The sequence below is a fragment of the Bacillus sp. AFS012607 genome (genome assembly GCF_002558005.1).
Lineage (GTDB): Bacteria > Bacillota > Bacilli > Bacillales > Bacillaceae_G > Bacillus_A > Bacillus_A thuringiensis_S.
Genome location: NZ_NTVM01000011.1, coordinates 57,672 through 115,342, shown reverse-complemented (window position 1 = coordinate 115,342; position 57,671 = coordinate 57,672). Strand labels below are relative to the sequence as shown.

Below are 57,671 nucleotides of genomic sequence, written 5' to 3'. Positions count from 1 at the left end.
TATTGAGTAAGATTTGCTGTGATGAATTTATAACAAATAAAAACGATAAAAACCGAAGAAATTTGTTTAGATAAGATTTCATATGAATCTCACTAAAAATCTCCGTTCCGTCTCATTAAGTATAGTTTACTTGGTTTTTGATACCTGTAATCGCTTTGTCTCTATAACTACCTATAATATATATTATGTTAACTAAATTCAAATTATAAACTTATTATAAATAAGTCAGCTTTTGTGATTAGCCTCCCCTCGTTCTTTTTAATCATTCTGTGTGATGGATTGTTTAGTTGTTTGTTTTATAAGTTGTTGATGAAAATGTCTCCAGATATAAATTATATTTAAGACAATAAAAAATGCAATTCGTTTTAACTGAACGCATTAAACGAATTGCATTGATATGATTACGGATAAGTTCTTAAAATTAGTTTGCTATAGCAATTGCTTCAATTTCAATTAATAAGTTATCGTTAATTAACTTTCTAACTTCGACAGCTGAACTTGCTGGTGGATTCTTAGTATCAACGTATTGATCTCGTATATCTCTAACCATGGCCATTTGAGAAATATCTGTTAGGAAAAATGTTAATTTTACTACATCATTAAATCTTAATTCCGAAGTTTCTAATGCACTTTTAATATTTTCGAAAACTTGTCGCGTTTGTGTAGCTAAATCACCAATGCCAACTATTTGACCATCAGTGTTAATCGCTACTTGTCCAGATATGTAAATTGTTCGTTTAGCGTTACTAACTTCCACTACATGTGAATATCCAAAAGTTGGTGGCATCGTTTCTGGATTGATAAATTTCTTTTGCAAGGTGTCTCTCTCCTTTTTTATCAAGAAAATTGTAAAATCTATGTATTTACTATATTCAATCAATAAAATTAAGAATCCTTTATGATTTAAAAATAAAAAACCTTAGAATAGCTATCTTCATACCTATTCTAAGGTTTTTTAGGATTTTATATTTAGTTATCGCTAGTGGACATTGTTAAATTAATCTTTTCATAATCTCTTTTAAATTGATTATCATTTTTTAGCCAACGTTTGAAAGCCGATTCGCTTATTTCTAAATTTGAACAAGTTGTAGCATTACATTTATTTTTCATATATTCTTCAAGGAAATTTTGTTTTCTTTGTTTAACGGCAGTTTGAGTTTGTTTTAATTTTCGATCTTGTAATTGATCTAAACTCAGACTTTCTCTCTGAAACACTTCATATTTTCTATGCAAATAAATATCTTTGTCTTTATAAATCCAATTTGAAAATAGTTGTATTGATTTTCTTCCAGATAAAATAACGCGATAATGTTTGTTTTGATTTAGTAAATCGGCTCGTAAATTGCGATTTTGAAGAATTTGATGTAAAGAATTCATAAAGTTATATGATCCACCTACGAAATTAACTGTATAAGTTTCATACTTGACGTAACCATCCCCATCAAAATACCCACGAACAAAATGATGCAAATATTCTTCTGGTACAAAAGGAAATTCGATGTTAAATGATTTACATGGCATAATTCCGTGTATGTTCATAAGGTCGTCTTTTATTGTTTTGCTATTAATATTTAGCATGTATACGCTTGTTTTTTTTGTTTTGATAAAGTGGCTGGTTTGTTTTTAGTTCTTTTTTTATATTTTCTAAAATATAACTTTCTTTTTGAGATATACTGACACATTGATTTTCTTTCTGTATAACACCATCTGCTGCTATAAACCCTAAAATATAAGCCATATTGTTTGACCACGTTTTAAAGTAATCTTCTGTTATGTCATACTTTCTCTTCCAACTCCCTATAGCACGCCTTGGTACGTTATTGTCTGATAAAACCATACGAATATACCTTGCAGACACATTAGCAAGCACAGCGATTTCTGAGGTGCTCTTCCCTTCAGTATACAAATGCATGATTTCAGATTTTGATAGTTTACATTTTGATTTCTTTTTTCGCTCTATGTGCACTTACATCCTCTCCTTCCTTTCTTTTATTAGAGACATATTTTCTTCTATAACATACAACGAAACGTATGTTCTCTGTTGCGTATAAGAAGGAATTTACTAAATAAAAACAATTTACATGTACTTAATATTTGTCTTAGCTGCTGCTGTGCGATTTGTACTTTATAGATACAAATAATGAATTTGACGGATTTATGAAATACAAGGCATTTTAGATGAAAGGTAAAATAATATAGTTTAAACTACAAATAGCTACAATAACAACATACGTAAATTGTTAATCGTAAAAAGGAGAACGAATGAATAAGAAATATACAAATCAAATTCATACTGATATGAGTTTTAAACCGAAAGATATTATAAGTTTAATGACGGATTACTTTAAAATAAAATCAAAGCTGCGTCCTATAAAAGGTTTGCCTATCGTTTTATCAAATAAAGATAATGAACCGTTAGAGAGTGTTACATGGTTTGGCCATTCTGCTTCTCTTTTGAAAATAGAAGGTAAAAAACTGTTATTAGACCCTATGTTTGGAGATGCCTCTTCCCCATTTCCTTTGTTTAATAGTAAACGCTATAGTGGTGTTTTTTCTTTAGAACGTGATGACCTTCAAGAAATTGATGCGATTATCATTTCTCATAATCACTATGATCATTTGAATTACAAAAGTATTATGCAGTTAAAAGATCGCGCAAAGCACTTTTATGTTCCAACTGGAGTTGCACAATATCTTATTAAATGGGGTGTTTCGCCTAGTAAAATTAGTGAGCATAATTGGTGGGACGAAATTACGTTTGATAATATTAAGTTAGTATGTGCGCCTGCAAGGCATTTCTCTGGACGAAGTATGACAGATAGAGATTGTTCATTATGGTGTTCATGGCTTATCCTTGGTCAAGAGACTAAAATTTTCTTTAGTGGCGATAGCGGTTATGCCCCTCACTTTAAGGAAATTGGTGATAAATATGGTCCATTCGATCTTACATTGATGGAATGCGGACAATATGATCCGAGGTGGTCTGCGATTCATATGTTGCCTGAAGAAACTGTACAAGCTCATATTGATGTACAAGGAGAATTACTTCTTCCGATTCATTGGGGTGCTTTTACATTAGCATTACACGAATGGAGTGATCCGATAGAGCGTGTTACGAAAGAAGCTAACCGTTTAGAAGTTAAAATTACAACGCCTCAAATTGGCGAATCTATTACGTTAAAATCTACAAACTATCCTTCAACAGCTTGGTGGAGAGAAATTTAATTATAAATAGAAAAAGAGCGAACTCTCTTATAAGGAATTCGCTCTTTTTCTGTATTTAAACTTATTTCACTATATTTGATTTCCCGCTATCTAAAATTCTATTTGCTGGTACACTGGACATTTCAATCACTGTATTCATACTTTTATCATTTAGTTCAATGAGTTCGTTTTCGTGATTGATTTTCTGTAAATCCCACACCATTCCATGGAACTCGTTATGCTGTCCACTTACCTTTACAATACTTTTCGTTTTATTTGTAGGTTGTATTTGAAGGTTTGTAAATAGGTTACCACTAATTTCATTTGGCGTTGTTACATTACTATCCATAAAAATCATATTTACACAATCTTCGAGAGAGAAGTTCATAAAACGGTTGGCATTTATCCATGCATGTCCAGATTGTGGTTTCTTTGCTACTAATTTCACCCCAGTTTCCATGCCTACAACTTTTATATTTTCAAAATTAATAAATGAAATTTCATTTTCCTTCCCACCAGAATACAAAGAAATGCCGGTACCTTTATTCGTTTCTGTCCAATTGATAATATTTATATCTTTTATTTGTGTTTTGTGCCAAGTGTTATAATACTTATTTTTTCCGTCTAAATATATAACTTCAGAATTAAATTTAGGATCATCTATAGCTATATAAGCTCCTTCAATAGAAGCGTTTTTTTCTAATTCTAGAACTCTAAAATTACCTTCAACAACAAATTGTGTTCCATAACCAAATAATAACTTTACACCCTGTTTCACTACGATTGGTGACGTAATTTTATACTTCTTATCATCAAGCAATACTGTTTTAATTTTACTAGATTCTGCTTTATTAATAGCAGATTGTATTTTGTTTGAATCATTTTTACCTTTAAAGTCTTCTACATACACCTTATCATTTTTAGCTAAACCTTCTTTTTTGTTGTATTGATAAAAAGCAATAGTAATTAAAACGATACCTATGAGTAAAAAAATTATTTTCTTCATCACACTCATCCTCATATAAATTTTCTCCTTAGCTACTCTTCGAATAATCTATGGCTTTTATATTTAGGTGATAATTATTTTGCTGTGTATGATAGATTACGATTCTTACTTTTTATAATGGAATTATATTATCTATAGAGTTGTCCTGCTTAGCTAATTCTTTATTCCTATAATCTATTAATTTATGATTAGATAAAATAAAATTATGCTCTAATATTAATTCATTGTGGAGCACTTCAACTAAAAATTTAGGTATCATCTCTCCTACACCGTAATTATAGTCACTAAGAATCCAAGAAACCTCTTTCCAATCTAAAATTCCTTCTGAGACTTTTTTTGGAGTGTGATATGTAAATTCATGAAGTAACTCTACTAGATAAACATAAATACCGCCAGAATATGAAGAATCCTCCCATTTAATAATACCTTTAAATTGAATTTGGTCATACGTAACTTTTATATTAGTCTCTTCCTTTATTTCACGAATCGCATTTTCTAAAGGAGTTTCTCCCTTTTCTATCTTTCCTCCTACCCCATTCCATAATCCTTTTACCGGATCATATTCTCTATTTAACATAAGTATCTCTTCATTTCTTTTTATAAAACATAAAGTGTGCTTGTACATAATGTGATTCCTTCCTCCGTTTTTAATAAGCTCTTACTGGAGATATAAGATGGATTGCTGCAGATTGCTCTCCTGCTTCAATCAATATCGGTCTCATAGAACCGCCAAAGCTTAAAGTAATCGTTTCTTCTTTTATTGCTCTTAAAGCATCAACCATAAAACGCCCATCGAAAGATATATTTAATTGTTTTTCACCTTGAATCGCATCTATTTGTTGCGTTTCGGATATTTGCCCAATTTGAGAAGCGTTTGAAGAAATTTTAATTGTAGATTCGTTTATGATTTCTAAGTTAACATTGTTATTGGCCCATTCACTTGCTAATAAACTTGATCGGTCTACACCTTGTAATATCTTTTTTCTATCTATGTTAATAATCGTTTTAAAGTCATTTGGAATAAGGTTAGAAATATTAGGATATTTCCCTTCAATTAGTCTTGAATATAATGTAGTTGTTCCCAGCGTAAATATAATATGACTCTCTGAAAGGTAAATATATACGAATTCCGAATTGCTGTTCATTAATTTTAGAAGTTCACTAATGGTTGCGCTTGGTACAATACAATTTGCTTTTACATCTGAGGAAAGTCGCGTTTCACGTATCGCTAGTCTATGTGAGTCAGTTGCAGCACAAATAAACTTATTATTAGATAACTCTATATGCACCCCAGTAAGAACAGGTCTAGATTCATTTTTCGCTACCGCAAAGACTGTTTGTTTAAATACTTCAATCAATTGCTCTGTCTCTACCTTGATTTCTGCATGATTGTCTATAAGCGGTACATTCGGAAACTCATCTGCAGGAAATCCATTTAAACTTAATGTGATTTCTTCTAATTGTATCTTAATAATTTGCTCATTCTTACTTTTTATTGCTATATCACTTGGCATTTTCTTTATTATTTCAATGAAATACTTTGCAGGTACAACAATAGTTCCTGCCTTTAAAATAGTTGCAATTTTTTCGTCTTCAATTGAAACAGGAATGAATTTTTCAATAAAAATATTCGAGTTACTTGCAATTAAAGTAATTCCAGATTGATCTGCAGTTATTTTTATACCAGATAATATAGGAATTAAAGATTTTGTTGATATCGCTTTGTTAACTTCTGAAAGTGCTTGAGTAAATTGTTTGTGATTAACGATGAACTCCATGTTTTCCCCGCCTTACATGAGATAATATTTTTATGAAGATTGATGAACGATTGTTCCGTTAAAAAAATAAGGTACTGTTTCTTTCTTTTGTAATAAATCTAGTAAATGTTCTGGTATGCGTAAATACGGTGCTGCTATATGTAATTCCATCCAAGTAATCTCTTCGATTTCTTTTGGTCTTGATATATATGTCTCCCCGCCGATTATTTCGCCTAGAAAATTAAAGAAAATTGCATGATGATCTCTTTCCTCGAAAAAGGCTTCGCTGATAGAACAAATCCCTTTTACGTTTATATGTAACCCTGTTTCTTCTTTTACTTCCCGAATTACTCCTTCTTCTAAGGTTTCTCCTAATTTAACTGCGCCACCCGGTAATGTATAATAAGAACCATTTTCCCCTGTGTTTTTTACCATTAAGATCTTTTCATTAGTTTTATCGTACAAAATCGCGTATGTAACATTAACTTTTTTCATATGTACCTCCTCTATTTTTAATAAAAGGAATTTTCTGTCTTCTATCCATTCTACCATTAACTCCTTTTAATATATATAAGTTAGTTAAGTCTTGCCTTTACCGCTATTGGTGGAGTTAATAAGAATGGGCCACTGATATATAAAGAAAGAACGTATCTTAGGAAGATTATCCAAAGAACGTTCTTGAAGTTTTAGCATGAAAATTGATTAAATTAAAACTAAAATTAATAATAACCTCGCCTTGATTACATTTGTATTCCAAATACTAATGTTAACAAATTCTATATACTTTTTAGCCGTTTTTCTAAATAATAATGATTATGTCCTTTCGGATGATCTTCACTTACTCCAATTACTTTATATCCATGTTTCTTATAAAAATCAGGAGCTTGGAAACTAAAGGTATCTAAATTAATTAACCTACAACCTTTTTCAATTGCAAATTCTTCAATAAGCTTTATTAACTTGTTTCCGTAACCTTCATGCCTATATTCTTCAGAAACCCATAGAAAGTCAACGTGTACATGGTGCCAAAAAATTATTGCTGTTACCCCACCTACGATTTCTTCTTTTTCATTTCTTACTATGAAACTAACCTTTTCTGAAGGTGTTTTTTCTTCATCTGCGAGATATTTTTGATTATATTCAATTACTTTCTCTCTTATGTAATCACTATCTTCTTGTACCCACTGCTGTACTATTTTCATTTTAAGTGTCACGCTCCTTTTTACTTATCTATTCAATTTTATAATGATATTGTCCTGTCTTTAATGAGTTAGTAAAGAAGCAAAGTTAATGGAATAAAAAAGAGCCCTAACATGAGGACTCTTTTTAAAATTAAGCAACTTTCCGATGTAAATGTTTTAGTTCCTTTTTCTTTTCTGCAGTTGGTGGACGGATTAATATTGAAATAATGAAGGAAATAACACTTAAAACACCGATTATAATGAAAGTTGGTTGAAATCCCCCGAGTATCGCTCCAATAAATGATCCTGCAAGCGCACCAAATCCGAAACCTTGGTAGACAATGCCGTAATTTGTACTATGGTTTTTTAATCCAAAGAAATCTCCGACAATAGCTGGGAATATAGTTATATTACCACCGAAGCAAAAGGCGACACTTGCTACACAAGCAAAATAGATTCCGTAATTTAGCGGAATAAAACTTAAAGTAAAGACTGACAATCCTATAATAATAAACGTTGCAGAGACAATTTTCATTCGGCCGATTTTATCTGATAACGTCCCAAGAATGATTCTACCTACTGTATTAAAGATTGCAATCATAGCAACGGCGTTTGCAGCGGTTGCTGCGCTAAGTCCAACGAGTTGTACGCCGATATCTTTTACCATACTGATTAAATACAAACCACCCATACACGAGGTGAATAACATAAAAAATAGGAGATATACTTGTTTCGTTCGCATCATTTCACGCGGAGTATAGTCATTGTGTAATGTTTCAGTTACAGCATTACTTACAATTGCCTCACGTAAGAAGAACGATCCGATTAACACTAAAAGTAACACGATAATACCCCAATATAAGAATGCTTGTGATACACCAAGGTTATCGATAAGATTTCCGTTTATATATCTAAAGATTAAGCTGCCCATTCCATACGCTGATACAGATATACCTGAAATAAGCCCTTTCCGATTTGGAAACCATTTAATTAAATTAGATAGTGATGTAATATAAGCTGTTCCATCCGCATAACCAACAACGACACCAGCTAATAAATATAATAGTGGTAAAGAAGAAACTTGTGAACTAAGTATTAAGCCGAGTCCTAAAACAATTCCTGCAGTAGCAATAAGTTTTCGAAGTCCTAATTTTTTCTGCAACTTTGCTGCAAATAAAGTTGAGAATGATAAAGAAAAACTTGTTATGGAGAAAGTTATCGCTACTGAATTAAGATTCCATCCAAACTTACTTACAAGGGGTTGATTAAATAAACTCCATGTATAAATTGTTCCAAGGCCAATTTGAACAATGATTGTACCTAGAACAATTAGTAACGGATTTATAGAACTTTGTTTCATACTAACTTGTCCCCTTCTTTTATCTTGACATGAATTTTCACAGTTAGTATATCCATCATAAATTACAAGATACTGTACGGAAAATGGTAATTAAGTTCATATACACAAAAAGACACTTCATAAAGAAGTGCCTTTTGCAGGTTATATCAGATATTTCTAAAGAAAGCTTTGTTAAGATAAGACATTTTCAAATGCTTATGTATATATGTTATCAAATAATTTCTTAAATGTTATGAGACTTAAGACGTATTTTTCATTCATCATATAGTCGGATGAAAAATTAATATTCGATTTCATCAAAATCTTTCGGCTGCGGTACAGTTTGCATATTAGCTGCATCTTTAGGATCGCTATAAATTGCATTTTGCTCTGTATTTACATCTTTTATATTTTGCTTTTTATTTTTGTTCACTTTATCTTTCACTTTCAATCACCCCTTTTTGTTATAGGAGTAATTATGCCCTAATACGGTTACTAAATGTATCAGCGACTAAATTACTAAATTCACGTAAATAATATAAGTAATTATCACCGCCGTAGTTATATCTTTTATTATACATTTTTGCAACAACTACATTATATTCAGGTATTACTAAAATAGTCGGTCCAGTAATCCCTAATATTTGATACGACCCTTTTGGAATACGTTCACCAAGTTCGCTTAATTGTGCAGGCTCATTTTGGATGAACCAAAACACCCCATTTTGTGGTAGCTCTTTGTTTATAAATGTTGGACTCTGCAAACTCGTAGCAATTTTTATAACTTCTTTTGGAACGATTTGTTTATCATGTATCATGCCTTGATTTAGATGAAGATTGCCCCACTGCGCAAATTCTCTAGCTGAGACAAATAGATTTTTTTCAGTACCATCATTTACTGTACCAATTCCACTTATCGGGTCTTCATTTGGATTATTAATAATTTCAACCAAATTTTCATCTTGCTGTATTCTCCATCCTGTTTCTTGAAATTTAGCAGGTTTAAAAACACGCTCTTTTAACAATTCAGGAAAACTTTTGTTATATAGCTGATAAATAAGACGTGTCATCATTCTTACATTAATATCTCTATACGCCCATGATTGTCCCGGTTCAAATTCACGAAAAATTGTCCCGTCATTCGTTTCTTCTAATCCGTACGAATGTGTTACTAAATGTCTTATCGTCGTTTTACCAAGCAATATAGGATCAAAGTCTTTAAAATATTTTATCGCTTCATCATCAATAGAGTTTATTTTCCCCTCATAAAGCGCATACGCTATTATTAATCCTAAATAACTTTTTCTAGCAGAAGCAACGTTAAATTGTGAAGGTGCTGTTACTTTCTTGCTTGTAGATGTATTTGAGTGATAACCACTATAATGCTCTAGCACGATTTTATTATCTTTTATAATACAAAGTGCTGCAGCAGAACTTTGATTTTTTTCTTTTATATTTTCTACCCAAGAAATCAACTTTTCGTATGTATACAAATAAATCCCCCTTAACACTAATACAAAATTACAGCATGAAAGAAAAGTATAAACAGTATTTACACCTTTCTTTCATATAAAATATTAATGATGTACTATATTTAAATAATCCACCAGTTCCAGCAATTAAAGCAACCAAAACAACCAGCGCAACCTACGCAACGTCCACCACAGCCACCACATCTACCGCCGCCACAACCGCCACAGCGTCCACCACAACCTCCGCATCCTCCGCAACGACGTGCATCGTCTTGAATGTAGTAGTATGGATATTGACTTTGTTGTTGATCCCAATACACAACATTACCAGTTTGATAATCATTAAGATTTAATGTTTGTAGTTCATGTTGAAACTGATTCATTAAGAACCCCTCCATTTATAAATATAAATTCCGCCCAAATATTAAAGTTAATAAATTCTTGTGAACAAAGTAGAAACAAGACTATAGACTAAATGCGTACATCAACAAAATATGAACTTACACTAGGTGATGTACCTTGTTTTTCAGCCTATTTTCTTTATATTCATTCGATGGACGTATTTACTATAAATAAAGTGATTTAAAAATTACTAATCCAACAATTTAGTAGTTCATCACTTAACTTTCTTTCTAGTAATTCCTTCACTAAAGGCATTGGCATGATTTCATAATGATTTAAGGCTTCTTTATTACAATCTATCCATTGAAATGCTAAATGAGACTCGCTAGATTTCGGTGGTAAGTCCGTATGTAAATCTTGTGACTCTACTTCAAAAATGTGGTTAATTTCATGATGAAGCACTTCTTTATCTTGCCATTGATTTTCTATGACTCCTAAAAATTGTTGTATACTACAGTTTACTCCAAGTTCTTCTCTTAACTCTCTTATTAATGCATTCTCGGCTGATTCTCCAATTTCAACATGGCCACCAGGTAAAAAATAATGATGGCCAATATATTCAGCAACTAATAATTTTTCATCTTTTATCATGACTGCTCGTACAATATGATGAAATTTACTTTTCAATTGATATTCCTCCTAGTTATTCAATGTATAGTTGCTCAAAATAGTCATTTAGTATTGGTATAATATAAATCATAGGTGTTTCATACGGATGAATATCATTAATAACTTCAAGAGCATCTTTTACAAGTTCTCGTTTACACTTTATTTCAACTTTACATTCTTGCCCTTCGCATATTCGACCAATTTCTCCATTAAAAGGAGATGCCTCGTCTAAAGGTCTCCAATATCCTTTCACTGAACTATAGGAAAGACAATGGTCATATTCGCCCGTTTTACATGCTCCAATTTTATTTAATTCATCCCTTAATGTTTCAATATATTCTTCAGGAATGAACACTTCAATTTTCACTTCAGTAAATTGCATATTTCATTTCACGCCTTTACTTCCTAATAGTTAAACAAATAAACGATATACTTGCTCGCCATCATACTCCTGTTCTAATGATTTGAAACTGTATCGTTCATATAGTTTCTTTGCAGAGATATTATCTTTATGTACGGTTAATCTAATTTCTTTACACGATTTAAAAGTATTTTTTATTATATTAATACTTTCTTGTAATGCTGCTTTTCCATATCCATTACCTTGCTGCTTTTGATCAATAATAAATCCGTTAATCCAATACATATCTGATGTCTCTCTTACAACTGCATGCATTACAAAACCAACCATAAGGTCACCAACGTATATAGAGAATGGTATGTACTCTACATTGTCACCATCTGGTTTTATATATACTTTAGCAAGCGAAACTGCTACGGATGGAACAAATTTCAACTGATTTTCTTTAACTTGTAGCTTTAATGCTTCTTCCCAATTTTCTCTCGTAACAACCTTTAACTGGACATTCAATATTGTAAGCTCCTTTATCTAGAGGGATGTATTTTTATATTCAACGCATTGAAATAATTCCCTTTTTCGACAACAACTTATAACATGATTTTTATAAAATCTTGAATGAATTTTTGTTCATCTATTTCTAATGCTATATGGGCCCCTTCAGGTATAGAGCTAGGGCGGAAATCAGCAAATGTTTGTCCTTTCGTACCTCCGTATGTATCTACATTTACTGTACGATGCACAAATTCAAAAAAACTTGGATTTACTAATCCACTTATTGCAACCACATCATGTAGCAAAGGTCCTTCGATAGATGGATTAAGTTTTTGGTATGCAGATAAATAGTAGTCATACATTGGTTTCATTATCATATGAAATGGATTCTTTGTATTAGCTTGAATATAGCTAAATACATTTGGTGTTAACACAGCTTTGTTTGTTACATTTAAAGGGAATATTAATAAATTCTTTGCTTGATGGAAAACAATTTTACTTGCTATCGGATCTCCATACACATTTGCCTCTGCTAACGGCGTAACGTTTCCTACTTCTAAAAAAACACCACCCATGAAATATATTGCTTTTACATTTAGCATTAAATCATTCCATAAATTAAAAGCAATTGCTAACGAGGTAGATCTTCCTACATCAACAATCGTTAAATCTTTTCCGTACTTTACAAGAATCGCAGCGATACTACCAAAATTGTATATTGGAATAGATAATACGCTTTCTGGAACATGGATGGGCCCTAATCCTTCTGCTCCGTGAATTTCAGGGTAGTACGTAGTAATTTCTTCTGTAAGTGGTTTTGTTGCACCACTAATGACAGGAATGTCTTGTCTATTTGCTAACTGTAAAATATACGCTGCATTATGTGCAGCATGTATATGCTCAACATTTCCGTATCCAGTTACAATACCTACAATTTCAATTTCGGGATGCAGTAAACCATACATAATGGCAAATGAGTCATCAATACCTGGGTCTCCGAAAAATAATACTTTTTCCAAGAAATACTCTCCCCTCATAAAAACATAGAGTCATCAATAACTATGTATATGAAAAAAGCAAGTATATCTATGCGGATTTTAGAATGGATAATGTTCTACAAAATATTAAAAAGGAACTAGCGTATGCTAATTCCTTTCTTAAGTAACCATTCTCAAATTTAATTAATTATCGTATCCTTCATAAATTGCATCATTTATTTGATTTTGTATTTTTTTATCATCAGGTACAGGTTTCCACCAATTTCCTGTAATAAATAACATAGTTAATAAATTATAACTATCACTAAAATAGCTTTCTCTCTTATTCTTCATCCAATCCCAACCGCTATTTACCCACTTTTGATTATTGCTACTCGTTATACTTGCAGCAATAAACGGTGAAACAAATACAGCAGTTGAATAACTACCAATATTAGATCCATTTAATTGATAACCATCCACAATTTTAGAAGGATTTCCATTCGTTTTATTTTGAATCCATGAAGAGACTTTATCAGAAATGACTTTACTTCTTTTCTCGCCGTACATCGCATAGTCCATTACAATTCTCAATGGTACCCGACTAGCATTGTAATAATATGCATTTGTATATTCTGACTCCTCTAAGAAGTCTTTAGGTGCGGGTTGTGGTGGATTTTTTACAACGAAATCTGAAATAAGTCCTGTATTTGGAGAGTACTTATTACTAAATTGCGTATAAACATCGTACAAATTATTAATAACAGTAAGCCAAGTTTTATCACCTGTAAATTCATAAAATGCTCTGAGGTGTGAAATCATCCAATCAGATGGTCTCGTATCAAGTGAACTTTTAGAATCCCAATCTCCTAAATTTAGTCGGTTATTATTTGTAACATTACTAGCTTTAATACCTTTTGTAATCATGTCTTGTGCTTCTTTCAAATAATTAACTGTTCCATTAGATCCCCACTGCTTATGAGCAAGAAGAAGAGAATACGCAATATCTAAATCCCCATCAGTAGCAGAATCAAAATGACCTTGTGCTTTTTTACTATCTGCAACAACCCATCCCATTAAATTAGGATTTTGAGAACTTTTAAAAGTTCTTGCTGTTTTAAATAAACCGTCATAGATTTTTTGAGCATTCGAATCATAACCAGCCATTAATACTGTAATTATCATCCCATACCCTTGACCTTCTGAAGTTCCAAGTGGCTTAAACCCATCCGCATCACCTGTAATCTCTCCTTTTACATAATAACCACCAGGTAAAGAAGATAAATCATTTTTCAAATATTTCTTTTTCCAATTATCGTAGTAACTTCTTACAGAAGCATTTAAACTTTCCTGTGTAACATGAGTAGGTTTTATAACACCTGCATAATTAACTTGCTGGGGAAATGGTTTCATTTCCTTTGCAGCAGCTACTTGTTGATTAACTACGGGAATAGAATTTTGTACTGAATTGTCCGTTACATTTGCTGCGAAACTAAAACTAGAAAAACTAGCTAGACCGATTCCTATAATAGAAATACATGTGAAAATATTTCTTTTTCCATTCATTATGTTGTCATCTCCTTTTAAAATGCTTACTACATAAAATGTAACATACAATATTTAACTGAAATACAAAATATTATATTTATCAACATAAGAAAAAAACTATATGAAAAAGTATCATAAAATTATTATTGAATTACGTTATACGGATTGATTATTTGCTAAATTCCTATGTTTTTCTTTTCTTAATACTGGTATATGAGCAATCAAGATACCAAGTATAGTAATCCCTCCGCCAATTATCGAAACTAAAGTTGGCACTTCTCCTAACCATAACCAAGCAATAAAACATGCAGTTACTGGGGTTAAATATAGAGAGCTTGTTGCCTCAGCAGCACCAGCATGAGATATGATATAGGCCAATGCGATATATGGGAGTACTGTTGGAAATAAGCCTAAATATAAAACACTCACATTCACTTCAAGAGGAGCTGCTAGTATTTCTTGATACATTCCCGGTAAGAAAATAAGCATACATACAGTACTAGATAAAATTGTATATATGGTAAATGGTAAGAAGCCGTACTTTTTTAAGTAAGAAGTTTGGAAAACAAAATATAGGCTTTCTGAAATTGCTGCAAATAATATAAATAATCCCCCACTATTTAATTGAATACTATCTCCTTGACTAAATGATATGAGAGCAATTCCTATAAAACTAATTACACCACCGATCCAACCATTTAATTTCATTTTTTCGTTTAAAAATATAGAAGCAAGAATTGCCGTTACTATAGGTGTGACCGAAACAATTAAACTTGCAGAACCAGCATTTACTGTTTTTTCGCCGTAGTTTAATGCAATGTGATAAAAAGTGAATCCTAAAGCACCGAACATAAAAATTGCTGGGATATCCTTTAAATCCGGTAGCCGTAACTTGTAGATAAAAGAAAACAACAGAAGTATAAATGAAGCGATTAATAAGCGTAGTAAAGTAAGATGCTCAGGTGTATAAGATTCAAGCCCCATACGAATTGCCGGAAAAGCAGTTCCCCATATAAGAATCGTAAACGCGTGTGCATATATAATGCGTAAATCCCATTTTTTATTATGCATGTTTTCTCTCCCTTTCTAATAAACCAACCATTTTTAAATTACCAATTATTTCTTTTCATCATATTTAATAGTTGATACAATGTCTTCAACCAGTTATTTATCGTAAAAACCAACCACTTGGCATTTTTAAATTGAACGAGGGAGTTTTTTTATGACAACGAATAAAAAACTGCCTAAATATCGGCAGATAGTAGATTATATGAAAGAAAAAATCGAAAACGGAGAATGGCCGATCGGAAGTAAGATCCCTAGTCAAAGGCAGTTAGCAAAATTATTTCATGTAAATCGAAGTACTGTAATAACTGCGCTCGATGAACTTATGGCAGATGGCTTAATTCAAGGGAAAATCGGAGCAGGAACAGTTGTAACAAATAATACATGGTCATTATTAGCGACGAATCCCCCGCCTGATTGGAGTGAATATGTAAAAGCTGGTATTCATAAACCTAGCAAGTTAATGGTACGAGAAATAAATGAAGCAGAAGCAAATAAAACACTTATCCATCTTAGTAAAGGTGAACTTGCACCTCAAATTTTCCCGCTAAAAACGATGCAGTCCATTATGAAAAATGTAAGTGACGAATTAGATTATTTCGGATACGAAGAACAAAAAGGTTTTTTACCGTTACGTGAGGCAATAAGTAACTACGTAAAATCATTCGGAATACATGTATCACCGGGTTCTATATTAATCGTCTCTGGTGCATTACAAGCATTGCAATTAATATCAATTGGTCTTTTGCATAGAGAATCAACTGTTTTACTTGAACAACCTTCTTACTTATATTCACTTCATGTATTTCAATCAGCAAATATAAATTTATCTGGTATAGCTATGGATCATCACGGTATTTTACCTAACGAATTATTAAAACGCATTAAATACAGTCAAAAGAAAAACATTTTATATTCTATTCCTAGTTTTCAAAACCCAACTGGGATATTAATGTCTCAAGAACGAAGAAAAGAAATAATAAAGATATGTGAAAAGGAACAGTTACCTATTATTGAAGATGATATTTATCGTGAGTTATGGATTGATGAACCCCCTCCAGCTCCTTTAAAATCAATAGATAAACATGGACATGTATTATATGTTGGTAGTCTATCTAAAACACTTAGCCCAGGACTTAGAATTGGATGGATTATTGGACCTGAACCAGTTATTGAAAGATTGTCAGATATAAAAATGCAAACAGACTATGGATCGAGTTCGTTATCCCAAAGAGTTGCTGCTGAATGGATAAAAAAAGGTTTTTATGAAGAACATGTTGCAAACGTAAGAATTCAACTAAAAGAACGAAGACAAATCATGATACGGGCTTTAAATAAGTATTGTGCAGATATTGCAACGTGGGATATTCCTAGCGGCGGATTCTTTATATGGCTAAAGGTTGTACCTAGCATTCCGATGAAAAAATTATTTTCAGAGGCACTATCAAAAGGAATTCTTTTAAATCCAGGACGTATTTATGAAGAAGAATCAGAACCGTACATTCGTTTATCATATGGATATGCTTCTCCAGAACAAATGACTAACGGGGTTAAATTGCTGAGTGAATTAATCCGTAAGCTAATGGCATAATAAAAACTCCTCTTTTTCTATAGAGGAGTTTTTATGTATCTTATTTACCACAACCGCATTTCCTGCCCTAACACAATAAGTCCTTCATAAGGATCTCCTTCAATGTTTAATACTTGAGCAAAAGCAGGTTCTGTTTTTATACCGTTCTCTTTTAAGCGAAGAATTTCTTCCCTTATATGTGGATGCTGCATTAATAGCATGTGCTCTACTATCATATGTCTATATGCATTTTGGTTACGCACTGGCTTAGGCTGAGCAAATAATTCAAATTCAAAACCTTCGAATTCAAAATTCACCTTTATCGATTCAGTACCTTTCATTTTTTTCTTTTTTATATTGAACCCTCTATAAGAACCATATAAAGACCTCATTTCCTGCTCAAAAACATCAAAGTTATGTACTTCCATTACTATATCTAAGTCAGATTGGAGAGTATCAATTCTTATAGGGATTGTCCCGCAAAGAACGGGACTATACAAAGCTAAATCCTCCATTATGTTTAGTTTATTTAAAACATCATATACCTTTTGTTGTTTGTCATTCCCTGATTGTAAATATGTAATAGATGTAAACATGGAAGTCTCTCCTTCATTTCACGTAATACGTGGCTCACTAAAATCAAGAAAAATTTGTCCGTTTAAATTTGTTCTAGGATTACCTTTATTTCAATATATTAAGGCCAACAAACAATATGTTTCAACTTTTCTCCTATACTGCAATACTATAAAAATAAAAAAGGAGGAATTATTATGAGCATTTTTAACATTCTTTTAACCATACACATACTATTTGGAACAATATGCTTAATCACTGGTATTGTAGCGATGGTTGCTCAAAAGAAGAAAGGAAAACATACTGAATGGGGCGAGATATATCATGCATCCTATGTTGTCATTACCCTTACGGCAATAATATTATCCATTATCAACTGGGATAAAATCGCATATTTATTTTATGTAGCAATCTTCTCTTATTCATTTGCAATTTATGGATACCTCGCACGAAAAAAACGTTGGAAAAATTGGCTCCATCACCACATTAGAGGTATGTTAGGTTCTTATATAGGTGCAGTCACCGCACTTTTAGTAAATGTCGGCATCCATATTCCCATTATAAATTTACTTCCGCCAATATGGTTTTGGTTTTTACCCACATTAATTGGTATCCCCCTCGTAGCCAGTGTATCAAAAAAATATAAAAAGCGTAGTTAAAATTAATTACATTTTGATTACTTTCTGATTATTAGAATGAAAAATTATACTCTATATATTACGAATGATATTATGAGCACTCGTCCTATGAACATCTATAATAAAATGCCGCCCAACAGGACGGCTCTTATTTTTACTTTACAAATGTAACATATTCACCAGAAACCCATTGATTTCCACCAACATTATACCAACCATCTTTATATCCAAACGATTGATATTTTGCACCTTGGTACACATTTTTCACAATACCGTAATTTGTTCCTGGTCCGGTACGAACACGCAATACATCCGCTATTATAGTAACTACGCCTACACCATCGTTTGATGATTGTGAAGTTGCGGGTACATTTCCTCCCGTATAACGAATATATGATGGATCGTTATAAATCCACTGATCGCCACCTAAATTTAACCAGCCATTTGATTGCCCAAATACTTTGTAGGACTCTCCTTTCCCTAATTGGCGAATAACACCATATCCAGTACCAGGTCCTTTTCGTAAATTTACATTGCTACCGTTAATATAAGCTACCCCTACACCATCATTCGTTGGAGGAGGAGTCGCTACGTTTTGAGAACCTTTTCCAAAAGTATCCGTTCCATACCCTTTGTAGTTATATTGCAAATGCGGACTATCCACAAATCCTTTCCAGTCACCGCCCCATTCAAAGCCAATTTGTTTAGCATAACGAATTGCTGATGCCCACGGTTCTTTATTATAGCTATTCCAATCTTCTGTACCATTCGACTGAATTGGAACAAAATCTAATGCTTGTCCTACTAAGTGATATGAGCGCATCGTTTGCGATGCTCCTTTACGAACATATTCACGTTGTTGCTCGACCGTACGGATTGTTTCGTAAATTAACACTTCAATACCATTGTCAATGCAGTACTGATACCACTTAAAAGCGGTAGCTTTCGTATTATCCGCTAATTTATTCAGATTACTTACATTTCTATTGTGGTATTTCAATATGCAACATCTCCTTTTCTATTATCATATGCAAAATTCGTCTCATGGGTTGTACATATACCTAGAACGATACGAAGTACAAATACATAAGAAGCCAATTCATCTAAAAAGGTTTTCACTTCTAGCTTCAAACTTTGTAAACTGAAATCAAAGCAATAAAAAACCACAACCTAGGTCTTCCAGTTGCGGTTTTTGGTATTTTCTTTTGATATGATACATGCCTTCTTGCATTGATAATCCTAGTATACAGGTTGTGTAAATTTTCCCTTTATGAATAACACTACTTATTCATGATTTTTCAAATCCAATATTGAATGTAAATGATCTGGATAATTGGTAAACATCCCGTCGACTCCCCATGCAAGTAACTTTTTCATATCATTTTCATTATCTACTGTAAATGGATGAACTTCTAATCCACTTTTCTTTATTTTCTTTACATAATCTGAATCGATATATTTGTAATTCATACCAAGACCTATGCAGTACATTTTATACTTTTCTATCTCTAATTTTGTTAATTGAACTGCTTTTTTATAAGGTAATAATTGTACTATGGATATATTACTATTTAAGCTATGAATCTTTTGTAGACTTTCTTCACTAAACGATTGAATAATAACTTTATCCTGTATTTCGTAGTAATTAATAATTTCTAATAATTTTTCTTCCATTCCTAAATATTCATCAGGTGATTTTGTTTCGATATAATAGTTCGCGTTATGCCCAAACGTTTCAATAATTTCTTTTAATGTTGGGACTTTAGCATTTTCAAATTCTTTCTTTGCTAAGTTCGGATATTTTTCATTAAAAAAAGAACCTGCATTTAGTTGCTTTATTTCTTCTAATGTATGCTCTTTCACTAGCCCAGTACCATTTGTTGTACGATTTAAGGTTTCGTCATGCATAGCCACTAAATGTCCATCTTTTGTCATTTGGAGGTCAATTTCTATATAATCTCCATTCATTTGTTGTCCTAATTTATATGCTGCTATTGTATGTTCAGGTGCGTACGCAGAAGCACCTCTATGTGCGATATTTTTTATATGATTTGATTGATTAATAGCTTTAGTATACTTATGTTCATTTATTTTCTGAAAAACAAAGATACTTATTACTATAAAGGCACAAATTATTGTAACAAGATATATCTTTTTCATAACGATTTATAAGCTCCTATATAAAGACGATTTAACTAGAATGATTTACTCAATTAAATGTCGATTTTCCAATACAGTCATTTTACCGATAGCTTGAAATCCCGATTTTTTATAAATATTGATTCCATCGTGTGAAGCTTGTAATACACAATAAGTATTTTTAAATTTTTGTGCTTCTTGCAGAAGGAAATTGAACATAGTAGATCCGAACCCTCGTCCTCTCATTCCTTCTTTAGTTGCTATGTCATAAATACCAATACTATCTTTTGAACATATCAATGAACCAACAGTTACGACTTCACCTTCATATAACCCTAAAAATAATTTCAGATTCTCACTGTTACATATATCAAGATTAGAAATTTGATTATAGAATGCTTGTACATGTATACCTTCTTCTGATGTGCCGAATAGATGAGCTAACGTTTCTCCAAATTTATTTATTTGTCCAGGGGAAGCTGCTTGTTGAATAGTAAAACTTACTGGCATGTTTATTGTTGGGGAAATTGTTTTTAAGTCTGCTACCATCGCAATATTCTGTTCCACTTCTTTTAAACCGATTTTAATTAACTCACTTTTTATATCCCGCTCTTGCTCCTCATCCCATAACCAAACACTCATTGGAAAATTTCTTTGATAATAGTATTCTACCTCTTTATATAATTTCTCGATCCCTTCCGTTAAATTATTGTTTAGTAGAGTGATGATATTAAATGTATCGGCAGGTAATCCACAATCAACAGCAATATAATCTTTCGTTTTTTTTATACTCATTCCGGGCACAAATTGTGCAATATATGAAGTTTTAAATGCAAAGTTATCTAGTAATAGTTGTTTATAATTCATCAATAGTTCTCCTTTTCATAAAAAGTAACACTCGAATTTTTCTATATTAAATATAACATATTAGAAATTTACCATTTTCTATAAAAAGTACCTCTTTAAATTGTGCTCTATAGTTTAAAATAATTAAAAATGATATAACGTTGTCGGAATGAAAAAAGTGGTATATAATAAATATTAACATTACTAGTAATTATTTTAGGTATTCCTAGAATAAAGGAGCGATACATATGAAAATTACTATTTATTTCGGAAGTCATGAAGATCAAGATGTTCGTACTATGGACTGTCATTTAGATGTAGAAGATACAGAAGAGATTGTTTCTGTATCATAATATAAATAGTTAGGGTAAACCCTATTCCTTACAGCGTTTAAGGCACCTTTTATAAGGTGTCTTTTTTGTTATATTTTCATCAAAAACCCTTTACTTTATAGCGTTTTAATAGTAAAATATAAATATACGAACAAACGTTCTTTTATTTTAAACGTACATGAAGGGATGATTTTAACAATGGCTCCATTAAAGCGCAGAGGAAGAAAAAAGCAAGCACCTATTATTTCAAATACAGGCTTTATCGGCTCTGTCTTTATTGATACATTGGAGTTACAAAAGAAATCCTATTATTTCGCTCGTAAAAAACTTCAAATTGTTCATCACGTATTAGATGGTCTCTCTGGAGCAACAAGTGCTTTATTTAAAGAACATAACATTTCAGCATACATGTCATGTGTGTATTTACATAAACAAAAGAAAATTGGTTTTGTTCTTTCAACGAAACCATTTGAACAAAGTGATGGCGTTGCTTATTTTGTAAATTATTTAATCGAAAAGAATTTTTACGGCGACCATGACGAAGATGTAGAATATCAAGAAGTATTTAATACAGGTTTTATCGGTGTAGTATTCGCTGATTTGTCTAGTATAGATCGCTTTAATTTCGAGTTTGAAATGGGTATGCTAACGAAATTAATGAAAGATATGATTATTCCGGTTAAAGAACTCTTTTTACGCCATAATGTACCGGCTTACATCTCCACTTCTCATTTAGAAGAACAAAACAAATTAGGTTTCGTTCTCTCTGTAAAGCCATATGATGAACGCGCTGAAGCTGATTTATATTTTGAAGCGTATTTAAAAGAACGAGGATTATTTATTGGTGATGAAGAAGATGATATTGATAAAATTGTTATTAGAAAAACAGCTGAATTACGATAGAAAAGCGCAGGATGCTGATCCTGCGCTTTTTATAATTTATGAAACTGATTTACCAAATAAACGGTATTAGTTTTTTTGTATTCTGTTTATACACTGTAAATTGTTCTCCATACTTTATCTGTAAGTAAGCATCAGATTTTGGAATATAATAAATACAAAGAACAGGCCTAGAGATATAAACAAACTATAAATATTGCTAGAGATAAATGCTAAACCTAACACCCAAAGGCAATCCCCCAGATAATTAATATGAATCGCATATTTAAATAAACCGCCTGTATATAGCTTACCTTGATTTACAGGATTATCTTTAAAGGATTTTCTAAGTAGCTCTGAAACTGTGTTTAACATACTTCCTCCTAAAAATAATATCCAACCTATTGTAAGTAATATTAAATTAGGATCCTGATTACTAGTAATCATTAAGATTGGAAAACCTAAATAATAAATTCCAAAAGCAATACTGTTCATAATGGCTTCTTGCCATGAAATCCCTCTAGGCAACCATATAAACATCATAGCTGTTAATCGTAAAGTGGTGATAATTAAAGCTATAAACAACCCTATTGAAATGCCTTGTTTGAAATAAGTAATGAAAAGCAAGTAAAACGCAATGATTAGATAGATAATCTCAGTAACTAAAATTAATATTTTTTCTTTTATTGTTGGCCGGTTTATACCATACATTGTGATACACCCCTTCCTTTATTCATTTTATAGGAAAATATACTTCTATGATGTTATTCTCCTCCTGTGTGCTATAAGGATTCGTTTTATAAACTTCAAACGGAGCGCCATTCAGTTTATAGTTATTTTCTTCAATCCAAACATGTAGCTTTGTATGAATAAAAGGTAATTCTTCGTAAGAACCAATAAGCGTAGCCATTGCGCAAAGACCGGGATTAAACACTTTTGTTTTATTAGTGGCTTCTGCAAGGGGAATCGCAATTTCTACATCATAATTTTCAGGTACATATTCTGAACTATGGAATATAGCAAGTGTTTTTGCACTAGGTAATAAATTTTCAAATGAAATTTTACTAAACAACTCATTAAAGTGTGTTAGGAAATCAGCGGTATTAATTTATTTTCGCTGAGATAATATATTATAGGTTAAGTGATTTACAAGATTAATCTCAATATGATTTAAGTAACCTATGTACTTTAACTGGAGAGGACTTGTACTACGCGTTCATATAAATTTTATAGACGTTAAGGATTTTGTTTTATGGGAAGTGTTCTTGCTATGGAATCGGAATTGTAAATATAGATGAACGTGATTCAAATCAAAAAAAGGTACTCCTAGAAGTACCTTTTTAACTATTCTATATGTGCGAACGTTTTCAAAAATTATTGGATATAAATTGACGTACGCATTGTATTAAATGGCGCGTTTATAGATGTTTTTTGGTATTCAAATGTTCCTTGTTGATGTCCAGACGCATCCCATTTGTAATACCAGCCAACGATTGGTTTTCCGCCGATTATTGTGGATCCAATACTTTTTACATTAGAACCATTCATTTTAGTAAACGGATTTTGACCGTATCCCATCTCTTTCGTTGTAATATATAAGTATTTTCCCCCGTGGTTACGTGTTGTGCTAAAGCTGTTTTGGTTAATTGTTTCTACTCCGCCCAGCTCAGACTCTACTTGTACGACGTTTAGTGAAGTAAGTGGTGCTGCTGGTCCAGCTGAAGCTTCTGTTGCCATCCCTAATCCGACGAACGCTGTGATTGCTAACGATGAAATCCCTAGTGCTGCTTTTTTAAACATAAAAAACATCCCCTTCCATCTATTGTTTTCTCTTTCATTGTCAATATAATCCTAATAATCTTATATGTAAATAGATTGTAACTGCAGAAATAAAAGGTAGAATATTCTGATTTATTAGCATTTAAAAATATGACTTCAACTTTTTTCGTTAAAGATAGTCATCAATCTCTAACTACTCTAACTACCTAATGACCTCAAATAAACGCTATTCAAGTCATTTTAAGAGGTACAAAAGACCTTATAGTATATAAGGTCTTTCCCAACACTCTGAAAAAACCCGTGAATGATTCACGGGTTTTACTTTAATAACTAATTGCTATTGTTCCCTCACCTGCATGAACCGCAAATGAAATTGGTAATGGATATAATTTGAAATCTATTTCGGGGAATGCTTGTTTAATATCTGCAATCCATTCTTCCGCTCCAGCTTTATCGTTAGCATGGAACATATGAAGTACTTTTGGTAATTCTTTTTCAAGTTCATTTTTAATATATTCTCGACATTTTTGGATTTTACGAACTTTCTTTTCAAGTAAAAGCTCTCCACCTTTTACTTCTAGTATTAAGTTCACACTTAATAAACTTCCAAGTAAAAATTGAATACCCTTTACACGACCACTCGCATATAAACCTTTTAAACTCTTTGGGAATACATGAAAAGGTCTTCTTTTTTCATCTACTAATGTTTTGTGTATATCTTGTAAAGTCATACCATCATTGTATAACGATTTCGCTTTTCTAATTAATTCATCCATTGGATAACTTGTTGTTTCACTGTCTAATACAGTTAATGGAAAACCTGCCATTTCTGCAGCTAACTTCATATTTTGATAGGTTCCACTTACTTTTCCGCTAATAGCAACTGCAAATCCTTCTTCATATTCTTCTTTGCATTTTGTAAACAACTCTACCATTTCCCCAATATTAGGTTGTGAAGTAGTGACTGTTTTACCTTCGTTTAACGCATTATAAACCCGTTCACGTACACCTTCTTCACAATCTTTGTACGAAATTCCATCAATAATAACTTCGATTGGGATAACAAAGTTATCTCCTTCTGTTTTAAAATTCGCAGTTGTACTATCAGTAATCCAAGCAACACGCTTCATGTTGTTCCTCCCTTAATTCAATTCCTCTTTTCTAATTTTTCTATATATTTATGTTATAAAAAGAGAATATCCCTGTAATAGTAACAGGACTTTATTATTTTGGCTATAGTAGATGTATATTAAATGTGACTATTTCTTGTCTATTCCACAAATAAAAAGAAAATCAAGGAATTTGCTCGATTTTCTTCTTATTCATATACTATTTAAAAGTTTCATTATCTAAAATTACAACATAATCATTCGTTAATCTTCCTGCCTCTTTTGTATAACTAACAAGCCTTTGTATATTATCACAGCAAATTTTTGCTCCCCATACGAGTAACGGTACGCCAATAAAATCGATATGGAACCTTCTAGAAAACAGACCACCAAAAGTCATTGGTAAAGGTACGGTTGGTGATGTATTAGAAAAAATAATTTTTTCATGACTTTGATAATGTTTTTGCAAGATTTCTCCTAAATGCTTCATCGCTGGTACAACAACTTTTGATGCGCCACATCCAATCGTATATACAGGATGACCGTTTTCGTCTATTCCATGAAAAATAATTTTTCCCATATCTTCTGTTTTCAATTTATTAAAGTAATCTACATTCAAAATTTCTTCTTTTGTTAACTTACGATCCGTTGGTAATTTATTTAAATGATATGCTGCAGCTAGTGATGTTGTATGTGTACCGCCGAAGTCTGTGTAAATGTATATCATATTATCATCCCTTGTTGTAAAAGTTCAATGTTATTTAGTATTACCGTTCGCAACAATGTTAAACAAGGGATGCATGTATTTACGCTTTTTGTGTTAATTCATTATATTTTTTCCAAATATAATAACGTCTACTAATTACGGTGCCTAATGTAATACATAAAAAGGCATTTGTTACAACCATTAGTGTCTGGTGCGTGCTACCAGAAAACATACTTTGTTTAATAATAATTTTTGCTCCTAAAATAACAAGAAGAATTATTGTACTTACCCAATTTCCTTTCCGTAGTACATGACCCGTTTCACTATCTAATCGAAATGTTAAAGCTTTCCCCCGTATAATTCCAATACCTAAGCCAATTCCAAGCATTACAAAAAACAGTAGTCCTTGCAGCAAAGTTATTTGTCCCATACGAATAATGGACTGAACTGTTACAAAGCACAACAAAGCCGGAATGAGCCAAATACGGTTTATTTTCACTTTTCGTTCTTTACTTTGCATCAAAACAATAATAAGAACAACAAGTAAAATATCCATTTAGAATCCTCCTATAAACTTGTTTATCTTTAAAGATTATATTCTCCTCTTTTCATTCCATAATTGAAATACAATAGCTACTTTCAAGTGTAAGATGGAAAATGTGAGTTCTCATCAGCCTTAAGCATTATTTATAAAAATAAAAAGACGTACTTTTTACTCGTACGCTTTTAATAACTCGTTTAAACTCCTATTTATCAACTAATTCCACACCTTTAGAATTAGTTTTACCCAACAATCGAATGTTAAATTTATTAATAGCTTTTAAAAAGATATTATAAATACAATATCCAACAATAGAACCTATAACATTACAGATCACATCATCAATATCAGTAATACGTCCCACTCCACTAAATAAAGACTCAATTAATTGTAGCAATTCAATACTAACTGATATAGCAAATCCTAATAAAATATTATTTTTGAATTTCGTATATTTATCCCATAAGATTGGTGCTGAAAATCCTAAAGGCATTAATAATAAAATATTCCCGCCTACATTTCTTACAATTAGACCAATCATAAACAGGGCATCCCCATCATAAGCACTACCAATTTGATTGATGTCTTTAATAATTGATGCAAATGGTATTATATTGACCGAGCGATTCAGATTTTCAACATTAGAAGGAAAACCAATTGGTAAAGGGAATAAAGTTACTGCAACAACCATACAAATGTAGACCACGAATAAAAAACTTATTATTTCTTTCCACCAAATCACATGTTTTTTATTTTTGGTACCAATTAATATTCCACGTACAATTAAATAACAAATAACCCCTAAAATAATAAACAAACTACCGTTGATCATATACAAATTGCTAACACGCCCTTTCATATGAATGAATAATTAAAATTTACAACTATATAGTAATGTTTTCGAATTCCAAAATCTATATAATTGTATATATTTTTATGAAATTATAAAACCCTTTATTTACTAAATAAAGGGTTTCTCGTTAACTAAAATATTTTTCAAAATAGAAACTATCATGAACCCGTTTAAATTATTTTTGTATCTCTTCTTTAATATCCATATAATTAAAAAGCTCTTTCTATTTCTGTCATTAATTTTTCGGGTCCTGCCCCTTTATTCGATGGAATAACTAAAGTGATTCCTAATTCTGGATATATAGACGAGCGAAAACTGACGCCTGGATCATATCCCATTATATGATATTTGAATACCTTGTTTTCTCGTGTTTCAATCCATATTCCATAGCCGTAAGACTGTTTATCATTTACTTGAATGTGGGGAGTTAAAAGTAACTTTGTATATTCCTTTCCTAAAATTTCATTATTAAATAGTGCCGCCCAAAATTTCAGCATGTCTGGTGCAGTAACATATGCACCTCCATCAGCTCCTCCTTTTATTGGTATAGAGTAGGCGTTTGTTCTCCAATTTTGGTTAGTTTCATCCTTTATATATCCTAGTGCTGTATGTCTTGGTAATCTATCTAAAGAAAAATAGCCAGAATCATTCATACCAATTGGATTAAATATGTTCTTTTCTATATACTCCGTAAATTTAAATCCCGTCTGTTCTTCTATTATTAATCCGAGTATGATAAAACCTGCATTGTTGTAGTGAAACTTACTTCCAGGTGTAAACATCATATTACTGTTTTGGAATAATGGTAAAAAATCTTTTAAGCTCTTTAATAGATACATAGGTGTTTGTTTCCAAAGATCTTCGAAGTTATCCATAATACTTTCATCAAAATAATCTGGTATACCAGCGCTATGCGTTAGTAGTTGATGTATTGTAATATCTTCATCAAAGTTTGGAAATTTTATCTCTAGACAATCTTTTAATTTTGTATGAAAAGAAATAACACCTTTTTCAACAAGTTGACAGATGCCAATTGCAGTGAAAATTTTACATCCTGAGGCAATGCCGAATCTTGTTTGTATCGTATTGCTTATACATTCACTTTGGTTTGCGTAACCCAATGCTTTTTCATAGACTAGGTTTTTTTCTTTTTTTACTAAAACTACTCCAGAGAAATCTATTTCCTTTTGTATTTCTTTTACAATTTTATTAATCTCATCTTTTGTTTTTATCACGACAACCACCCTTATCTTTCCAAATTGTTCTTTCCCCTTATTAATTTTTCCATATAAAGGGGAAAGAACCCTCTTATTGAATACGATAAATTGTTAATGAGAACACAAAGTTTATTTCGAATTTATCCCGCATTAACGGACAGTAAGACCCCCACCTCAAAATTCAGTGGAAGTTAAGCGGGGGATGAACAAAACCCCCACTGATTAAAGTTTCACTTTATTGATTCAGTAGAATACAACTTAGATTGCAATGGGAATAAAGTAAACACACACAATACGATAGTGATAAATAACATTATTAATGACCCTACAATAACTACAAGTTGTATAGAAATGAACTGAGTCGCAACACCAGATAATATTGTAATAAAAATTGTTACTAACGCAATAATAAGCCCATATATACTCCCGATCCGTCCCATCATATGAACAGGGATGTTATTTTGGTAAAATGTATAAAATCCTGTATTTGCATATGCCATCGAAAAAGATAAAATAAAGAATCCAATAGCAGCTATTAAAAATACATTTGAAAAGGCATAAATTAAATAACCAATTGCGATGAATAATGATCCTATTCCAATTAGAAATGAAGGTGCTAATTTCTTTGACAAAATTGTATTTGTTATGGCACCTAATATATAGCCTGCACCAGCTATACTAACTAGAAAACCGTATTCACTATCTGTTAGTAGTAATACCTCTTTCGCAAACGATAGTTCAAGTGAATCAGTAGCAGTTGCTAATACGAACATACTTTGAAATAAGAAATACACATATACGACATACACATGTTTTCTACTAAAATTTATAACAGTGCTCCAATCTTTTTTTAATACTGTAAGGGATAATGTATTGCTAGTTGTATCCGAATCTTTTTTCTTATCAAGGTTGGGTAAAAGTAATGTAATTAATCCTGATAAGAGAAATGCTATAGCATTCATATATATAGCGAATTCTGGTGTACCCGCAATTAATAATTCCCCCGCTACTGCTGGTCCAATTAGTGATGCACCAGATCCTATTAAACTACGTAGTGAGTTGAAACGTTGTCTTCGCTCTACTGGAATTAATTTCGTCATATACGTCATAGCAGTTGACTCATAAATTGCACTGGCCATACTTATAAAGAATACGAATACATAAACAATCCAAAGTGACGGAAGTAAAGGTAAAATAGCGATAAATAACGCACGATATATATCGAGGTGAATCATTAACTTCCGTTTATTTAAACGATCAATCATACTCCCAGACCAAGCGTTTGTAAATAAAGTGGCTAATGGTTTTATTACATATAAAGTAGCAACAGCTAAGGCTGAGCCACCCATATTATAGACAAGTACATTCAGTGCTATTAAGTAAATCCATGCCCCTAAATTCGCAATACCAACTCCGGACAATAGTAATAAAGGATATTTCCAATCTTTAAGTAAGTTTTTCATTTTTTGCCCCCGCTTTCCAAATTGTTTTACAACAATAAAAAAATCCCACCCCCAAGACTTTTAATCTTAGGGACGAGATTATCATCGCGGTGCCACCCTAGTTTGTTAATATGTCACCATACTAACCTTATCAGGTACTGCATTCTCATTCATGCTTATACCATAGCTCTATAACGGGAGCTCCCGTCACACCACCCCCTTCATAACAGGTTCCGGTGTACTGCTCAGAGGCTTGATTCAATAAAGAATTTTTACTCCTTTTCAGATAAATGGAGCTCTCTGTGAAAAATTCATTTTATTTACTATTCTCTTCACTGCATTTGATTTTTTCCATATTATCACAAATGATTTTAACTGTAAATAAAAAATAATCAGATATTTAATAACGTATTATTATTAATTCGCTTATTTATTATTTTTTCTAAAAATTACGGTGCGTGAAATTACTTATAACTCTAAAGAAAGAGCCATTTTCATATAGCTCCTTCCAAATACCTGAATTAATTCGTATTCGCCTCTGTTAACGGTTGTAACGGCGGTTCTAATTCTATTTCTAGTGTATCTCCTTCTTGTAAACCTTGTCCTTTTTCAATACTTTGGCTCGTTACATAACCCGTACCAGAAGTTTTCAAATCTAATTTCAAAAGCTTAGAGAAATACATAACATCACGCATGGACCAACCTTTTACATTTGGCATATGTGCGTTATTTCCTAATAAAAATATACGATCTCCTTCACTTATTACCTCGCCAGACTGTGGGTATTGTTTTATTATTTTTCCTTCTCCTAAAATTACCGGCTGTAGCTTCTCTTTTTCTACACTTTTCTCTATTGTATCCATCGATTTATTTACATAATTTTGCACTTTTAATTGAGATTGTTTCGCTGCATCAGCTATTTGTTTTTCTGTATACGGTTTCACTTTTAAATATTCAAGGCTGTTTTTTATAACAGGTTTAAATATTTCAGCAAGAGGCTGAGCTCCATACTCATCTCCTTTTAACTTTGGCTGCTTAATAGCTAAGTATACGATTAACTCCGGATCATCAATTGGAGCCATTCCTAAAAAGGAAAAAATGTAATTCTCTTTCCCTTCCATATATCGGCCGTTTTCAGGATTCGGGATTTGTGCTGTTCCTGTCTTACCTCCAATTGGATAACCATCCACTTTATACATTGTACCAGTTCCTTTTGAAGATGTTATAACACGCTCCATTAAGCTTCTAACCTTGTCCGCTGTTTCTTTTTTTATCGGATTCCCAATTTCTTTCGGTTGATTTTCCATAATAACTTCTTTGTTTGTTGGATTTACAATTTTATCAACGATATATGGTTGCATCATTTTCCCGTCATTTGCTATTGCAGTAGCCGCTTGGATTAATTGAATAGGAGTTACTGTAGAACCTTGGCCGAAAGAAGTTGTAACTTGTTGAATTTGCGTATTTAATAATAAAGTATTTTTACTTTCACCAGGTAAATCTATTCCTGTTTTTTGATTGAATCCAAATTTATTCATATATTGCTTAAATTTATTTGGTTTCAGTAACTGATCTTCTAAAATAGAGAAAGCTACGTTTGATGACCTTTCAAAACCTTCATCAAACGTAATTGATCCCCATCCAAATCCACCATTATGATCTTTTATATCAGATGAACCCACGGAATATTTTCCAGATTGAAAATATTCTTTTCCGTTATATACACCTTCATTAATGGCAGCTGCTAACGTAAAAACTTTCATTGTTGAACCTGGTTCATATGCATTTGCAATCGGATCATTTAAAAAGTATTCGATATCACCTACATTAGGATTGTAACTAGGTTTACTAGACATTGCTAAAACCTTTCCTGTTTTTGGATCAGCAATAATTCCAATTAACATAGAAGGATCATAATGCTCTTGTGCTTTGTTCATCGCTTCTTCTAAAAAGCTATTAATTTGTTTATCAAGGGTTAAATATACGTTATTCCCATTTTTAGCAGGTTCTACTTTACCTATATCATTCGTAAGCGGAATCCCCCTTCGTGTACCCACATATTCTATATTCCCGTTTGTAGAGCGCAAATATTTATCCAAACTCTTTTCAAGCCCAAACTTTCCTTCTGTATTCCCTTTATCATCTGGTCTAGCAAAACCAAGTATATAGGATGCAAAGTCTTCATTCGGATACACTCTTGCTTTTTCCGTCATAAAAGATACACCTGGTATTTTTAAATTATTAATTTTTTCCTTCGTTTCCCTAGATAAGTTCCGACCAATTTTTCCAATTTCAACTTGTGTACGCCCTTCATGCAAGTTTTTCAATACTTCTTCTTTATCAATTTCAAGCGCATCGGCTAATTGTTGTGCGGTTTCATCTTTATTTTTCACTTTATCTTTTCCTTTTAAATTCACAACAACTCGATACGTTGTAGAATCTTGTACTAACACCTTCCCGGTTTGGTCATAGATAGTACCACGATTCGCTTCTAAAACACCTTTTTTATTATGTTGTTCATTCGCTAGATCCTTTACATTCACATTATGCACGACTCCTACTGCCTGAATATAGAATATACGCAAAATCATAATAAGAAACAAAACAATAAAAGCAATCATCATATATCGAGCGCCTTTATTCGTTTGGAGTTTTTGCATACTTATCTCCTCTCTTTTGGAATGGATTCGTACGAAGATACGTTTTTAAATTTGTAATTTTTGTTTGCGATACTATATGTTTCGAAGTTTTCTTTTTAATTCCTTTAAAACAATGCAAAACTAACTGTTGTTATTTTGTGTCATTATTTTATATAATTTAAATTCGGTGCGTGAAATTTCAAAATATTAATTAGTACAACTTGATTACAGAGCACTCTAAACTCTTTTCGTATTTCCTATAAAAAAGTTCCCCTCTGGATGTCCAAAGGGGAACTTTTTTATAATACAATTATGCGATATGGTTATATTTCGCTAAGAAAGGAATTCGTCTCGCTACTAATGCATACATTTTGAATACAAGTTTCGCTATTGGTTCAAACATACGTGCACTTTGCATTACTAATGCGCTCATAATAAGTGTTAAGAATGCTGCACCAAGTATATCTAAAGGATAATGAACACCTACGTACATACGTGATATACCGACTAATACTGCCCATAATAGCGCGATATATTTCAGTTTTTCTCCTCTAAGAATAAATACGAAGACGATTGAAAATACAAGTACAGAATGATCGCTAACGAATGATGAATCTGCTGCATGTGGTACTAATTGATGTACATCATGTGATACGAACGGACGCGGATGGTAATATACTGCGTGTATAAGAACATTTACTAATAATGCAAAAATAACCGAAAGCGTCGTATATAAAACTGTATATTGTTTTCTAATTGCCTTATCTTTCTTTCCATTATTAAACCATAAGATAAGCATAAATAAAATGGCTACGTATGCAGCGCTATTTGTAATAGCAACCATTAACGTATCTAATAGTTTGGATGAATCAGCAAAATTATTAAACCACTGAAATACTGTGTAATTCATTAAACTCTCTCCTTACATACAAGTGTTCTTGATTTACACAGTATACAATACCATTATGAAAATAGGCTTAAACTTTTTTCATCTAATTCTCATTTTACTATTATTCATATGACAATTATAAAACAAATTTTATACGCAATTTATGTATAAAGCTGGTAAGCCTTTATAATAAGGCGGTTCGTATTTTTTCATGTTTGGGATACATAACATATTCATTTAAATATACTAATTGCAAAATCATATTTTTTAATTCATTTGAAGTACAATATTTCCGAATTGTTCTCCATGTTCCATACGGCTTAGTGCTCGAATTGCTTCTTCTAACGAGTAAACTTTATCAATAATTGGTTTAATTTGATGTTTTTCTATAAATTTTATCATCTCATTAAATTCCTCACCGCTACCCATGGATGTTCCCATAATATCAATTTGATTGTAAAATAGCGCGCGTAATGGTAATTCAATTTTATCTCCTGAGCTTGCACCAAAATTCACGATTCTTCCATTTGGTTTTAATACATCAAAATATTTCAAAAAAGTTGCCGGACCTATACTATCTATTATTAAATCTACTTTTTCACCTTGTAAGCTCTCTTCCCAATTTCCAGCACTATGAAAAGAAATATCTGCACCATATTTCTCAGCAAGTTCCCTTTTATTCTCTACCCTAGAAGTAACACTCACTTTTGCGCCAATTGCTTTCGCGAATAACATGGCAAATGTAGCAACACCACCGCCTATTCCCGGAATTAAAACGTGTTCGCCGCACTTCAGTCTACCTTTTGTAAAAAGCGCTCTATATGCAGTTAGTGCGGATAAAGATAAAACACCTGATTCTTCCCAAGTAAGATATGAAGGCTTTTCTACTACATTTTCAGCTGGTACAATTACATATTCAGCAAACGTTCCATCTTTCGGTCCACCTAGCACTTCCGGTAACTCCGGTACTTCAGTAGCATGTTCCCATCCAATACTAGGATTAATAATAACTTCTGTATGTAGTTTAATATTTGAAACTCCTTCTCCTATTTCTGTAACAACTCCTGATCCATCTGACCCTATTACTAATGATAGATCCATTTCTTTTCTATTATTTATAATAAATAAATCCCTATGATTTAATCCTGCAGCTTTTAACTTTACTTTTACTTCACCTGCATTAGGACTTATCTCAGGTGAAAATTTATATTCTAATCCCTCTAATCCTTTTTTATATTGATGTACAATAGCTTTCATTGCTTAATTCCCCCTTAATATTTCCAATGTACTCGAAATATCAAAATAAATAAAATAGTTTGCCTCCAATAATTAGAACTTATATATTTTGTCATGAAAAAAACAAAAAATCCCCTCCCTATAAAAAGTATAGGAAGAGGTTTCAAAACTAGTTAGATAAGAATCTATAAATTTATTAAGTTCTAGCTAATTCTAATATTTTTCGAATAAACGGCGCTTTTGCCTTTGTATACGACACACGATCAAAAGTATATGTAATAGCAAGCATCTCTTTTAATTCTCTATATTCTTCACGTGCCCATTCATGGCTTATTAGAAAGTCCCGAAATAAAATATTGTTTCTCCATTCTTCGCTATTATAAATATAAACATGCAAATGATGAGTACCTGCTCTCCATTTTCCCTTTCTAAAAAAGCGCCAATTCGTAGCTTCTTTTGGAACAAACTCATATCCAATTTCAGATAGAATTTCTATCCAGTTTTCAGTAATTTGCAAGTCCGTTACGCCAATCATCATATCAATAAGAGGTTTAGCTCCTAATCCTTTTACTGCAGTGCTTCCTATATGTTCAACAGCAATTATTTCTTGTCCTAACAAGGAACAGAATTTCTCTTTTTCTTTTATATACTCTTCAACCCAGTCTTTTTGATATGCTTTAATAACAATTTGTTGGTCCATTATATTCACCTCTTTATAAGTGTTTATCATTATATTTATAAAATTTTATATTATTAGCATAGGATTTCCATAAAATATGTCGAAATAGTGGAATGTACAACTTAATTATATTAAATGTGAGGTAATCTATGAAAGATAATTCCGTGGAAATTCAGTTAAATAACGTAACATTCCAATTGAAAGAATATCATAATTTTGATTGGCTTATTAAATTAGGGACCGTATTTGCAGTTTTTGACCAGCAAGATTCAGGTAATATAAGTTTTGGTATAGAAAAAGATGGTCATAAGAAATTTATTAAATACGCAGGAGCACAAACAATTGCATATGAAGGAACAACAAGGGATGCTATTGAAAGGCTAAAAAATTCAGTTACTATCTATGAAGATTTAAAGCATGACTCGCTTATAAGATTAATCGATCATTTTCCAGTTCAATCTGGATATGTATTAATTTTCGATTGGTTTGATGGTGAATGTCTTCATTCGCATTGGCGTTTCCCACCTCCTGAGAAATATAAAAATCCAAACTCTCCATTTTATAAATTTAGACATTTGTCTGCTATAAAACGAATTCATTCCTTACATTCCATTTTTTCTTTCCATACTTATGTAGAAAAGAAAAACTATGTAGCGATAGATTTTTATGACGGTAGTATTTTATATAATTTTAATACAAACGAAACAAAAATTTGTGATATAGATTTATACAGTAAGAAACCTTACATAAATAAAATGGGCCGGCTATGGGGTTCCTCCCGTTTTATGTCACCAGAGGAATTTGAACTAAACGCTATAATTGATGAAAGAACAAATGTATTTAATATGGGAGCAATGGCTTTCTCACTTCTAGGCGGTGAAAAAGATCGTTCCTTTATAAAATGGGAAGCAAGTAAGGAATTATATGAGGTAGCGTATCGTGCTGTAAATGAAAATCGGGCAGAACGGTATGCATCAGTTACAGAATTCTATGATTCGTGGTTAAACGCGGCGAATGCAGAAAGGATATAACCTTAAATTATTAAAAGAAATATAGAGTTTATACTGTTATCATGTATATTAAGACTGTTTTTATGAGTATTTCGTATAAAGTGTGATGTAACTGATTAAAGCTATTTTCAAAGGCGACATATCGGCAATAAGTTATGTCTATTCTGTATAAGTGTTAGCAAGTTCGTTTGCAAACTTGCTAACACTTTTTTGTTTAAATAATTCACACATTTTTTCTTAATATACTGATTATGTTTCCAATTGTGTATTAATGTGTGGGTTTGACTACCCATATTTTAGACAAAATGGACGGTAAGGGTGAGGACAATATAAATATGTCTTTTTCTTTGTATATGTTTATTTCACGAGCTATAAATTTTTTCAATTCCAAGCATGTGTATCATATTCTTCATTATTACAATAAATGCATTTCACGGTAAAGATAGGGAATTTGTATATCTAATATTCATAATTTACGTTATGGTACAATATGTTAATTAATTACAATACTTTCTAAAAGGGGAATACATAATGAAAGCAACGAAACTCATAGCGTTGACAATGCCAGTTCTATTACGGTTGTGGGCTAGGAGATAAAGATTCTACTCCTAAGACTGAAGAAACTAGTAAAGCAATGTTGAAAACTACAATATCTGAGGAACAGTATCCAAGTTACATGTATGAACAATTACTAGATTTTAACTTTAATAAGGATGACATAATAATAGGTTTAGGTTATGCACTAAAAGGTGATGAAAAGTATAAAGAGGTATTCAAAACGGCAAGTATTTTGGATGAAGCTTTAGATCGAATGGAGAACGTAAAAGTACCTGATAAGTATAAAGACACGCATAAACTCATCTTAGAAGGGGTAGAGGATGCAAGAAAAGGTACAAAACCAATATTAGAAGCTAAAGGTAAAGATGTAAAAGAAGTTAGTGTAGTTATTGCGAATAGTTCTCCCCACCTGTTAGGCATGGATAGAGAACAGTGGAAAGAAGCAGTTTACCAATTAGCTAAAGAAAACAAGGATGATTTCTCTAAGGTATATGATAAGAAAGTAGAGGAACATCAAAATAGAAAGAGTAACTCGTAATCAATTATACAACACGATAAGGAAATATAAGAAAATGATGATCAAAAAGGTAAACTATTAAATTTTATTGAAGCTAAATACGAAGTTAAAGAAAAGAAATAATACATACTTAATATTTCTTTTAGGGCGCATCTTCATGAAAGTTGTACGCTCTATATTTAAAGGCTTTCGTTTAATGGGCTTAATTGTAAAGACTTAACTTAAAGCATTATCTAAAAGTAAACATAATATCCCTCCATGACTCTAATGGTACCATTAGCAAGGACAAATTTGAACAACTAGGATATTTATGTAAGTCAGATATAGTGTCTCTTTATCAGTTGCAAGAAAAAAAGTGGATCCCTATTCTCTCACATGGAATCCACTCTTTCTATTTCTACAATTCTATTTTTATACGTTCCTCTTCTTGTCCTTAACAGGACTGCCATCACTAAATCATTAACATAATTATCTTTAGCGGAAGTTAAAAGTTTTTATTTTCTTACACAATTAAAGCGCCCGTTAGTTAAAGATTATGGATAATTAATTTGAAAGTGTTTTATCTAAATACACCTTTTCTTTTGGAAAGCCAATCTTCTAAGGCATCTTCGTGTAGTTTTGTGAATAATTTTGGTATTTGGTCTATTGGGAAGTATTTTAAATCCAAAGTCTCAATACCATCTACAGTAAGTTCTCCGCCAATTGGCTTACATTGAAAACAATGAGTGATAGTCTGAGCTTTATCTCCGTTCGGAAACTCACCAGAATATTTAGAGTAGACACCTATAAGATGTTCAACCTCAACATTTAATCCTGTCTCCTCAAATATTTCTCGTTTAGCGGTTTCTTCAAGAGATTCTCCAAGTTCCATAGCACCACCTGGTAGACCCCACTCATTTCTATCTCCCCGTTTTTGTAAAAGAATTTCATTTCGTTCGTTATAAACAATACCTCCAGCAAAATTAAGAAATATTAAATCATGCCCTACTTTTCCCCGGATATAACGAATGTAGTCCTTATTTGTAGTCATAAATTCCCTCCTAATTTATATATAAAATACAAATCAATTATATAAGGATAGAAGAAAATGGTAACAAAAATGATAATATTCCTTATTCTCATAAGGAATTCGCCCTTTACTTTTTATCAATCTATGCGTTTTTTAAACATTTCTATTCTAATACCTTCATTTCCCGAATCCCCTTTCAAAATAAAGAGAACACCCTTTCTTAAAACAATTTTATCGCGGCTCTAAAAATTGGTGTCCTCTAGTTTTCTAGCCGGACTATATTCTATTTTCAAGCTCATTTCTATCTCCCCATGAATAAAACTCAGCATTCTGTTTATACTACAACTACATCTAGAGACACATCACTGTTTAGAGCGGCTAGGTTTTGTTAGCTGCTCTTTTGTTTTTTACACAAATAAAATCAATAACTCAGCATATAATATCTATGTAGCTAGATTATTACCTCTGTATCGAGCAGTTAGGCTGGGCTAACTGCTCTTTTATTTATGACAAAATGAAACTTTTTAACAGAATTACTTTCGTATAACATTTTCAATCTCGCTTACACTATAACTGTAACTTTAAGTTACACATCTATTAATTAGAGGGCCTAATTTTCTTTTGTGTAACAATTGGTTAGCTCATAAAGTTAACCAATTTGTTGCGTTAAATATTTTTTATTTCTCAATACTTAATACCTGGAATTAATTCTTATTTATTGGTATTAAACTATTGACATTGATTTTCCTCATATGCAATTTTTGAAAAGGCCTTTTCTCTCACATCAGGCCCTTTTATTTATAAAAAAAGATTATTTTATATAGATTACTATAAGCATCCATAAAGCCAAAGCACCAATGATAGCGAGTACTATACGTGTATATAGTATCCTTACTTCAAAGTCTGTTTTCTTGAAGATTTCTCGTAATGGAGATGTCTCAAAATGTTAGCTTGATGGGCATGGGATCCCGCCCACATTTTAACGAAAATATAAGCTAAGCAAATTCCAACATAAAGCGAGCCAAATTTTCTACCCTTAAGAAAAATTTCGGTTCGTTTTATGGTTTCATGACAAGTTGTTTACTGAACAATAAAGTTCTTTATTGGAACAGGCTACTTTCTTCAACAATCTGGCCCGATTGTTGAAGAAGAAATATAATAAAAATGCTTTTGATTGTTTTATTAAACGAATTAAACCGCAAAAAACAAGAAGAATCCCCCCCTTTTTACTAGTACACTAAATCCTATAAAAGGGGGGAGATCATGAACAATAAAGCCATTGGATTATTTCAAGGAATTGCGTTATACATTTCAGCTATTCTAGGATCAGGTGTCCTTTTTTTATCGGGGGTAACGGCCTCAATAGCGGGCCCTGCATCTATTGTATCCTGGTTTATCGTTATTATAATTAGTTTTCCGCTTGCTTATTCCTTTGCTAGTTTGGCACGGATATATCCTGATTCTGGTGGAGCAGCAACCTTTGTTAGAAATTCTTTTGGATATCATCTTGGCAATATCGTTGGGTGGTTTTACTTTGTAACAGCAGCAGTTGGTCAAACGATTGTATCTTTAACTGGTGCTTTTTACGTCAGTCAGGCATTTGGATTTTCGCATTTTGAAACAATTATAATTGCCGTCTTTATTTTGGTAATTGCAGGTGTTTCCAATTATTACGGCGTAAATGTTAGTGGTAAAGTTGCAGTGATTTTAAGTTCCTTATTACTGATTCTTTTAGCGTCAGCTGTATTTGTGGCATTTCCAAGAATACAATGGGGGAATTTTACTCCCTTTGTTCCAAATGGATGGTTTTCTGTCGGGAACGCTATAACGGTTATCTTTTGGGCATTTTTCGGTTGGGAGGCGATTTGTAATCTGGCTGAGCACTTTAAAAGGCCAGAAAAAGATATTGTCAAAGGAGCAGTTATTAGTGCAGTTGTCATTGGATTATTATTTTTAGCGCTAAGTCTTGTCACTATTGGAACGGCCACGTATGGCAGTCAAGAAAGCAACCTGTCTCCTATCGGTGTTATAATGGGAGGTACAGTAGGCGGAGGTGCCAAAGTCGTTACAGCTGTTTTAGCTTTAATTATTTGTACAGGGACAGCGAATGCTTTTGTAGCCAGCCTAACGCAATTAGGATATTCATTAAGCAGAGATGGTGCTTTCCCAAAATTTTTCTCAAGGCTGCATGCAACTACTCAAATTCCAAGACAGATGGTATTGTTTGTTATCTGTTTTTCGGTAGCAGGTGTGTTAGTGACAAAAGCTTTGTCACTAACGTTTGATGATATTTTGTTTATACCGACTTCTCTTGGGATTCTAGTTTATGTTCTTTCAATGGCGGCAGGCGTTAAATTATTTAGGAAGAACACACTGGCATGGTGGGCATCGTTAATCTCTTTCATTTTATGTTTGCTGGTGATTCCATTTTTTCAATTGTATATATTTGTTCCGTTAATTGTCGTGGCTATATATGTGATTTATATGATTTTAAGTAATAAGATTTTCGCCTACAAGGGAGGATTAAAATCTAATGAAAGATCAAAATAACCTTTCTAGAGATACCATGTGGAAAGCAACAGTATCATGTGATTCAGCGTATGACGGGATATTCTTTTACGCAGTCAAGACAACTGGAATTTTCTGCCGGCCTTCTTGCAAGTCTAAGGTTCCTAATTATGAAAATGTATCCTTTTTTTCAAATGCGCAAGAAGCTCAAAGGGCAGGCTATCGCCCATGCAAAAGATGCCGATCAGATCTAAATATAAAAATATACGACCCGTTCGAATGCGTTTTAGAAGATACTATGCGATTGATAAAAAATAATTATGTTCAAAACATGTCTTTAAATGAAATTGCATCAAGGGTAGGAGTTAGTCGTTTTCATTTAAATCGGAGTTTCAAAGAAAGAACAGGGTATACTCCTCGAATATATCTAGAAAGGATCAGAGTTAAGAAAGCAAAGGAACTGCTCTTGACAACGGTCTTTAATAGTACAGAGATTGGTTATCAAACAGGCTATCAAAGTGTATCTAGCTTTTATAATGCATTTAAAAGAAATACAGGATTTTCACCGAGTCAATTCCGGGCTTTCCATAGTGGAAATACCGTAAACCAAGAACTTGACTGAATTCACGTTCTTTAACAAAAGATAGCATGAATTAACAAGAGTGCTTTGTACTCATCGTATTTTTCGATAAATCATTACTGATTGATTAAAAGTAAACAACTTTGTATTGAACAATAATAAGCAATTTTTTCTCTGTTATAGAATTGTAGGCTTTTTAATTCAATCCTCAACAAACGGGCAGCATTATTGAACAAGTTTTATGAACTTTAGTGGTAGCATCATTAGTGAATTGCTTTATAACAACTAATTAAGGAGGGGTAGAATATGAGAAATAACTTTCAAATCGTTGCGTTACAAGAGAAGGAGTTTAATAACCTATTTCTAATGAATGAAGAAGTATTAAAAAATATCGGGGCAGTCAAAATAATAGCAAATAAAAATCCTGGATATCCTTGCAGGGTAAGTTTGAAGGATGCAGAGGTAGGAGAAGAGGTAATTTTACTGAATTACCAATATCATAGTGTTAATTCGCCTTATAAAGCAAGTGGTCCTATATTTATACGAAAGGGAGCAACTACTGCTAAGCTAGATGTAAATGAAATTCCGCATATGTTACATCATAGGTATCTATCTGTACGCGGCTACAATGCTGACTCAATGATTGTAGAAGCAAGGGTTACAGAAGGTGTAAATTTAAGAGAAAATATAGATGAAATTTTTGATAATAAAGAAGTAGAATATATTCATATTCTTAACGCTAAACCAGGATGCTATAACTGCCTTGTTAATAGAGTGTAAAAAAATTGAAAATGCAAAACTTCTATTATCCTATAAGGGGTACCACTAATCGCTATCAAGCTAATTCAACAAAATCTCCCCTAAAATGAAAAAATACGCTATTCTTTTTGTAGAATCATAGGAAAGGATGGCGTTTTTGTATGTCTATTTCTGTATCTGATGAATTACAACTATTTGCTCAAGAGATTCAAAGTTTTTTATCTCCAAATACCTTACGGGATCTTGCTAGAGATGTTGGTTTCGTGCAACGAACCAGTAAGATTTAGTCGCTTTATGTATATGGATGAGTCAAAATATCGCTACAACCTCTTTAGCTCAGTTATCTAGCTGTTTAGAATCATCCACAGAAGTACTCATCAGTCAGGAAGGACTGAATCAAAGGTTTAATAAATCAGCCGTTCAGTTTTTGCAACATATATTGACTAACCTTCTAAATAACAAATTAACTTCATCTATACCACTTTCTTCTCCATACACCTCTGTTTTCAAGCGTATTCGCATTTTAGATTCCACTGCATTTCAGCTTCCAGATATATTTTCAACCATTTATCCTGGGCTGGAGGATGTAGCCATACTGCTGGGATGAAAATTCAACTTGAATATGACCTATTAAGCGGACAATTCCTATATATCCATACAGGTCCAGGGAAACAACATAATCGAACCTATGGTTCTCTGTGTATTCCAACTGTAGCACCAAATGATTTATGTATCCGTGATTTAGGGTATTTTCATTTAAAAGATCTTCAACATATACAACATAAAAAGGCTTACTCTTATCTATTAATAACTGTACATCGTCTTGCTCCTCTACAGATTAAACGCTCGGCTTCTCTTAATGAAATTGGAACAAGTACAGCTTCATCAACATCGTCTTCTACATCAAAAACCGCAAATGCTTCCCCACCCACGATTAAAACACAAATGAATTCTACTTCTAAATCATCATGAGACCTAGGAATACAATTAGAAATAGTACAACGTTGAATACCCCCTACTAACAATGTTCTAGCTTCTTGCTCAGATATTCGAATAAAAACAAATTCCTCTATAGCTACATTTCCAAATTCCACTTCAATTTCTACTAGAAGAAAGAATCTGTTTCTAATTTTCACATTTCCTATGTATACGTACACTTTCCAACACGCCTTCTAATTCCTCTTGTTTCGCTGTTCTATCAATTTTTGGTAAGAAAGATAATTGTTTAGTCATATAAGACCGCTCCTTTTTATTTTTAGATTATTTTTGTCTTATTGCTCCACGTCTTCGTTCATAACAAGGTCTATGCATCCCCATTAAATCCTCAATTTCACGAGTACTTAATTTCTCTTTTGGTTTTTTCTTCTTTTCTTGCTTGGATTTCTTTTTCCATTCATGTAACTGATTTTTTAACCCCTCCATTACCCCATCTCCCTTTTCAAAATAAAAAGGACACCCATTCGTAAAACAGCCTTAATTGCTGCTTTAATGAATTGGTGTCCTCTAGTTTTCTAGCTGGACGATATTCGAATGTTGTTTTAAATATCCCAATAGTCACTATTAACATCATTAGTATATTTGCTGATTTCCTTCTCTTTCCCACACTTTTCACATTTGAAATAACTAACTATCCCCATCTTACCAGTTTTAAAATCTTCATTGTCATGACTATTAATAAGTTTATATCTATGTATACATTTAGGTTCTTTTAATTTACCCAACCAATTTCCTAACATAAATTAATCCCTTTCCTCTCGAAGATATTCTTTCTATTCCCATCTTCTTAAGAATACCTTAGAAAATATTTCTAATAAATGTAACTTGGTAGCTTATTTTTCTTTAAACAAAAGGATTATTTTGTTAAAAGATTCATTCCAATTTATAACCACTATCTTTTTCTTATATTTTCCATTAAAATTTAATAGAAATATTTTGATAACAAAGGAGCAACCTATGAAGCATAATATAAATTTTTTGCTGGTATTAAAGGATTCTCTAAAGCAGGTAATTGGATAGCAATGCTTAGAAGCATAGTAACAGTTCTGCTAACATTGTTATTATCAGTGTTTTTAACACTAACTTTAATCATTGGTTATGCATTAAGTTAAATGTAATTCTTCACGAATAAAACTAAATATTACGTCAATACTATATATGACATTAGATTTTCTCCTTGTTCCCCCTTGGAGATGAGCAGTTAGCTTTTGCTAACTGCTCTTATTTTCTACAATTGGTTTCATTTACCTGATGTATTTAACGTAATATTAAGTTACGATATAAACGAATAAAATATATTTGGCAGTTATACCATTACCCTAGGAAACTAGGGTTTTTATTTCTATAAAATGAAATTTTTATTGTAATTACTCACCCATAGTTTTATATTTTTCAAACATTCCATTCTTCCGGAGAGTATTTACTAGCTGCCTTATCGTTAATTCCGTTCTTCCTAATGCTAAAGCAATTCCCTTCACCTTTCCGAATCCATAATACTTACATATGTAGGCTAATTCTTTCGTTGTATACGGCTTCTTATGATTCGGATCGTAATCAGGATGATACTTCATTCGGCCCTGCGCATCATATTGAACTTCCACCCTGATCACTTTCCTTTCAAATGAAGTTTTTATTAAGCTACTTGATAAGCTTTACAAACCCATGATTCATCTTCGTCTGCATCATCCGCAAAGAATATTTCTACCTTCAATTTCAAACCATTCTCCATTACGGCCGTCGCTTCAAATACTCTGCTTATATGGTCAAATTGCTTGATATCCTCGTCCTCAACCATTCCGAATTCTTCTCGGAGACTATCGTAGAATTTTTCTACTGCACTTTCTAAATCATACTGACTTTTATATGTTTGTTCGTGAATTAACTGGACCTCCATTTTCATTCTCCTTTTCTAATAAAATAGCGTTTTTGTTTAGTTTCACTCTAAAAGTAAAATTTTCATTTTTTCATTCAACCAAGTTCATAACATATTCTTTTCCCCCGATAAAATAATGATTAGGTGTCCCATGCGCATTTTATTCACCGGAAATAATACCTTTCACGTACTTACGTATTAGAAACTTCATTTCTGCTTCTTCTCCACTAGCAATTTTGTTCACTTTTTTGATACATTTATGAAACATTCACATGTTATCTTCAATATGTTCTATTCTTTTTGAAAAACCATGTGAGAATACCAAAATAAGAAGCCTTAGAGCCCTAACTCTAGGGCTTCTTGTTTTCAAATAAGGATTTTGCTAAAAAACTACACATTTATTAAGAACATGCATAAAATATAATGTGGTATTCTTTTTCAATATTAATGTTTATCCGAGAGCGCCTTGAATGGCGCTCTTTAATTTCCAAATAACATTTTTAGATAATTACGAGAGCGGATTTTATTATGTTGTACAAGCACTACTTCACTTTATTAAATAGACTATATAGATATCCAAAAGAAGGGAGCTTTAAATTCATATGGCTGATTACTTTTATAAAGATGGTAAAAAATATTATAAAAACCAATCACATTCCAACAATCAAAAAAATAACTGTTTTATTGAAACTCATACGATAGCTGGTTCTGCAGAAAATGCAAATGGAAATATACCTGTGTCAGTTTTCCTTGAAACCACCGCTCCACAAACTGTATTTGAGGATTTTACAAACAATCATAATAAAACATTAATTCAGTTATTCGTTGTCGGTATGAGTGCACCCGTTCAAGTAACTATTCTAACAAGAAGATCTAGCGTACCAATTACTACTACATTACAACCTGTTCAAACAAAAATATTTCAAGTTGAAGATTTTCAAAGTCTTACTCTTACAAAGCAGGAAGGTTCTACTAGTGTAGTTAGTTTATTTGTTCAAAAAACATTTTGTATATACTGTAACGATAATAACGATTCATGTGATGAATATTACCATGAATGTAATTGATATATTAAATCACCAGAAAAACCCTTTATATAAAGGGTTCTTTTCCTTTTCCTTTTACTCCCCTCATTTTACCGTTTTTTATTATGTTTCCTAACTTACAGTAATGTCCTTAAAAAATTTTTCATATATATTTATCAAACGCACTTTAAAATCCCAGAGTTTCAAATAATTTCAAAAGTCGACTGACCAACAATATTCGACTTATCTTTAAAAACTTATTAAAAATAACTTAGATACAAAAAGGCTACGTTTTATATAAGATAAAAAATTATCTTACGCAAAGGAGCTTGATTATTTGTGAATTACCAAAATGATAACAACTCTAACATTCACAAACCTTGTTCTTGTCCATCTCCCACGGCTAACAGTTTAAATGTTGTTCAAACTACCCCATCAATAGTTTCTGTAAACTCTGCGATTCCACTAGATACCGTGGTAAATTCTAATGGTACGGCAATCTCATTCACACCACCAACAACTGTTTTACTTGAAGGTGGAAGAACCTATTTGGCAATCTATGAAGTGCAAGTTATTATTCAACCAGGAGGTAATTCGGCAGGTATAACTATGTATCTGAATAATAATCCTATCATTGGCTCAGGTACTTCTCTAGGATATACAGCCGGATTCACTTCTGTATCAGCACCCGCAATTTTCACTACACCTCCAGGTATAACAAGTACTCTTACTGTTAATGTAGGACCATATTCTAATACATTAAATACGTTGGGCTTAACTCTTGCTGTTGTAGCATTAACATAACAAAATGTAAAACTCTCTAAAATGATTTTATTTGTCCCTTAACTGTCTATTGGGCTAGCCTCTAAGAACTCCCCATAACTACATATAGAAAAAGTACATTATTTGGTTCGATAGTACTAGGTGACTCGGCTAGCACAATTGTTGAGTCACCTATTTTTTTATAATAAAATAACGCTTTTAATTTTATTTCCATGAATACAGCAAAAAAAGAGGCCCTATGGCTCTTTTTTTATTCCTTAATAACAATCTAAATATGATAAAATATATCCATCACTCATATGTCCAAATATGTAATTTTCATAGCACCAAAATTATAACTAGACTTATATATAAATAAAAAAGCACTCATTATGAGTGCTTTTTAAAGGTTATAACCTATCCATTTTTGTCCTAACAATGTATTAATTAAATACCATGCTTGTTTTACTTTAACAGGTTGATAAGCAACATAACCTACTACATTTGGGTTACCAGGATCATTATATAAAGGTTGTTTAGATCCAACATAATTCAATAATTGAGATCCGCCGCTTGTATAAAGATCCGCTTTATGATTTCCGTAAGCCATAACTTTTGAAGAATTGATAGACATAAATGCGAATGCTAGTACAAAAAACACTACAAAAACCTTTTTCATTTTCTTTCCCCCTTGCATTATTTTATATTTACATTTTTTGCATTACTTAATTTTCAGTATATTGTAAATATAAAATTAGCAGTAACTTACATATCATATCCTATAACTGAATTTATTCATATATGGTAAAATATATCCATCGCTCATATGTCCAACTATGCAATTTTCAAAGTAGCAACATTACAACTAGACTTATACAATATAATTCAAAACAAAATGAAGGAGTGTTTTAAGTGAAAGGACATATTCGAAAAAGAGGAAATAAGTACTTAGTGTTTTTCTGGTTATAAGACAAAAAAGAAGCAGTAAAAAATGTGGCGAAAAAGATTACGGATTTAAATGAAGGGACTTTTGTGGAACCGTCTAAGCTTACTTTAAAAGACTATCTCGTTCAGTGGCTAGAAATTAAAAGGATGAGTTTAGAAAAGAATACCTACGTTTCTTATAGTAGCAACATAACCCACCATGTTTTACCGAACATGCAGAAAGAAGCAGTAAAAAGTTTTGGTAAAAGTATCTTTGAATAGCTAATGTTTGCATTTTATAAAAAAAGCTAAATAAATCTTGTATGAACAAGGTTTATACATCCTAACACATGTTATCATGTATAATACATATGTTAAGTAAATTCAGAATAACGAGGCAAATATTATGGACTTTGTTTATATTAACCAAAACGTATTAAATAACCTTCTATACATTTTATGTAGTATATTTGTTTTTTATTTCATATATGATAGCAGGCATTATTTGAAAAAATACAAAATATTACTGATTACCCTTTGTTCTAGTATCCCGCTTATTTTATGTATGCGATACCCTATCTATATGGATGAAAGTTGTATTCATGATTTAAGACAAATTCCGGTCATAATAGGTACGCTTTATGGTGGATTCCCTGTCGGTATCATATTGTTTACAATTTTATTAATTACAAGATTTATATTTTATGGCTTTAATATGCTAACAGTCGTTGTTTACGGAATAATGTTCATCGTTACAGCACTCGCATCTTCAAAATTTAATACATATAATAGAAAGCTTAAAGTAGCTTTTTCCATGTTTTTAACCTTTTTCCTAGCAATATTTACAACTGTAATTGTATTAACTTTATCAGATTTTGAAGTGAATAATTTGTATATTATTTATTTCATGGTATTACCGACTACTTTAATGTTATTTATTGTTTATATAAATGAAGTTATTAAAGATGCTGTATTAATGCGCTCAAAATTAATTAAAATGGAAAAAATGGAGATTGTTAGCCAACTCGCTGCAAGTATATCGCACGAAGTAAGGAATCCTTTAACGGTTGTAAAAGGATTTACACAGCTTTTAAAAACACCAAATTTAACTCCTGAATCAAGAGACGAATATATTAAACATATACTTGAAGAGTTAAATCGTGCCCAAGAAATTATCGATGATTACTTAACGTTTGCCAAACCTTCTCCAGAAAAATTAGATCAAATTTCAGTAAAACAAGAGTTAAATCGAGTTATTAATATGATATTGCCATTGTGTAATATGAATACGATACATATTACACAGGATTTTTCTGAGGCAACCATTGTTGGTAATAAACAACACTTTCAACAATGTTTTTTAAACTTAATAAAAAACAGTATTGAAGCAATGCCTAATGGTGGTACCTTAAATATTTCCTCATCTATCAATAATAGTAAAGTTGAAATACGAATTGAAGATAGTGGAGTTGGAATGTCACAGGAGCAAATACATCGATTCGGTGAACCGTATTTTAGTACAAAAACGAAAGGCACCGGTTTAGGTACGATGGTTGCTGTTAAGATTATTGAGACGATGTATGGAAGTTTAAAAATCCGAAGTATCGTTAGTAAAGGAACGACTTTAACGATTACGTTCCCAAAATATAGTAAGAATACGCATTAAAACAAATAAAAAAGGAGCATAGTCGCTCCTTTTTTATTTGTTTCGATACATAAGTATCTTCAATGTTTTTTAGTTTACATTTGTGAAGACTAATTAAAAATTAGTATCCTCCGCCCCAGCAGCTGCATCCTACAATTATTAATAGAATGAATAACACAACTAATAAAGCGAAACCTCCACCAAAACCACAAGAACCACCGTAACTCATATTTTCTCCTCCTTTTGGTTTGAAAACTAATAGGTAGTTGATCATTTTAACTGGTTCGTATTATACATTATGTGTATATCCCTTTTTTGAGCATGTCTACATAAAAATAAGTAAAAGCACTCGTTTAAAGAGTGCTTTAAAATGGATACCAAAAGTTTTGAAATACGTTTAATTTTAAATATACGGCAACAATGAATATGAAAACACCGGCAAATAAAGCGATGAAATCTTCACGTTTCGCCTTACTTGTATAAAACCATGTACGTTTATCCTTCTTTCCAAATCCTCTTAAATCCATTGCATTTGAAACCGTATCTATTCTTTCTAGAGAATGAATGATTAGTGGCCAGAAAATTAAAACACGGTTCTTCATACGAACCCATAAACTTGCTTCTCCTTTTTCAAAAGCCACTCCTCTCGCTTCTTGCGCGTGTTTAATAATTTTATACTCAGACTGGATGTCAGGAATATAACGCAGTGCAATATTTATTGCATATGTAATCTTATAATGAATACCAAATTTACTTAAACTACTTACAAATTCACTTGAATCTGTCGTGTAAATAAAAAGAAGTGTAAATGGTAATAACGTAAAATACTTTAATGAAAGTGTAGCTGCATAAAATAATGTTTCATATGTAATTGTTGCATATCCAATATGTAAAAACGAGGTATATGATTCAGTTAATTCAGATCCATGAGTGGGTGTAATAAATAAAATCATGACAGAGTTTAATAAACTAAATGTAAATATGACACTAAAAACAATTAAAATTTTACGAAATGGAATTTTAGCAATTCCGATTCCAATACACCCAATAATAAATAAAATTAGCAACAACCTAAAATCAAAAAACAAAAAAGTAATCGTCATACAAAAAATAAATAAAAACAATTTTACTACCCCATCCATACGATGAAAATATGTACTATGCACCTTCCTCCCTCCTATTACTGTCTAAATAAAGCTCCATAAATTTTTCTGGACATACAATCCCACTAAATTTAACAAGCTTGGTTAAAGAACTCTCTCTTAAGTTGGCTCTTTGTAAGGTTTCTTGATCACCAAATACATTAGACACTGTATCATCCGCAATAATTTTCCCTTCATGTAGAACTACTGCACGGTCTGCATATTCTAGTGCGAGATTCATATCGTGAGTGATAAAAACAAATGAGATTCCCTTTTTAGCTAGTTTTTTAATAAACGACATAAATTGTTTATAATGATAATAATCTTGTCCCGCTGTCGGTTCATCTAATATGATAAGCTTGGGATCTATTGTTAATACAGATGCGATTGTTACTCTCTTTTTTTGCCCATAGCTTAGCGCTTGAATTGGCCAATTACGAAATGGATATAAACCACAAATTTTTAAAGTTTCTTCTACTCTATTCTTAATTTCTTCCTTAGAAAAATTATTTAATTTTAATGTAAATGAAACTTCTTCAAAAACAGTGGGCTGTGTAATCATATGATTTGGATTTTGCATCACGTAAGATATGGTTTCCCCACGTTTACGAATAGACCAAGAACTAATATCTTCACCTTCTAACAAGATTTCCCCATTTTTCATTTTGTTTATGCCTATAAGACTATGAGCTAATGTTGATTTCCCTGCTCCATTATGTCCCAACAGTGCCACAATTTCTCCTTCATATATTGAAAGGTTTACATTTTCTAATACTTTTTGTTTATTAGGGTATGAAAATGATAAATTCTCCACTTTAAGTAATTCCTTGTTTTTAGTATTACCTTTTAATATGACTTGTTTCTCCATCCACTCTCTTATAACGTTGCTTACCTTTTCCTTTTGAAGGTTTTCCATTGGATATATTACGTCATTATTACTATCAAAATGTAATCTCTTTAATGCTTCGATGTAAATAGGCTCTCTTAAGCCAATACATGGTAATATATTTGACGCTAAGATTTCTTTTGGTGTTCCTATTGCAATGACTTTACCTTCATCAATTAATATAACTTTGTCTAAATCCAGCTTTAAAATTTCTTCTATCCTATGTTCGATAATAACAATCGTTTTATTATATTGCTCATGTATATCTTTCATAAGTTCTATCGTATGTAATGCGCTTAGCGGATCTAAGTTCGCTAACGGTTCATCGAACAATAATATATCCGCATTTGTTGTTAATAAACCAGCAAGAGAAACTGTTTGCTTTTGACCTCCTGATAATTCATGTGGACTTTGTTTATGAAACGTATGCATCTTCACCTTTCTTAATGAGTCCGAAACAATCTTTTTCATATCCTCTTGATTTACACATTCATTTTCTAAATAAAAAGCTACATCTTCTTCTACTGTCAGACCAATAAATTGAGCATCTTGATCTTGCAAAATTGTTCCCACATGTTTACTCTGTTCAAAAATACTGCCTTCCCTCGGATCTTTACCGGCAATTAATACGTTACCTGTACTAATCCCTTCATAAGAAAATGGAATTAGCCCATTGATACAATGAGCTAATGTCGACTTTCCTGAACCACTTCGTCCAGCAATTAGCACTTTTTCCCCAGGGTATATATGAAAGGTAATATCACTTAAAGTAGGCTGCGCAGCATGCCCGTATTGAAAGGTGAATTGTTCAAACGAAATAATTGGTTGCATGTTAACATCCCTACTTTTCAATTTTTAAATGTGCATGTTTCTTATTGGATTTCGCCAAGCCAATTGTAAGTGGCAATCCAAGAACTAAGAATACGATAACATCGGAAATTGTTGCTCCTAATACTTGTATAACAATTTTGTCAAATGGTTCTCCCATCACAATAATATCGAATGCCCCAGCAAATATAATAGCAATGACAATACCAACTAACCCAGTAATTGCTAAATAAGAAATATCTCCCTTGTTAAATGACCCGTTTTTCACACTAAAACCAACTCTTTTTTGAATAAGACCCATTGAAAAACCAATAATCCCTGAACTAATAACCCAGCCCCACCAAATCCCCCAGCCAGCAATCGTATCTGTTACGGTATGACCGATAAGTCCGATTAAGAGTCCTGCCACTGGACCAAATAATGCTCCAAAAACAGTTAATATAGCTAATGCTGGTTTAATAAATGTATTCGGTGCAATAGAAAATCCCCAAAGTCCTAATATCCCGTATAAGGCTGCTCCAATCCCGATTGCTACTACTAACTTTGTTGATAATTTATTCATTACAATTCCCCTCTCATATTGGTCAACTTTTATTATTCTATATTTATTTTAAAAATGAATTATGCATCGACACTTCCTTTCTATACAACAAAAAAATGACCTCTTACATAAGAGGTCATTTTCTTTCACGTTCAAGAATCCTCTTATCTTTCAAAAAACACATCGTGTCCTCTACGGAATTAGCACCTTCCTATAAAATTGCATAGGGGTTGCTGAGGTTTCTTAGGGCCGTTCCCTCCACCTCTCTGGATAAGTATTAATTTGTAATTCGTATTATGGCACTAAAAAGCATAAATTTCAATACTTTTGTAACTATTTTTATTTTTCGTTAAATAGTACATTTAAATCATTGTATTCTTATCGGAATTATGAAATAATAAATTCAAAATCGTTTCGGGAGGAATGCATTATGAAAGTTATTGGTTTAATTGGGGGATTAAGTTGGGAATCTACATCATTATACTATAAACATATTAATACACTTACACTCTCTCAATACGATCAAAATGCGAAGCTAGTTTTATATAGTATGGACTTTGGAGAAGTAACTACTTTATTACAAAACCATCAATATGAAGAAGTAAAAAATGAACTAGTCACGGTTGCAAAGAAGGTTGAAAAATCTGGGGCTGACTGTTTATTAATGTGTTCAAATACTGTACATCTATTTGCCGAAGAAGTAGAACAAGCAATCTCTATCCCGCTTCTTCACATTGGCGATGTAAGTGCTAAAGAAATGGTAAAACAAAATATAAAACGTATCGGACTATTAGGAACAAAACAAACGATGGAGCAAGATTTCTATAAATCACGATTAGCGAAATATAACATTGAGACAGTTATCCCAAATGAAGAGGAAAGAACAGTTATCCATCATGTCATATTAGATGAATTAAGTAAAGGGATCATTTCAGAAGCATCTAAAGAAAAGCTATTACAAATTACAAAGTCATTAATTCAAAACGGCGCTGAAGGTATACTATTAGGCTGTACTGAAATACCTTTACTCATCTCCCAAAATGATCTTACTGTTCCCGTTTTTGATACTGCTTTTTTACATGCAAATACTGCTGTGCAATTTGCTGGATAAGAATATACAAGCATAAAGGTACGAACCTCTATGCTTGTATATAGTTACGACTATTTCCCCCGCTATTTACGGGCAGTAAAACCCCCAACGATTAAAGTTTCACTTTATTTAAAAGAGATTCAATAACTGCAATTACTTCTTTTGAACCACCACATTCTAAAAAGCTATCATTAAGTTTTCGTATACCATGCTTATACTTTTCGTTTGAAAGAACATCTGTTACAGCCTCTTTTAAAGTGTGCACATTAACATGTTCTTTCAATAGTCTACGCGCTGCTTCCAGTTCAGTTAATCTTTGCGCTATCATAGGCTGATCTTTATCATGCGGTATTATTACAAATGGGACATTATAATGAATGGCATCGTGTACGCTATTCATGCCGCCATGTGTAATAAAAACATCCGCTTCATTTAATATTTCTGATTGAGGTACGTATGGAGCAATTATAAAATTATCTGGTGCTTTCTTAATTTTAGAAATATCATTTCTATCACCAATTGCCATTACAACTATCCCATCAAAATCTGAAAAAGTATCAATACAAGTATTAAAGAATGGTTCGAGTCCTTCAAGCAGTGTTCCCATTGAAATATAAATAACTTTCTTCTCTTTAAGTGATTCCAGTGGAAACTTTATATTTGTTTTACGCTTTGAAATACTCGGTCCAATAAAAATGTTATTTTCTCCGAACGATTCGCTATTAGGTTGGAAATAACGACTTGTGTATACGAGACAAACATCACCCTTATTATTCATAAATTGAAGATTATTCTTTGGTTTTACTCCAAATTCATGTTCCATCTGGTTTAGTAATTTTTCAGAGATCTCCTCTGGTTGGAATGGTATATCTGCATTTGGATGAAAAGGTAATGTCTTCAAAAACTCTGAAGGAATTAAAAATATAGGCGAGGACACTACACCTGGAACTTGTAAATACTCCTTTACTAACTCTCCCGCACCAAATATATCATAAATTACGAAATCAAAATTTATGCTTTCACTTAATTGTTTCGTAATTTCTAATATATATATAGAAGTTTGAACATGCACATGAAAGAAAGCATTTAACCCAGATGAGGTTTCAGCATCAATAGAAATCTCCTTTAATAGATCCGGATGTGTATGTACAGTAGCTCCTAAATCTTCAATCCTATCTTTAAAGTTTGCAGTTGTAATATAATGTACGTTATCCCCTCGTTCAGTAAAGGCTTTCACTAAATTTAATGTAGGGTTTACATGTCCCTCTGCTGGAAAATTAACTACTAAAATATTTAGCACTTATTCCTCACTCCTTACATTTCACTGTTTTAATTAAAGCATACTGTTATTTGTACATGTAATCGTCCCCTAATAGTCCTAAAATGCTTGCTACATTATGTTGATAAATAATTTTCAGTCATCAACATAAAAAAAGCATCTACCTATGTAGATGCCTAACCGTGATAAGGAGTGTTCTGTGAGGTTAGAACAAGCTTCTCTGCTTGTCCTATGCTATCAATATATGATTTATTTTATAAAACGTGAATAGTTAATAGAATTATTTTATCCATTTTATATGATCAAATGGATAAAATACCATTTCTACTTTACCTATTATATTTGACTCATCAATAAGTCCAAGTGTATTCCTACTATCTTTACTATGATTACGATTATCCCCTAACACAAATAATTTATGCGTAGGAACTTTTATTTCTCTCAAATTTGAAAAACGATTGGATACTTGTGACATATCTAAATGTATATACGATTCATCACGCTTTTTACCGTTAATAAATACCTCATCCTCTTTTAGTTGTATGTTATCCCCCGATAATCCAATAATTCGTTTCACATAGTAAGTAGGCTCGTCTTCTTTTTTTATAATGACAACATCTCCATGATGAAAAGACGATAAACAGACGTTTACCTTATTAACAAGTATATAATCTTTTTCATTCAAAGTAGGTTGCATCGAAATTCCTTCTACCATACAAAATAAAAATGACTTATTAATAAAAATAACCCCTATTATAATTAAGATGTAGCTACATATGTTCCTCCAATATTTTAGAATAAACGGCTTCATATATACCTCATTTCTAATCTATTCCCAGATAAAAACGCCTCTAGTTCACATGAATGCTAGAGACGTTTCGTCCATTTTAATTCTCTTTAGAGGCATCTGTTTTTGGCGCTTCACCAGTTAATCGCTTATTTTTCAAATCAAAATAAGCATCTAAAACTTCTTTTCCAATATCGGAGTTAATGCCCGATTTATCATTTTCAACCCACGGTACTACAACAGAAAATGCTACTTCTGGATCATCATATGGCGCATATCCAGCTAATGTTAAGTTATAACATTCTCTACGATCGCCTTTCGCATTTCGCCCAATTTCATTTTCTCCACCATATACAGTTTGTGCGGTCCCTGTTTTACCAGCTGGTTTATATGGTGCTTTTTGGAACGCTCTTACTCCCGTTCCATCTCCTTCTTGAAATACTTTTCTAAATCCTTCTTTTACTTGATTAATATATTCTTGTTTCATATCGATTCTATTTAAAACAACGGGTTCTATTGATTGTACTACTTTACCAACCTCATCTTTTTGAACGGTTTGTTCTCTAATCTCTTGAACAATTTGTGGTTTCATTCGATACCCTCCATTTGCGATAGTCGAAATATATTGTGCAAGCTGAAGTGGTGTATATGTATCATATTGTCCAATAGAATAATCTAATAAGAAACCAGGCTGATTATCTTTTCTTCCAATTTGTCCTGCAGTTTCATTCGGTAAATCAATACCAGTTTGTACGCCTAGTCCAAATTGCCTGAAATAATATCTCATTTTATCAAAATATTCTTGTTTAATATCTAGTGAACTATTTTTCACATAATCCACACCAGCAATTTTTAATGCTATATTAAACATATAAACGTTTGAAGAAACTTGTAACGCTCTTAGATCGTCTATATCACCAAAATTTTTCCAAGACTTCTTTTCCTTAGTTCCTTTAAACTTCATAGGTGCATCATAAAAATGTGTTCCAGGAGTTATTGCATTTGTTTCAAACCCTGTTAACACTGTCGCACCTTTAACCGTTGATCCAAGCTCATATGAACTTGTCAGCGTGCCTAAAGCATAATCTTCTACTTCCATTTTCCCATCTTTTTCTACAAGCCTTTTCCCAGCCATTGATAATACTTGGCCATTTTTAGGATTCATCATCACTACGAAAGCACGGTCTAACATTGATTCTGATCCTTTATATTGTTTTAATATTTTTTCTATACTCTCCTCTACTTTTTTTTGCAATTCCATATCTATGGTTAAAGTTAAATTTTTACCGCTTTTTCCTTCCGAAACCGTTTCCGTTCTCATTGTATTGCCTTGTTTATCAGCAATGCTTCTTACTTCTTTTTTCGTACCATGAAGTACATCTTCGTATTGCTGTTCGATATAACTTTTGCCGACCCTATCATTTCGGCTATAATCACGCACTAAATAATAATCTAATCTTTCACGTGGCAAT

Annotated in this window: 59 protein-coding genes, 6 pseudogenes, 1 riboswitch and 1 other annotated feature (1 of these 67 only partly in view); of the genes and pseudogenes, 16 read left to right on the top strand and 49 right to left on the bottom strand. The window is 32.2% G+C overall.

All coding sequences use genetic code 11. From position 1 onward, the window contains the following. Positions 1-421: 421 nt before the first annotated feature. Both CN409_RS13270 and CN409_RS32340 read right to left on the bottom strand, forming a co-directional pair. Entirely contained in the window at positions 422-817 is a 396-nt protein-coding gene (locus CN409_RS13270) for a RidA family protein (protein ID WP_001169706.1), read from the bottom strand. Between the two features lie 152 nt (positions 818-969). Next, positions 970-1,966: pseudogene (locus CN409_RS32340) on the bottom strand (LAGLIDADG family homing endonuclease). A gap of 296 nt (positions 1,967-2,262) precedes the next feature. Here CN409_RS32340 and CN409_RS13255 point away from each other — a divergent pair. Further along, positions 2,263-3,225: an MBL fold metallo-hydrolase gene (locus tag CN409_RS13255; RefSeq protein WP_001037075.1), complete on the top strand. Its 963-nt coding sequence runs from the start codon at positions 2,263-2,265 to the stop codon at positions 3,223-3,225. A 61-nt stretch (positions 3,226-3,286) separates the two neighbouring features. On the opposite strand, the gene CN409_RS13250 is transcribed toward CN409_RS13255, so the two are convergent. The 15 genes from CN409_RS13250 to CN409_RS13180 form a co-directional block, all read right to left on the bottom strand. Further along, on the bottom strand, positions 3,287-4,225 hold the full coding sequence (locus CN409_RS13250) for a hypothetical protein (RefSeq protein WP_001242965.1): 939 nt from the start codon (positions 4,223-4,225) through the stop codon (positions 3,287-3,289). Between the two features lie 97 nt (positions 4,226-4,322). Beyond that, entirely contained in the window at positions 4,323-4,835 is a 513-nt protein-coding gene (locus tag CN409_RS13245; RefSeq protein ID WP_002082688.1) for an NUDIX hydrolase, read from the bottom strand. A 22-nt stretch (positions 4,836-4,857) separates the two neighbouring features. Continuing rightward, positions 4,858-5,988: a DNA polymerase III subunit beta gene (dnaN, locus tag CN409_RS13240; RefSeq protein WP_097981520.1), complete on the bottom strand. Its 1,131-nt coding sequence runs from the start codon at positions 5,986-5,988 to the stop codon at positions 4,858-4,860. Positions 5,989-6,018: 30 nt separating this feature from the next. After that, positions 6,019-6,462, bottom strand: a complete 444-nt coding sequence (locus CN409_RS13235; RefSeq protein ID WP_000757615.1) for an NUDIX hydrolase — start codon at positions 6,460-6,462, stop codon at positions 6,019-6,021. Between the two features lie 281 nt (positions 6,463-6,743). Next, a complete protein-coding gene (locus CN409_RS13230) occupies positions 6,744-7,169 on the bottom strand; it encodes a GNAT family N-acetyltransferase (protein ID WP_000706899.1) in 426 nt (141 codons plus the stop codon). Between the two features lie 130 nt (positions 7,170-7,299). After that, on the bottom strand, positions 7,300-8,508 hold the full coding sequence (locus CN409_RS13225; RefSeq protein ID WP_000814378.1) for an L-lactate MFS transporter: 1,209 nt from the start codon (positions 8,506-8,508) through the stop codon (positions 7,300-7,302). Between the two features lie 280 nt (positions 8,509-8,788). Further along, positions 8,789-8,932 carry a hypothetical protein gene (locus tag CN409_RS31855; protein WP_000653680.1) on the bottom strand — a complete coding sequence of 48 codons (144 nt, stop codon included), beginning with the start codon at positions 8,930-8,932 and terminating at the stop codon, positions 8,789-8,791. A gap of 31 nt (positions 8,933-8,963) precedes the next feature. After that, positions 8,964-9,980, bottom strand: coding sequence for a serine hydrolase domain-containing protein (locus CN409_RS13215; protein WP_086390555.1), 1,017 nt, complete (start codon positions 9,978-9,980; stop codon positions 8,964-8,966). A 101-nt stretch (positions 9,981-10,081) separates the two neighbouring features. Further along, positions 10,082-10,342 (bottom strand): heterocycloanthracin/sonorensin family bacteriocin, encoded by a 261-nt coding sequence (locus CN409_RS13210; RefSeq protein WP_001071342.1) that lies wholly within the window; start codon positions 10,340-10,342, stop codon positions 10,082-10,084. A 199-nt stretch (positions 10,343-10,541) separates the two neighbouring features. After that, complete coding sequence (locus CN409_RS13205; protein WP_000836826.1) at positions 10,542-10,988, bottom strand: NUDIX domain-containing protein; 447 nt, start codon at positions 10,986-10,988, stop codon at positions 10,542-10,544. Positions 10,989-11,004: 16 nt separating this feature from the next. Continuing rightward, positions 11,005-11,352, bottom strand: coding sequence for a divalent cation tolerance protein CutA (gene cutA / locus CN409_RS13200; RefSeq protein ID WP_001160789.1), 348 nt, complete (start codon positions 11,350-11,352; stop codon positions 11,005-11,007). A 30-nt stretch (positions 11,353-11,382) separates the two neighbouring features. Then, positions 11,383-11,841 carry a GNAT family N-acetyltransferase gene (locus CN409_RS13195; protein ID WP_086390554.1) on the bottom strand — a complete coding sequence of 153 codons (459 nt, stop codon included), beginning with the start codon at positions 11,839-11,841 and terminating at the stop codon, positions 11,383-11,385. 77 nt (positions 11,842-11,918) lie between these two features. Continuing rightward, on the bottom strand, positions 11,919-12,842 hold the full coding sequence (locus tag CN409_RS13190) for a nucleoside hydrolase (protein WP_014895267.1): 924 nt from the start codon (positions 12,840-12,842) through the stop codon (positions 11,919-11,921). A 162-nt stretch (positions 12,843-13,004) separates the two neighbouring features. Continuing rightward, the gene (locus CN409_RS13185) at positions 13,005-14,366 is read right to left on the bottom strand and encodes a family 8 glycosyl hydrolase (protein WP_017763222.1); all 1,362 of its coding nucleotides are present in this window, start codon (positions 14,364-14,366) and stop codon (positions 13,005-13,007) included. 138 nt (positions 14,367-14,504) lie between these two features. After that, the gene (locus CN409_RS13180; protein ID WP_086390553.1) at positions 14,505-15,419 is read right to left on the bottom strand and encodes a DMT family transporter; all 915 of its coding nucleotides are present in this window, start codon (positions 15,417-15,419) and stop codon (positions 14,505-14,507) included. A 151-nt stretch (positions 15,420-15,570) separates the two neighbouring features. Here CN409_RS13180 and norG point away from each other — a divergent pair, with 151 nt between their 5' ends. Beyond that, positions 15,571-17,004: an efflux pump transcription regulator NorG gene (gene norG / locus CN409_RS13175; protein WP_097981522.1), complete on the top strand. Its 1,434-nt coding sequence runs from the start codon at positions 15,571-15,573 to the stop codon at positions 17,002-17,004. 44 nt (positions 17,005-17,048) lie between these two features. Here the strand turns inward: norG and CN409_RS13170 are convergent, their stop codons facing one another. Next, positions 17,049-17,579: a DUF4269 domain-containing protein gene (locus tag CN409_RS13170; RefSeq protein WP_000495184.1), complete on the bottom strand. Its 531-nt coding sequence runs from the start codon at positions 17,577-17,579 to the stop codon at positions 17,049-17,051. Between the two features lie 174 nt (positions 17,580-17,753). Between CN409_RS13170 and CN409_RS13165 the strand changes: the two genes are divergently transcribed. After that, on the top strand, positions 17,754-18,215 hold the full coding sequence (locus CN409_RS13165) for a DUF2306 domain-containing protein (protein WP_000021744.1): 462 nt from the start codon (positions 17,754-17,756) through the stop codon (positions 18,213-18,215). A gap of 133 nt (positions 18,216-18,348) precedes the next feature. Here the strand turns inward: CN409_RS13165 and CN409_RS13160 are convergent, their stop codons facing one another. From CN409_RS13160 to CN409_RS13150, 4 genes are all read right to left on the bottom strand, one after another. After that, entirely contained in the window at positions 18,349-19,194 is an 846-nt protein-coding gene (locus CN409_RS13160; RefSeq protein WP_086390551.1) for a M15 family metallopeptidase, read from the bottom strand. Continuing rightward, complete coding sequence (locus CN409_RS31850) at positions 19,191-19,361, bottom strand: hypothetical protein (protein ID WP_000232343.1); 171 nt, start codon at positions 19,359-19,361, stop codon at positions 19,191-19,193. Before CN409_RS31850 ends, CN409_RS13160 begins: the two co-directional genes overlap by 4 nt. Positions 19,362-19,478: 117 nt before the next feature. Further along, on the bottom strand, positions 19,479-20,354 hold the full coding sequence (locus tag CN409_RS13155) for a glycerophosphodiester phosphodiesterase (protein ID WP_000725654.1): 876 nt from the start codon (positions 20,352-20,354) through the stop codon (positions 19,479-19,481). 45 nt (positions 20,355-20,399) lie between these two features. After that, on the bottom strand, positions 20,400-21,200 hold the full coding sequence (locus CN409_RS13150; RefSeq protein WP_001107085.1) for a GNAT family N-acetyltransferase: 801 nt from the start codon (positions 21,198-21,200) through the stop codon (positions 20,400-20,402). Positions 21,201-21,709: 509 nt separating this feature from the next. On the opposite strand from CN409_RS13150, the gene CN409_RS13140 reads away from it, so the two are divergent. Then, the gene (locus CN409_RS13140; RefSeq protein ID WP_000035353.1) at positions 21,710-22,414 is read left to right on the top strand and encodes a hypothetical protein; all 705 of its coding nucleotides are present in this window, start codon (positions 21,710-21,712) and stop codon (positions 22,412-22,414) included. A 114-nt stretch (positions 22,415-22,528) separates the two neighbouring features. On the opposite strand, the gene CN409_RS13135 is transcribed toward CN409_RS13140, so the two are convergent. The 13 genes and pseudogenes from CN409_RS13135 to CN409_RS13075 form a co-directional block, all read right to left on the bottom strand. After that, the gene (locus tag CN409_RS13135) at positions 22,529-23,101 is read right to left on the bottom strand and encodes a DUF1295 domain-containing protein (RefSeq protein WP_003278526.1); all 573 of its coding nucleotides are present in this window, start codon (positions 23,099-23,101) and stop codon (positions 22,529-22,531) included. A gap of 22 nt (positions 23,102-23,123) precedes the next feature. Next, a pseudogene (locus tag CN409_RS13130) lies at positions 23,124-23,573 on the bottom strand (GyrI-like domain-containing protein); the annotation flags it as partial. A 191-nt stretch (positions 23,574-23,764) separates the two neighbouring features. After that, complete coding sequence (locus tag CN409_RS13125) at positions 23,765-24,190, bottom strand: DUF4879 domain-containing protein (RefSeq protein WP_000472921.1); 426 nt, start codon at positions 24,188-24,190, stop codon at positions 23,765-23,767. 302 nt (positions 24,191-24,492) lie between these two features. After that, the gene (locus CN409_RS13120) at positions 24,493-25,299 is read right to left on the bottom strand and encodes a DegV family protein (RefSeq protein ID WP_016077593.1); all 807 of its coding nucleotides are present in this window, start codon (positions 25,297-25,299) and stop codon (positions 24,493-24,495) included. A gap of 199 nt (positions 25,300-25,498) precedes the next feature. Further along, positions 25,499-26,005, bottom strand: a complete 507-nt coding sequence (locus CN409_RS13115; RefSeq protein ID WP_000639423.1) for a DUF3189 family protein — start codon at positions 26,003-26,005, stop codon at positions 25,499-25,501. A gap of 79 nt (positions 26,006-26,084) precedes the next feature. Beyond that, on the bottom strand, positions 26,085-26,540 hold the full coding sequence (locus CN409_RS13110) for a DUF1453 family protein (RefSeq protein ID WP_000353715.1): 456 nt from the start codon (positions 26,538-26,540) through the stop codon (positions 26,085-26,087). Positions 26,541-26,730: 190 nt separating this feature from the next. Further along, positions 26,731-27,363 (bottom strand): VanZ family protein, encoded by a 633-nt coding sequence (locus CN409_RS13105; protein WP_000281840.1) that lies wholly within the window; start codon positions 27,361-27,363, stop codon positions 26,731-26,733. A 224-nt stretch (positions 27,364-27,587) separates the two neighbouring features. Next, the gene (locus CN409_RS13100; RefSeq protein ID WP_000598055.1) at positions 27,588-28,613 is read right to left on the bottom strand and encodes a serine hydrolase domain-containing protein; all 1,026 of its coding nucleotides are present in this window, start codon (positions 28,611-28,613) and stop codon (positions 27,588-27,590) included. Positions 28,614-28,825: 212 nt separating this feature from the next. Then, on the bottom strand, positions 28,826-30,058 hold the full coding sequence (locus CN409_RS13095; RefSeq protein ID WP_086390550.1) for an MFS transporter: 1,233 nt from the start codon (positions 30,056-30,058) through the stop codon (positions 28,826-28,828). A 65-nt stretch (positions 30,059-30,123) separates the two neighbouring features. Beyond that, positions 30,124-30,382 (bottom strand) — a binding site (T-box leader). 176 nt (positions 30,383-30,558) lie between these two features. Beyond that, positions 30,559-32,697: a penicillin-binding protein gene (locus CN409_RS13090; RefSeq protein WP_001170953.1), complete on the bottom strand. Its 2,139-nt coding sequence runs from the start codon at positions 32,695-32,697 to the stop codon at positions 30,559-30,561. A gap of 289 nt (positions 32,698-32,986) precedes the next feature. Then, complete coding sequence (locus CN409_RS13085) at positions 32,987-33,586, bottom strand: undecaprenyl-diphosphatase (protein WP_001110130.1); 600 nt, start codon at positions 33,584-33,586, stop codon at positions 32,987-32,989. Between the two features lie 246 nt (positions 33,587-33,832). Continuing rightward, on the bottom strand, positions 33,833-34,822 hold the full coding sequence (locus CN409_RS13080) for a zinc-binding dehydrogenase (protein WP_000644526.1): 990 nt from the start codon (positions 34,820-34,822) through the stop codon (positions 33,833-33,835). A 175-nt stretch (positions 34,823-34,997) separates the two neighbouring features. Continuing rightward, positions 34,998-35,501: a GrpB family protein gene (locus tag CN409_RS13075; protein WP_000372681.1), complete on the bottom strand. Its 504-nt coding sequence runs from the start codon at positions 35,499-35,501 to the stop codon at positions 34,998-35,000. Positions 35,502-35,629: 128 nt separating this feature from the next. Here CN409_RS13075 and CN409_RS13070 point away from each other — a divergent pair, with 128 nt between their 5' ends. Next, positions 35,630-36,511, top strand: coding sequence for a protein kinase domain-containing protein (locus CN409_RS13070; RefSeq protein ID WP_000654529.1), 882 nt, complete (start codon positions 35,630-35,632; stop codon positions 36,509-36,511). 510 nt (positions 36,512-37,021) lie between these two features. Beyond that, positions 37,022-37,586: pseudogene (locus CN409_RS13065) on the top strand (hypothetical protein). Positions 37,587-38,124: 538 nt separating this feature from the next. Here CN409_RS13065 and CN409_RS13060 read toward each other — a convergent pair. Next, the gene (locus CN409_RS13060) at positions 38,125-38,595 is read right to left on the bottom strand and encodes an NUDIX hydrolase (RefSeq protein ID WP_000210489.1); all 471 of its coding nucleotides are present in this window, start codon (positions 38,593-38,595) and stop codon (positions 38,125-38,127) included. A 1,242-nt stretch (positions 38,596-39,837) separates the two neighbouring features. On the opposite strand from CN409_RS13060, the gene CN409_RS13055 reads away from it, so the two are divergent. The 4 genes and pseudogenes from CN409_RS13055 to CN409_RS13040 form a co-directional block, all read left to right on the top strand. Beyond that, on the top strand, positions 39,838-41,124 hold the full coding sequence (locus CN409_RS13055; protein ID WP_001060115.1) for an APC family permease: 1,287 nt from the start codon (positions 39,838-39,840) through the stop codon (positions 41,122-41,124). After that, positions 41,108-41,704 (top strand): bifunctional transcriptional activator/DNA repair enzyme AdaA, encoded by a 597-nt coding sequence (locus tag CN409_RS13050; RefSeq protein WP_000654821.1) that lies wholly within the window; start codon positions 41,108-41,110, stop codon positions 41,702-41,704. The genes CN409_RS13055 and CN409_RS13050 overlap by 17 nt, the downstream gene beginning before the upstream one ends. 264 nt (positions 41,705-41,968) lie before the next feature. Continuing rightward, entirely contained in the window at positions 41,969-42,442 is a 474-nt protein-coding gene (locus tag CN409_RS13045) for a DUF1203 domain-containing protein (protein ID WP_001245408.1), read from the top strand. Between the two features lie 140 nt (positions 42,443-42,582). Next, positions 42,583-43,216 (top strand): annotated as a pseudogene (locus tag CN409_RS13040) (IS4 family transposase); the annotation flags it as partial. Between the two features lie 2 nt (positions 43,217-43,218). Here the strand turns inward: CN409_RS13040 and CN409_RS13035 are convergent. From CN409_RS13035 to CN409_RS13025, 3 genes are all read right to left on the bottom strand, one after another. After that, positions 43,219-43,578: a hypothetical protein gene (locus CN409_RS13035; protein ID WP_086390547.1), complete on the bottom strand. Its 360-nt coding sequence runs from the start codon at positions 43,576-43,578 to the stop codon at positions 43,219-43,221. Between the two features lie 103 nt (positions 43,579-43,681). Then, positions 43,682-43,843 carry a hypothetical protein gene (locus CN409_RS31845; protein WP_002082702.1) on the bottom strand — a complete coding sequence of 54 codons (162 nt, stop codon included), beginning with the start codon at positions 43,841-43,843 and terminating at the stop codon, positions 43,682-43,684. Between the two features lie 116 nt (positions 43,844-43,959). Continuing rightward, positions 43,960-44,157: a hypothetical protein gene (locus CN409_RS13025; RefSeq protein WP_000901426.1), complete on the bottom strand. Its 198-nt coding sequence runs from the start codon at positions 44,155-44,157 to the stop codon at positions 43,960-43,962. An 85-nt stretch (positions 44,158-44,242) separates the two neighbouring features. Here CN409_RS13025 and CN409_RS32830 point away from each other — a divergent pair. Continuing rightward, positions 44,243-44,529 (top strand): annotated as a pseudogene (locus tag CN409_RS32830) (hypothetical protein). Positions 44,530-44,784: 255 nt separating this feature from the next. On the opposite strand, the gene CN409_RS13015 reads toward CN409_RS32830, so the two are convergent. Beyond that, positions 44,785-45,018, bottom strand: a complete 234-nt coding sequence (locus CN409_RS13015; protein ID WP_000453747.1) for a hypothetical protein — start codon at positions 45,016-45,018, stop codon at positions 44,785-44,787. A gap of 32 nt (positions 45,019-45,050) precedes the next feature. After that, on the bottom strand, positions 45,051-45,311 hold the full coding sequence (locus tag CN409_RS13010) for a hypothetical protein (protein WP_000453679.1): 261 nt from the start codon (positions 45,309-45,311) through the stop codon (positions 45,051-45,053). Positions 45,312-45,892: 581 nt separating this feature from the next. Between CN409_RS13010 and CN409_RS13005 the strand changes: the two genes are divergently transcribed. Next, the gene (locus tag CN409_RS13005) at positions 45,893-46,357 is read left to right on the top strand and encodes a hypothetical protein (protein ID WP_000796390.1); all 465 of its coding nucleotides are present in this window, start codon (positions 45,893-45,895) and stop codon (positions 46,355-46,357) included. 297 nt (positions 46,358-46,654) lie between these two features. Beyond that, on the top strand, positions 46,655-47,119 hold the full coding sequence (locus tag CN409_RS13000) for a hypothetical protein (protein WP_001109242.1): 465 nt from the start codon (positions 46,655-46,657) through the stop codon (positions 47,117-47,119). Between the two features lie 361 nt (positions 47,120-47,480). On the opposite strand, the gene CN409_RS12995 is transcribed toward CN409_RS13000, so the two are convergent. After that, positions 47,481-47,756, bottom strand: coding sequence for a hypothetical protein (locus CN409_RS12995; RefSeq protein ID WP_000755350.1), 276 nt, complete (start codon positions 47,754-47,756; stop codon positions 47,481-47,483). A 233-nt stretch (positions 47,757-47,989) separates the two neighbouring features. Here CN409_RS12995 and CN409_RS12990 point away from each other — a divergent pair. After that, positions 47,990-48,238 (top strand): annotated as a pseudogene (locus CN409_RS12990) (tyrosine-type recombinase/integrase); the annotation flags it as partial. 169 nt (positions 48,239-48,407) lie between these two features. Further along, positions 48,408-49,667 (top strand): sensor histidine kinase, encoded by a 1,260-nt coding sequence (locus CN409_RS12985; RefSeq protein ID WP_000348332.1) that lies wholly within the window; start codon positions 48,408-48,410, stop codon positions 49,665-49,667. 100 nt (positions 49,668-49,767) lie between these two features. Here the strand turns inward: CN409_RS12985 and CN409_RS12980 are convergent, their stop codons facing one another. From CN409_RS12980 to CN409_RS12965, 4 genes are all read right to left on the bottom strand, one after another. Next, positions 49,768-49,875: a YjcZ family sporulation protein gene (locus tag CN409_RS12980; protein WP_000120182.1), complete on the bottom strand. Its 108-nt coding sequence runs from the start codon at positions 49,873-49,875 to the stop codon at positions 49,768-49,770. A 136-nt stretch (positions 49,876-50,011) separates the two neighbouring features. Next, a complete protein-coding gene (locus CN409_RS12975; RefSeq protein ID WP_016077597.1) occupies positions 50,012-50,812 on the bottom strand; it encodes an energy-coupling factor transporter transmembrane component T family protein in 801 nt (266 codons plus the stop codon). After that, a complete protein-coding gene (locus CN409_RS12970) occupies positions 50,805-52,505 on the bottom strand; it encodes an ABC transporter ATP-binding protein (protein WP_074790156.1) in 1,701 nt (566 codons plus the stop codon). The genes CN409_RS12975 and CN409_RS12970 overlap by 8 nt, the downstream gene beginning before the upstream one ends. Positions 52,506-52,515: 10 nt before the next feature. After that, entirely contained in the window at positions 52,516-53,064 is a 549-nt protein-coding gene (locus CN409_RS12965) for an ECF-type riboflavin transporter substrate-binding protein (protein WP_001038209.1), read from the bottom strand. 140 nt (positions 53,065-53,204) lie between these two features. After that, a riboswitch (SAM riboswitch) is annotated at positions 53,205-53,320 on the bottom strand. 153 nt (positions 53,321-53,473) lie between these two features. Here CN409_RS12965 and CN409_RS12960 point away from each other — a divergent pair. Next, positions 53,474-54,154, top strand: coding sequence for an aspartate/glutamate racemase family protein (locus tag CN409_RS12960; RefSeq protein ID WP_086403317.1), 681 nt, complete (start codon positions 53,474-53,476; stop codon positions 54,152-54,154). A gap of 91 nt (positions 54,155-54,245) precedes the next feature. Here the strand turns inward: CN409_RS12960 and CN409_RS12955 are convergent, their stop codons facing one another. The 3 genes from CN409_RS12955 to CN409_RS12945 all read right to left on the bottom strand — a co-directional run. Continuing rightward, positions 54,246-55,433, bottom strand: coding sequence for a macrolide family glycosyltransferase (locus tag CN409_RS12955; protein ID WP_097981523.1), 1,188 nt, complete (start codon positions 55,431-55,433; stop codon positions 54,246-54,248). Between the two features lie 259 nt (positions 55,434-55,692). Continuing rightward, positions 55,693-56,223 carry a signal peptidase I gene (lepB, locus tag CN409_RS12950; protein ID WP_002162782.1) on the bottom strand — a complete coding sequence of 177 codons (531 nt, stop codon included), beginning with the start codon at positions 56,221-56,223 and terminating at the stop codon, positions 55,693-55,695. 76 nt (positions 56,224-56,299) lie between these two features. Further along, positions 56,300-57,671, bottom strand: the 3' portion of a protein-coding gene (locus tag CN409_RS12945) for a peptidoglycan D,D-transpeptidase FtsI family protein (protein ID WP_000743784.1). 755 nt of this gene lie beyond the right edge of the window; only the last 1,372 of its 2,127 coding nucleotides appear in the window; its start codon lies beyond the right edge, outside the window; it ends in the stop codon at positions 56,300-56,302.

Excerpts from the sequence above, each read along its gene's own strand:
- CN409_RS13010 (WP_000453679.1), bottom strand. The coding sequence starts at position 45,311 with ATGGAGGTCCAGTTAATTCACGAACAAACATATAAAAGTCAGTATGAT.
- CN409_RS13110 (WP_000353715.1), bottom strand. The coding sequence starts at position 26,540 with ATGGATATTTTACTTGTTGTTCTTATTATTGTTTTGATGCAAAGTAAA.
- CN409_RS13180 (WP_086390553.1), bottom strand. The coding sequence starts at position 15,419 with ATGCATAATAAAAAATGGGATTTACGCATTATATATGCACACGCGTTT.
- CN409_RS31845 (WP_002082702.1), bottom strand. The coding sequence starts at position 43,843 with ATGGAGGGGTTAAAAAATCAGTTACATGAATGGAAAAAGAAATCCAAG.
- CN409_RS13095 (WP_086390550.1), bottom strand. The coding sequence starts at position 30,058 with ATGAAAAACTTACTTAAAGATTGGAAATATCCTTTATTACTATTGTCC.
- CN409_RS13165 (WP_000021744.1), top strand. The coding sequence starts at position 17,754 with ATGAGCATTTTTAACATTCTTTTAACCATACACATACTATTTGGAACA.
- CN409_RS13075 (WP_000372681.1), bottom strand. The coding sequence starts at position 35,501 with ATGGACCAACAAATTGTTATTAAAGCATATCAAAAAGACTGGGTTGAA.
- CN409_RS13185 (WP_017763222.1), bottom strand. The coding sequence starts at position 14,366 with ATGAATGGAAAAAGAAATATTTTCACATGTATTTCTATTATAGGAATC.
- CN409_RS13120 (WP_016077593.1), bottom strand. The coding sequence starts at position 25,299 with ATGAAGCGTGTTGCTTGGATTACTGATAGTACAACTGCGAATTTTAAA.
- dnaN (WP_097981520.1), bottom strand. The coding sequence starts at position 5,988 with ATGGAGTTCATCGTTAATCACAAACAATTTACTCAAGCACTTTCAGAA.
- norG (WP_097981522.1), top strand. The coding sequence starts at position 15,571 with ATGACAACGAATAAAAAACTGCCTAAATATCGGCAGATAGTAGATTAT.
- CN409_RS13155 (WP_000725654.1), bottom strand. The coding sequence starts at position 20,354 with ATGAAAAAGATATATCTTGTTACAATAATTTGTGCCTTTATAGTAATA.
- CN409_RS13170 (WP_000495184.1), bottom strand. The coding sequence starts at position 17,579 with ATGTTTACATCTATTACATATTTACAATCAGGGAATGACAAACAACAA.
- CN409_RS13080 (WP_000644526.1), bottom strand. The coding sequence starts at position 34,822 with ATGAAAGCTATTGTACATCAATATAAAAAAGGATTAGAGGGATTAGAA.
- CN409_RS12980 (WP_000120182.1), bottom strand. The coding sequence starts at position 49,875 with ATGAGTTACGGTGGTTCTTGTGGTTTTGGTGGAGGTTTCGCTTTATTA.
- CN409_RS13090 (WP_001170953.1), bottom strand. The coding sequence starts at position 32,697 with ATGCAAAAACTCCAAACGAATAAAGGCGCTCGATATATGATGATTGCT.
- CN409_RS12965 (WP_001038209.1), bottom strand. The coding sequence starts at position 53,064 with ATGAATAAATTATCAACAAAGTTAGTAGTAGCAATCGGGATTGGAGCA.
- CN409_RS12985 (WP_000348332.1), top strand. The coding sequence starts at position 48,408 with ATGGACTTTGTTTATATTAACCAAAACGTATTAAATAACCTTCTATAC.
- CN409_RS13070 (WP_000654529.1), top strand. The coding sequence starts at position 35,630 with ATGAAAGATAATTCCGTGGAAATTCAGTTAAATAACGTAACATTCCAA.
- CN409_RS13115 (WP_000639423.1), bottom strand. The coding sequence starts at position 26,005 with ATGATATACATTTACACAGACTTCGGCGGTACACATACAACATCACTA.
- CN409_RS12960 (WP_086403317.1), top strand. The coding sequence starts at position 53,474 with ATGAAAGTTATTGGTTTAATTGGGGGATTAAGTTGGGAATCTACATCA.
- CN409_RS13235 (WP_000757615.1), bottom strand. The coding sequence starts at position 6,462 with ATGAAAAAAGTTAATGTTACATACGCGATTTTGTACGATAAAACTAAT.
- CN409_RS13250 (WP_001242965.1), bottom strand. The coding sequence starts at position 4,225 with ATGAGGATGAGTGTGATGAAGAAAATAATTTTTTTACTCATAGGTATC.
- CN409_RS13225 (WP_000814378.1), bottom strand. The coding sequence starts at position 8,508 with ATGAAACAAAGTTCTATAAATCCGTTACTAATTGTTCTAGGTACAATC.
- CN409_RS13060 (WP_000210489.1), bottom strand. The coding sequence starts at position 38,595 with ATGACTACAAATAAGGACTACATTCGTTATATCCGGGGAAAAGTAGGG.
- CN409_RS13210 (WP_001071342.1), bottom strand. The coding sequence starts at position 10,342 with ATGAATCAGTTTCAACATGAACTACAAACATTAAATCTTAATGATTAT.
- CN409_RS12970 (WP_074790156.1), bottom strand. The coding sequence starts at position 52,505 with ATGCAACCAATTATTTCGTTTGAACAATTCACCTTTCAATACGGGCAT.
- CN409_RS13150 (WP_001107085.1), bottom strand. The coding sequence starts at position 21,200 with ATGAATTATAAACAACTATTACTAGATAACTTTGCATTTAAAACTTCA.
- cutA (WP_001160789.1), bottom strand. The coding sequence starts at position 11,352 with ATGCAATTTACTGAAGTGAAAATTGAAGTGTTCATTCCTGAAGAATAT.
- CN409_RS12995 (WP_000755350.1), bottom strand. The coding sequence starts at position 47,756 with ATGAAAAAGGTTTTTGTAGTGTTTTTTGTACTAGCATTCGCATTTATG.
- CN409_RS13140 (WP_000035353.1), top strand. The coding sequence starts at position 21,710 with ATGGCTCCATTAAAGCGCAGAGGAAGAAAAAAGCAAGCACCTATTATT.
- CN409_RS13005 (WP_000796390.1), top strand. The coding sequence starts at position 45,893 with ATGGCTGATTACTTTTATAAAGATGGTAAAAAATATTATAAAAACCAA.
- lepB (WP_002162782.1), bottom strand. The coding sequence starts at position 56,223 with ATGAAGCCGTTTATTCTAAAATATTGGAGGAACATATGTAGCTACATC.
- CN409_RS13245 (WP_002082688.1), bottom strand. The coding sequence starts at position 4,835 with ATGTACAAGCACACTTTATGTTTTATAAAAAGAAATGAAGAGATACTT.
- CN409_RS13135 (WP_003278526.1), bottom strand. The coding sequence starts at position 23,101 with ATGTATGGTATAAACCGGCCAACAATAAAAGAAAAAATATTAATTTTA.
- CN409_RS13045 (WP_001245408.1), top strand. The coding sequence starts at position 41,969 with ATGAGAAATAACTTTCAAATCGTTGCGTTACAAGAGAAGGAGTTTAAT.
- CN409_RS13230 (WP_000706899.1), bottom strand. The coding sequence starts at position 7,169 with ATGAAAATAGTACAGCAGTGGGTACAAGAAGATAGTGATTACATAAGA.
- CN409_RS13055 (WP_001060115.1), top strand. The coding sequence starts at position 39,838 with ATGAACAATAAAGCCATTGGATTATTTCAAGGAATTGCGTTATACATT.
- CN409_RS13085 (WP_001110130.1), bottom strand. The coding sequence starts at position 33,586 with ATGAATTACACAGTATTTCAGTGGTTTAATAATTTTGCTGATTCATCC.
- CN409_RS13050 (WP_000654821.1), top strand. The coding sequence starts at position 41,108 with ATGAAAGATCAAAATAACCTTTCTAGAGATACCATGTGGAAAGCAACA.
- CN409_RS13255 (WP_001037075.1), top strand. The coding sequence starts at position 2,263 with ATGAATAAGAAATATACAAATCAAATTCATACTGATATGAGTTTTAAA.
- CN409_RS13025 (WP_000901426.1), bottom strand. The coding sequence starts at position 44,157 with ATGTTAGGAAATTGGTTGGGTAAATTAAAAGAACCTAAATGTATACAT.
- CN409_RS13125 (WP_000472921.1), bottom strand. The coding sequence starts at position 24,190 with ATGTTTAAAAAAGCAGCACTAGGGATTTCATCGTTAGCAATCACAGCG.